42 protein-coding genes and 6 rRNA genes (2 of these 48 running past the window's edge) are annotated in these 57,671 nt (G+C 64.0%); 32 read left to right on the top strand and 16 right to left on the bottom strand.

Going from position 1 to position 57,671, the window contains the following annotated elements:
- Both LFT44_RS19800 and LFT44_RS19795 read right to left on the bottom strand, forming a co-directional pair.
- Positions 1 to 682, bottom strand: partial view of a cytochrome c oxidase assembly protein gene (locus tag LFT44_RS19800; RefSeq protein WP_236800217.1) — the 5' portion only. 200 nt of this gene lie to the left of the window's left edge; only the first 682 of its 882 coding nucleotides appear in the window; it begins with the start codon at positions 680 to 682; its stop codon lies beyond the left edge, outside the window.
- Positions 669 to 2,165 carry an HNH endonuclease gene (locus LFT44_RS19795; RefSeq protein WP_236800216.1) on the bottom strand — a complete coding sequence of 499 codons (1,497 nt, stop codon included), beginning with the start codon at positions 2,163 to 2,165 and terminating at the stop codon, positions 669 to 671. Before LFT44_RS19795 ends, LFT44_RS19800 begins: the two co-directional genes overlap by 14 nt.
- A 261-nt stretch (positions 2,166 to 2,426) precedes the next feature.
- Between LFT44_RS19795 and LFT44_RS19790 the strand changes: the two genes are divergently transcribed.
- Positions 2,427 to 2,939: a hypothetical protein gene (locus LFT44_RS19790; RefSeq protein ID WP_236800215.1), complete on the top strand. Its 513-nt coding sequence runs from the start codon at positions 2,427 to 2,429 to the stop codon at positions 2,937 to 2,939.
- A 17-nt stretch (positions 2,940 to 2,956) separates the two neighbouring features.
- Here the strand turns inward: LFT44_RS19790 and LFT44_RS19785 are convergent, their stop codons facing one another.
- From LFT44_RS19785 to LFT44_RS19765, 5 genes are all read right to left on the bottom strand, one after another.
- Positions 2,957 to 3,340 (bottom strand): RNA-binding S4 domain-containing protein, encoded by a 384-nt coding sequence (locus LFT44_RS19785; protein ID WP_236800214.1) that lies wholly within the window; start codon positions 3,338 to 3,340, stop codon positions 2,957 to 2,959.
- 33 nt (positions 3,341 to 3,373) lie between these two features.
- Positions 3,374 to 4,489: a sulfite oxidase gene (locus LFT44_RS19780; protein ID WP_236800213.1), complete on the bottom strand. Its 1,116-nt coding sequence runs from the start codon at positions 4,487 to 4,489 to the stop codon at positions 3,374 to 3,376.
- Positions 4,490 to 4,580: 91 nt separating this feature from the next.
- Entirely contained in the window at positions 4,581 to 5,378 is a 798-nt protein-coding gene (locus LFT44_RS19775; protein ID WP_442863700.1) for an SDR family oxidoreductase, read from the bottom strand.
- Positions 5,379 to 5,441: 63 nt separating this feature from the next.
- Positions 5,442 to 6,446, bottom strand: a complete 1,005-nt coding sequence (locus tag LFT44_RS19770; RefSeq protein ID WP_236800211.1) for an aldo/keto reductase family protein — start codon at positions 6,444 to 6,446, stop codon at positions 5,442 to 5,444.
- A gap of 39 nt (positions 6,447 to 6,485) precedes the next feature.
- The gene (locus tag LFT44_RS19765) at positions 6,486 to 7,136 is read right to left on the bottom strand and encodes a hypothetical protein (RefSeq protein ID WP_236800210.1); all 651 of its coding nucleotides are present in this window, start codon (positions 7,134 to 7,136) and stop codon (positions 6,486 to 6,488) included.
- Positions 7,137 to 7,332: 196 nt separating this feature from the next.
- Between LFT44_RS19765 and LFT44_RS19760 the strand changes: the two genes are divergently transcribed.
- A complete protein-coding gene (locus tag LFT44_RS19760; RefSeq protein WP_236800209.1) occupies positions 7,333 to 7,701 on the top strand; it encodes a YchJ family protein in 369 nt (122 codons plus the stop codon).
- Here LFT44_RS19760 and LFT44_RS19755 read toward each other — a convergent pair whose 3' ends face one another.
- The 3 genes from LFT44_RS19755 to LFT44_RS19745 all read right to left on the bottom strand — a co-directional run bounded on the left by LFT44_RS19755 (position 7,702) and on the right by LFT44_RS19745 (position 11,039).
- A complete protein-coding gene (locus tag LFT44_RS19755; RefSeq protein ID WP_236800208.1) occupies positions 7,702 to 8,610 on the bottom strand; it encodes a TIGR04086 family membrane protein in 909 nt (302 codons plus the stop codon).
- 64 nt (positions 8,611 to 8,674) lie between these two features.
- Positions 8,675 to 10,675 carry an acyl-CoA dehydrogenase family protein gene (locus LFT44_RS19750; protein WP_236800207.1) on the bottom strand — a complete coding sequence of 667 codons (2,001 nt, stop codon included), beginning with the start codon at positions 10,673 to 10,675 and terminating at the stop codon, positions 8,675 to 8,677.
- 61 nt (positions 10,676 to 10,736) lie between these two features.
- Complete coding sequence (locus tag LFT44_RS19745; RefSeq protein WP_236800206.1) at positions 10,737 to 11,039, bottom strand: hypothetical protein; 303 nt, start codon at positions 11,037 to 11,039, stop codon at positions 10,737 to 10,739.
- A gap of 268 nt (positions 11,040 to 11,307) precedes the next feature.
- On the opposite strand from LFT44_RS19745, the gene LFT44_RS19740 reads away from it, so the two are divergent.
- The 4 genes from LFT44_RS19740 (at position 11,308) to LFT44_RS19725 (ending at position 17,856) form a co-directional block, all read left to right on the top strand.
- Positions 11,308 to 12,765: a DUF3375 family protein gene (locus LFT44_RS19740; RefSeq protein WP_236800205.1), complete on the top strand. Its 1,458-nt coding sequence runs from the start codon at positions 11,308 to 11,310 to the stop codon at positions 12,763 to 12,765.
- Complete coding sequence (locus tag LFT44_RS19735; protein WP_236800204.1) at positions 12,758 to 13,576, top strand: DUF4194 domain-containing protein; 819 nt, start codon at positions 12,758 to 12,760, stop codon at positions 13,574 to 13,576. The genes LFT44_RS19740 and LFT44_RS19735 overlap by 8 nt, the downstream gene beginning before the upstream one ends.
- The gene (locus LFT44_RS19730; protein ID WP_236800203.1) at positions 13,573 to 17,049 is read left to right on the top strand and encodes an ATP-binding protein; all 3,477 of its coding nucleotides are present in this window, start codon (positions 13,573 to 13,575) and stop codon (positions 17,047 to 17,049) included. The genes LFT44_RS19735 and LFT44_RS19730 overlap by 4 nt, the downstream gene beginning before the upstream one ends.
- Positions 17,050 to 17,172: 123 nt before the next feature.
- Positions 17,173 to 17,856, top strand: a complete 684-nt coding sequence (locus LFT44_RS19725) for a hypothetical protein (RefSeq protein ID WP_236800202.1) — start codon at positions 17,173 to 17,175, stop codon at positions 17,854 to 17,856.
- 76 nt (positions 17,857 to 17,932) lie between these two features.
- Here LFT44_RS19725 and LFT44_RS19720 read toward each other — a convergent pair whose 3' ends face one another.
- Positions 17,933 to 18,427: an FBP domain-containing protein gene (locus LFT44_RS19720; protein ID WP_236800201.1), complete on the bottom strand. Its 495-nt coding sequence runs from the start codon at positions 18,425 to 18,427 to the stop codon at positions 17,933 to 17,935.
- Positions 18,428 to 18,783: 356 nt separating this feature from the next.
- Between LFT44_RS19720 and LFT44_RS19715 the strand changes: the two genes are divergently transcribed.
- The 6 genes from LFT44_RS19715 to LFT44_RS19690 all read left to right on the top strand — a co-directional run bounded on the left by LFT44_RS19715 (position 18,784) and on the right by LFT44_RS19690 (position 25,076).
- A complete protein-coding gene (locus LFT44_RS19715) occupies positions 18,784 to 19,872 on the top strand; it encodes an iron-siderophore ABC transporter substrate-binding protein (protein WP_236800200.1) in 1,089 nt (362 codons plus the stop codon).
- A gap of 10 nt (positions 19,873 to 19,882) precedes the next feature.
- Entirely contained in the window at positions 19,883 to 20,965 is a 1,083-nt protein-coding gene (locus LFT44_RS19710; RefSeq protein WP_236800199.1) for a FecCD family ABC transporter permease, read from the top strand.
- 20 nt (positions 20,966 to 20,985) lie between these two features.
- Positions 20,986 to 22,059, top strand: a complete 1,074-nt coding sequence (locus tag LFT44_RS19705) for a FecCD family ABC transporter permease (RefSeq protein WP_236802962.1) — start codon at positions 20,986 to 20,988, stop codon at positions 22,057 to 22,059.
- Between the two features lies 1 nt (position 22,060).
- On the top strand, positions 22,061 to 22,876 hold the full coding sequence (locus LFT44_RS19700; RefSeq protein ID WP_236800198.1) for an ABC transporter ATP-binding protein: 816 nt from the start codon (positions 22,061 to 22,063) through the stop codon (positions 22,874 to 22,876).
- Positions 22,877 to 22,935: 59 nt separating this feature from the next.
- Positions 22,936 to 23,943, top strand: a complete 1,008-nt coding sequence (locus LFT44_RS19695; RefSeq protein WP_236802961.1) for a siderophore-interacting protein — start codon at positions 22,936 to 22,938, stop codon at positions 23,941 to 23,943.
- Positions 23,944 to 24,233: 290 nt separating this feature from the next.
- Positions 24,234 to 25,076, top strand: coding sequence for an SGNH/GDSL hydrolase family protein (locus LFT44_RS19690; protein ID WP_236800197.1), 843 nt, complete (start codon positions 24,234 to 24,236; stop codon positions 25,074 to 25,076).
- On the opposite strand, the gene LFT44_RS19685 is transcribed toward LFT44_RS19690, so the two are convergent.
- Positions 25,073 to 25,378 carry a YciI family protein gene (locus LFT44_RS19685; protein ID WP_236800196.1) on the bottom strand — a complete coding sequence of 102 codons (306 nt, stop codon included), beginning with the start codon at positions 25,376 to 25,378 and terminating at the stop codon, positions 25,073 to 25,075. The two genes, LFT44_RS19690 and LFT44_RS19685, sit on opposite strands and share 4 nt — an antisense overlap.
- 59 nt (positions 25,379 to 25,437) lie before the next feature.
- Here LFT44_RS19685 and LFT44_RS19680 point away from each other — a divergent pair, with 59 nt between their 5' ends.
- On the top strand, positions 25,438 to 25,923 hold the full coding sequence (locus LFT44_RS19680; RefSeq protein ID WP_236800195.1) for a MarR family winged helix-turn-helix transcriptional regulator: 486 nt from the start codon (positions 25,438 to 25,440) through the stop codon (positions 25,921 to 25,923).
- 56 nt (positions 25,924 to 25,979) lie between these two features.
- Positions 25,980 to 26,741: an SGNH/GDSL hydrolase family protein gene (locus LFT44_RS19675; RefSeq protein WP_236800194.1), complete on the top strand. Its 762-nt coding sequence runs from the start codon at positions 25,980 to 25,982 to the stop codon at positions 26,739 to 26,741.
- A gap of 30 nt (positions 26,742 to 26,771) precedes the next feature.
- On the opposite strand, the gene LFT44_RS19670 is transcribed toward LFT44_RS19675, so the two are convergent.
- From LFT44_RS19670 to LFT44_RS19660, 3 genes are read right to left on the bottom strand one after another with little or no spacing between them, the layout of a single operon-like run.
- Positions 26,772 to 27,521 (bottom strand): FAD:protein FMN transferase, encoded by a 750-nt coding sequence (locus LFT44_RS19670; protein WP_236800193.1) that lies wholly within the window; start codon positions 27,519 to 27,521, stop codon positions 26,772 to 26,774.
- A 46-nt stretch (positions 27,522 to 27,567) separates the two neighbouring features.
- On the bottom strand, positions 27,568 to 28,113 hold the full coding sequence (locus LFT44_RS19665; RefSeq protein ID WP_236800192.1) for an FMN-binding protein: 546 nt from the start codon (positions 28,111 to 28,113) through the stop codon (positions 27,568 to 27,570).
- On the bottom strand, positions 28,110 to 29,579 hold the full coding sequence (locus tag LFT44_RS19660) for a ferredoxin reductase family protein (RefSeq protein WP_236800191.1): 1,470 nt from the start codon (positions 29,577 to 29,579) through the stop codon (positions 28,110 to 28,112). The genes LFT44_RS19665 and LFT44_RS19660 overlap by 4 nt, the downstream gene beginning before the upstream one ends.
- 314 nt (positions 29,580 to 29,893) lie before the next feature.
- On the opposite strand from LFT44_RS19660, the gene rpmB reads away from it, so the two are divergent.
- The 18 genes from rpmB to LFT44_RS19570 all read left to right on the top strand — a co-directional run bounded on the left by rpmB (position 29,894) and on the right by LFT44_RS19570 (position 57,037).
- Complete coding sequence (rpmB, locus tag LFT44_RS19655; protein WP_003798559.1) at positions 29,894 to 30,130, top strand: 50S ribosomal protein L28; 237 nt, start codon at positions 29,894 to 29,896, stop codon at positions 30,128 to 30,130.
- The gene (rpmG, locus tag LFT44_RS19650) at positions 30,130 to 30,297 is read left to right on the top strand and encodes a 50S ribosomal protein L33 (protein ID WP_013602737.1); all 168 of its coding nucleotides are present in this window, start codon (positions 30,130 to 30,132) and stop codon (positions 30,295 to 30,297) included. Before rpmB ends, rpmG begins: the two co-directional genes overlap by 1 nt.
- Positions 30,298 to 30,299: 2 nt before the next feature.
- The gene (gene rpsN, locus LFT44_RS19645; RefSeq protein ID WP_009358853.1) at positions 30,300 to 30,605 is read left to right on the top strand and encodes a 30S ribosomal protein S14; all 306 of its coding nucleotides are present in this window, start codon (positions 30,300 to 30,302) and stop codon (positions 30,603 to 30,605) included.
- Between the two features lie 268 nt (positions 30,606 to 30,873).
- The gene (locus tag LFT44_RS19640; RefSeq protein WP_208324301.1) at positions 30,874 to 31,200 is read left to right on the top strand and encodes a helix-turn-helix domain-containing protein; all 327 of its coding nucleotides are present in this window, start codon (positions 30,874 to 30,876) and stop codon (positions 31,198 to 31,200) included.
- A 38-nt stretch (positions 31,201 to 31,238) separates the two neighbouring features.
- The gene (locus LFT44_RS19635) at positions 31,239 to 32,051 is read left to right on the top strand and encodes an IS3 family transposase (protein ID WP_236800190.1); all 813 of its coding nucleotides are present in this window, start codon (positions 31,239 to 31,241) and stop codon (positions 32,049 to 32,051) included.
- Positions 32,052 to 33,657: 1,606 nt separating this feature from the next.
- Positions 33,658 to 35,180: ribosomal RNA gene (locus LFT44_RS19630) — 16S ribosomal RNA — on the top strand.
- Between the two features lie 534 nt (positions 35,181 to 35,714).
- A 23S ribosomal RNA gene (locus LFT44_RS19625) occupies positions 35,715 to 38,844 on the top strand.
- Positions 38,845 to 39,017: 173 nt separating this feature from the next.
- A 5S ribosomal RNA gene (gene rrf / locus LFT44_RS19620) occupies positions 39,018 to 39,134 on the top strand.
- The 16S, 23S and 5S rRNA genes sit together here, the layout of an rRNA operon.
- A gap of 93 nt (positions 39,135 to 39,227) precedes the next feature.
- Complete coding sequence (locus LFT44_RS19615) at positions 39,228 to 40,238, top strand: LacI family DNA-binding transcriptional regulator (protein ID WP_236800189.1); 1,011 nt, start codon at positions 39,228 to 39,230, stop codon at positions 40,236 to 40,238.
- Positions 40,239 to 40,334: 96 nt separating this feature from the next.
- Positions 40,335 to 43,364: a glycoside hydrolase family 2 TIM barrel-domain containing protein gene (locus tag LFT44_RS19610; RefSeq protein WP_236800188.1), complete on the top strand. Its 3,030-nt coding sequence runs from the start codon at positions 40,335 to 40,337 to the stop codon at positions 43,362 to 43,364.
- Positions 43,365 to 43,925: 561 nt separating this feature from the next.
- A 16S ribosomal RNA gene (locus LFT44_RS19605) occupies positions 43,926 to 45,448 on the top strand.
- Between the two features lie 534 nt (positions 45,449 to 45,982).
- Positions 45,983 to 49,112: ribosomal RNA gene (locus LFT44_RS19600) — 23S ribosomal RNA — on the top strand.
- Between the two features lie 169 nt (positions 49,113 to 49,281).
- A 5S ribosomal RNA gene (gene rrf / locus LFT44_RS19595) occupies positions 49,282 to 49,398 on the top strand.
- A 186-nt stretch (positions 49,399 to 49,584) separates the two neighbouring features.
- Positions 49,585 to 50,913, top strand: a complete 1,329-nt coding sequence (locus tag LFT44_RS19590) for an ISL3 family transposase (protein ID WP_236798899.1) — start codon at positions 49,585 to 49,587, stop codon at positions 50,911 to 50,913.
- 488 nt (positions 50,914 to 51,401) lie between these two features.
- Positions 51,402 to 51,686 carry an HU family DNA-binding protein gene (locus tag LFT44_RS19585; protein WP_011693739.1) on the top strand — a complete coding sequence of 95 codons (285 nt, stop codon included), beginning with the start codon at positions 51,402 to 51,404 and terminating at the stop codon, positions 51,684 to 51,686.
- A 111-nt stretch (positions 51,687 to 51,797) separates the two neighbouring features.
- Positions 51,798 to 53,975 (top strand): cytochrome c oxidase assembly protein, encoded by a 2,178-nt coding sequence (locus LFT44_RS19580; protein ID WP_236800187.1) that lies wholly within the window; start codon positions 51,798 to 51,800, stop codon positions 53,973 to 53,975.
- Complete coding sequence (locus LFT44_RS19575) at positions 53,975 to 55,999, top strand: NHL domain-containing thioredoxin family protein (RefSeq protein WP_236800186.1); 2,025 nt, start codon at positions 53,975 to 53,977, stop codon at positions 55,997 to 55,999. Before LFT44_RS19580 ends, LFT44_RS19575 begins: the two co-directional genes overlap by 1 nt.
- Positions 56,000 to 56,167: 168 nt before the next feature.
- The gene (locus tag LFT44_RS19570) at positions 56,168 to 57,037 is read left to right on the top strand and encodes a type IV toxin-antitoxin system AbiEi family antitoxin domain-containing protein (protein WP_236800185.1); all 870 of its coding nucleotides are present in this window, start codon (positions 56,168 to 56,170) and stop codon (positions 57,035 to 57,037) included.
- Between the two features lie 68 nt (positions 57,038 to 57,105).
- Here the strand turns inward: LFT44_RS19570 and LFT44_RS19565 are convergent, their stop codons facing one another.
- A protein-coding gene (locus tag LFT44_RS19565; protein ID WP_236800184.1) for a hypothetical protein crosses the window boundary here: on the bottom strand, positions 57,106 to 57,671 show its 3' portion. 427 nt of this gene lie beyond the right edge of the window; only the last 566 of its 993 coding nucleotides appear in the window; its start codon lies off the right edge, out of view; its stop codon occupies positions 57,106 to 57,108.

Below are 57,671 nucleotides of genomic sequence, written 5' to 3'. Positions count from 1 at the left end.
ACCACTGCGGGCTGGGGACTGACATCACATGGTCAAGCACCTGGCCGTTGAGGCTAAGCAGGATTCCGGGGATCGCATCGATCAACAGTTCGATGAACACGAACATGAATTCCAGGGTCAAGTAGGCGCTGGACCGCTGGAAGTCGGACTCCTCGATGATGGGCAGCGCCATCAGCATGCCAAGCAGAGGTACACCGAGGGTGAGGAGTCCGCCGGCCACGGGATCTGTCCGGAGCGTGTAGAAAGCTGGTGTCAGGAATGTGGAAAAGAGCGCCAGCCCCAGCAGTGGCGCGCCGAAAGAGTTGCTGACGAACCTAACAGGCCGGCTGGCCAGGACCGTGTTTAGGGTGTCTATGCCCTTGGCGGGCAACGCTGTCCTGGCCAGGGTGAGTGGCTTTCCCAGCCCGATAAACAGTGGAACAACAAAGAGCAGCATGGAGATCTTGATGGTGAACGCCCACCGCTGCTGCGCGCCGTACACGCCGGTGAACCCACAGGTCAGGACAACAAAAGCGCCCAGGCCCAGGACGTAGAACGCAACGGCCCGCCACACGGGCCAGCCCTGGCCACGGCGGGCGGCTGAGCGCATTCCCCACCCGTATAAGACAGCGGCCACGACGACGAAGGCGGCGGCGGCCCAGTCGAGTTGCCAGGAGGACATCAGGATCTCAAGGGGTGGCACGCGCCAAGGATAGCCGCCGTTCCTGAGAGCTGCATGACCGAGTGCCTCCCCGGGGCTGCGCTCCCGCCGGCGGGGTTCCGGGGAGTGGTGGTGCGGTGGAGTGGTAGGTGTGGCCTGTTGGAGTGGAGGTTGCCACGGTGTGGCGTGCACCCGGGACGGGTTTGGCGGTCCAGCCAGGTGTTTCCTTGGCGTGGTTGCAGGCTTCGCAGAGTCCCTGGCCGTTGCCGACGGTGGTGGGGCCGCCGCTGTGCCAAGGCCTGATGTGGTCGTGGTGCCTGATCGGGGCGTCGCAGTACGGGGTCCGGCACGTATCGTCCCGGATCTGGAGGAAGCGTTTGAGCCCTGCCGGGAACAGCCGGGCTTTGGAGTCCATCGCCACCAGTTCCCCGCTGCCGGGGGCGGTGTAGAGCCGGCGGATCCAGAGATTCAGGTGATGACGGCCGGACGCGTCCACGGTGGCGTCACCAGCGACTTCAGGGGTGGCCGCGGCATCCGTGGCGGTGTCCGCGGCGGCATCGCCAGCGTCAACGGCGGTGGTCCCGGCCGCGGTGCCGTGTCCGTCAGTATCGGCAGTGGCCGGAGAACCAAGGTTGCCGGGGCCGGGGACTGTTACCGGTGTTCCCGGGGCTGGTTCGCCGGTGAGGGCGATGGTCCGGGCCCATGCCGCGGGGATAGTGCCGTACCCGGGGAGCCGTGCGGGTTCGGGGTCGGCTTGGAGGAGGGTGTGGTCGGTCATGACGAGCTGGACCTCCACGCCGCTGATCCCGCCAGGGATCCCGGTGATCCTCTCGACGAGGGTGTCTGCCATGACCTGTCCCCGCGACCTCTCATCCCCGGCCGAACGCAGCGTGTCGGCATCCCGGTTCAGTGCCGCGTAGGCGGCTACCCCCTGTGAGACGGGGAGCAGGGCGGTCAGGTACGTCATGGTGTCCGGGGCCGGGCGCAGGCTCACGCTGCGTTCCGTGACCGCGTGTGCAGCACGCCTCGCGACCGAGGCCGGATCCCGCCGGCAGGCAGCGGCGCGGACGGCGGCGATGATGGCCTTGTCGCCCATGCCATCCAGGGCGCCGGTGTCGGCGGCGAGTTCCTCATCCACCCCGGCCCGGTCCTCGGGGGAGAGGCAAATGGTTTCCTTTACGACCAGCGTGGCCCGCCACTCATTCAACAAACCACTTTGAAACGCAGCGGAGGTGTGCGGCATGCCGGTGAGCGTTTTGGCCATTCCCAGCAGCCGGGAACCCTTCGCCGGGGACTCCCGCCGGGCCAGCGCGATCCGCGCCGCCACCCCGGCACCCTGCTCACCGGCCGGTACCCCGGCGGCAGCCTGCTCCCGGCGCTGCTGACGATCAAACGCCACAGCAACCTCGGCCTGCCGCGCACCCGCCAGGCACTTCAGGTCTTCCAACCCGCGCAGCTGGTCAATCATGCCCGCACCATCAGCAGGGACCGGGACGCTGGCCAGCAGGCTCAGGACATCACCCATGGAAGGGGCGGCGGGTTGAACAGCAGGCGGGAACCGACGCGCATCAGCAGCGGAAGATACTGCTGCAGACAACGGAGGTGATGACTCCGGCAGACCAGCAGCAAACAGCCCCCGAGGCTCTGCCTCCAGTACTCCCGCCGTCCCCACAACCGCCTCCATAACCAAAGTCTTCCACCAGGGTGTGACATCGACAGCCACCCAAAACCCCTATGTGGAAAACGCAAAGTCAGCGGTGGTCCCAGGCCTGCTGTTCAATGGACTATGCAGTTCACCAGGAAAGGCCTGAAGGCCGAAGGTTTCGCCGGCTTCCGGCCGATCCGGGACCTCGAGACCATGCGGATCCCACAGGGAACAGGCCTCTTCGCCGTGATTGCCCCGGACGGCTTCCAGCCCCGCCTGCTCACGAAAAGCAACGCAGGCGTCTTTAAGAAGAAGGACCCGTCCCTCCCCGCGGCCGCGTTAGCCGCCGAGTGGGTGGACGCCGCCGTTGTTCTATACGTGGGAAGGGCCGGCCCCGGAAGCAAAAGTAACCGCGGACTTCGGCGCCAGATTCAGGAATTCGTTGACTTTGGGCAAGGGAAGCCGCCCGGCCACTGGGATGGGCGGCTTATTTGGCAACTCGCCGACGCCGGGTCACTGGCCATTGCGTGGAAGGAACTTCCGGCGGACCAGCTGAACCGCGCAGAAGCGGGTTACCACGCTGCTTTTGTGGAGGAATTCGGCCGTTTACCGTTCGCTAACCTCGTACAGGCACGCACCAAGGCAGGCGCCTGACGTCGCCAGCACGTCTTTCACGCAGGCCCGCGAAGCCGCTCCATCTCCCGGCGGTCCTTCTTGGTGGGCCGGCCGGCGCCCCGGTCCCGCTGCGGAAGTCCAAGTGCCGGCAGGACGGGCCGAGGGGGAGTGTGGTCGGTAAAGCAGTGGGAGGCGGCCTCGGCCCCCACGCGTTTGGCGATGAGCCGCCGCACCTCGAGGATGCGTTCGTATCCGGGCATACGGACCGTGACCGTATCGCCGGTTACCAGGGTGGCCGATGCCTTGGACGGGTTGCCGTTGAGGCGGACATGCCCGGCGCGGCAGGCTGCGGTGGCGGCAGAACGCGTCTTATAGGCGCGGACGGCCCACAGCCAGGCATCGATGCGGACGCTGGCGGGGGAGGAAGGGAGGCTGGTCATGATTGGCACCGAGTATAGCCCCGGCCCGCAACTTCACTCCACCGTCACGTGCACCCGCTGCACCACATTGTTGCCCATCCCTTGCAGGTTCCAGTTCTGCTCCAGCGGCTGGCTGGCACCTGTGATGTCCGTTGCGCGGCAGGAAAGGACATGCTCGCCGGGGTTGGCGACCCAGGGCAGGCTCCACCTCCGCCACGCGTAGCCACCCGCCGGCTTGTCCAAATGGGCGGGCAGCCAAGTGCCATCGATTCCGACGTCGACGGCGGTCACGGCACCTTCCCCCGACCACGCCCTGCCCACCAGCAGGACTGGACCCGCGCGGAGGAACCGCTGCCGGGTGAAGAAGTCCGGCACGCCCGGCGGGACCATCAGCGCACGCACCCTGATCCGCGAAACCGGCGTGCCGGCGTCGTCCGCGGAGTCCTGGTAGCGGTACGCGACCTTCTGCTGGAAGCCGGCGAAGGGCGTCTTTACCACCTCGATGGACTCCAGCCACTTCACGCTGGCCATCCCGTACCAGCCCGGGACCACCAGCCGCAGGGGGTAGCCGTGCTGCGGCGGCAGGTCGGTGCCGTTCATTTGGTAGGCGAGGACGACGTCGGGACGCAGCGCCTCGCGGATCGGCAGGCTTCGTGCGTAGCGCTGGGGGACGCCGCCCTGTACCCCGGCGTCGGCCCCGGTGAAGACCACCTCTACCGCGTCCGGGAGCACCCCCGCTTTGCCAAGGAGGTAGGCAAGCGGAATGCCGGTCCAGTGCGCCGTACCCACCGCCTCCAGGACCCATGGCTGGCTCAGCGGCCGCGGCTCAAGCAGCGACCGGCCGTTCCCCGCGCACTCGAGCGTCACGGGAACGGTGATGGCCGGGTCCCTGCGGAGCGCTGCCATGCTGAGTTCCAGGGCCCGTTCCACTGCCCCGCTGATCCGCAGATGCCAGGACGAACCGTCGAGGTCCGGGATGTCGAAGTGCGTCAGCACGTAGTGGAGCCCGGGCGGGGTGACGTCGCGGCGGAGTGCCTCCAGCGGCATGGAATGGTTCCGTGCGGCGAGCTGCAGTTCCTCCCGGGTGAGCGGACCGGACGTGGGCTGCGCGGCGGTGGCAGGAGCCGGCGCCGGCCCCTGCCGGGTTGACTGCTGATTGCCGTATTTCATGGCGGTGCGATTCTGCTTGGCGGACTGACAACGCCCCCGGCACCAACAGGTCTACGCCGGGCCACCACGCCCGTCAACGGGTTTGAGCCGGCTAAAGCACCGGCCGGGTCAGGAACTCCGCAAGCGTGATGGGGTCCTGCCCGGTGAGGCCGTGGACGTCAGGCGAAAGCCCTGCCATCTCGCCCGCTGCCATGGCCGTGTAGGTGCTGACCCAGGCGTCCAGCTGCCACTGCGGAGCGCCGTAGGAGGCCCGGGACGCGTAGGCTTCCTCCACCGTCTCCGGCTGGTAGCGCACGGTCCGCCCGGTCCCTGCGCTCAGTATCTCAGCGGCCTGCGCCATGGACAGTTCCTCCGGGCCGGTCAGGTTGTACGTCATGCCCTTGTGGATGGCGGGATCGCGCAGCACCGCGTGGGCGGAGCGGGCAATGTCCTCCCGCGCCACCCCAGAAAACACGCCGTCACCGGCAGGTCCGCGGATCACGCCGTCGTCCCCGGTCATCAGCGGCAGGAAGTCCAGGTAGAAGTTGTCGCGCAGGAAGGTGTAGGCCATCCCGGACGCCTTGATCCGCTCCTCCGTGGCGTAATGGTCCCTGGCCAGGGTGAAGATGGCATCCGGCGCGGCCCCATAAAAGGACGTGTACACCACGTGCTCCACCCCGGCATCCGCGGCGGCGTCCACGAATGCATAGTGCTGCTGCAGCCTGTCCTCGGCCTCCGCGGCGGACACCATGAACAGGACTTTCGCCCCCTCAAGGGCGTGCCGGGAGGCGGCGCCGTCCCCGTAGGAACACACCACCGCGTGCGCGCCGTCCAGCTGCGGGGCCCGCGCGGCGTCGCGCACCAGCAGGCGCTGGGCGAAACCGGACGCGGCAAGCTGCCGAGCCACCATTCCGCCCAAGCCTCCGGTGGAGCCGGTGACCGCGAGGTCCGGCAGTTCCGACGGGGACGCCACTTACGCTTCCCGGGTGGCCGGCGACTTGGTCTGTGCCGGGTCCCGTTCGGCGAGGCCGCCAATGGCGTCGTCGATCCGCTTGAGGACCTCCGCCTCCAGCTTCACGCCGGCGGCGCCTACGCTGTCGGCAATCTGTTCGGGCCGGGATGCACCCACAATGGCGGATGCGACGTTGGGGTTCTGCAGCACCCACGCCACGGCCAGCTGAGGCATGGACAGCCCTGCCTCCTGGGCAATCGGCTTCAGTTCCTGCACGCCGGCCAGGACGTCGTCGCGCATCCAGCGCTGGATCATCTTGGCGCCACCCTTTTCATCCGTGGCGCGGCTGCCTTCGGGAGCGGGTTGGCCGGGCAGGTACTTGCCGCTGAGGACACCCTGCGCCATGGGGGACCAGACAATCTGGGACACGCCCAGCTCTTCCGACGCCGGGACCACCTCGGCTTCGATCACGCGCCACAGCATGGAGTACTGCGGCTGGTTGGAGATGAGCTGGAAGCCCAGTTCCTTGGACAGCTTGCGGCCCTCTCGGAGCTGCTCCGCGGTCCACTCGCTCACGCCGATGTACAGTGCCTTGCCCTGCCGGACGATGTCCGCGAACGCCTGCATGGTCTCTTCCAGCGGCGTTTCGAAGTCGTAGCGATGTGCCTGGTAAAGGTCCACGTAGTCGGTCTGCAGCCTGCGCAGGGACCCGTTGATGGATTCCATGATGTGTTTGCGGGACAGGCCAAGATCGTTCTTGCCCTTGGGGCCCGTGGGGCCGAAGACTTTGGTGAAGATTTCCAGGGACTCGCGGCGCTCATCCTTCAGGGCCTGGCCCAGGACGGTCTCCGCGGCCGTGTTCGCGTAGACGTCCGCTGTATCGAAGGTGCTGATGCCGGCATCGAGGGCGGCGCGCACGCACTGGATGGCGACATCGTTCTCCACCTGCGAGCCGTGCGTCAGCCAGTTGCCGAACGTGATTTCCGAGACTTTGAAGCCGCTGTTTCCGAGGTATCTGAATTCCATGTGTTCACGCTAACGCAGATGGTTGCTCAGGGTAAGGGCTTAGCCGTTCTCCTTGGCCTGTTCCTTGAGCACCTGCTGCGGGCCGGCGAGCGACACGAGGGACCCGGTATCCAGCGGCGGCACCGGGTGCAGCGGCTGCGGTTTCTTGAATGACCGCGGCATTTCATGCGGCGGTCGGTGGTTGTGCAGGGCGGACTCCACCAGCGGGGCCACTTCGGAGACCTTGTCCGCAGGTACGGCCGGGTCCGGAAGATCCCGGACCGACAGCTTGATTTCGGGCCGTTCCGCACGTGCCCTGGCTTGGGCGCGCTTATCCGCCTCGGCAACGGCGGAGGCCCAGTCTTCAGCGAGGACCGCGGGTTCAGGGCGTGCGGCGGCAAGCTTGGGATGGCGTACGACGGCGGTGCGGAGCGACTCCTTCACCCGGTCCGGCTTCAGCGCGGCGGCCCGTTCCCGGAGCGGCTTGCGGGGCTGAGTGCGGCCGGTTTCCCCGTTGGCGAAACGCCCTTCGCCGGTCCTGCCCGGAACGCGGCCGAACAGGGCCATCAGCACGAGGGCGGCCAGCCGGCCAAGGCCCGCGAGAACCAGGGTGATGACCCCCAGCAGGAAGAGGACTCCGAACATCATCAGGGCCACGCCCACAGTGCCAAGGAAGGTCAGGTTGAGGACGAGAGTGTCCGGGTGGTCCACGTCATCTCTCCTCTCTGCCTGCATCCTGGGCCTGCGTCCGGGCAACAAATGCCGGACCCGCAAGCTCCTTCTCCACCATACGGATTTTTGGCCGGACGTGCCGCCGTCCACAGCATCATGGCCGGGGTTGTAGCGAACCTGTTACCGGATGTGACAGCATCGCCGGGTGACCGACCCAATTGATTCCTTAAACTGCATGTGTCTGTCCGGGGAGCCGTACAACGAGTGCTGCGGCCGGTTCCATTCGGGCCGCGCCCAAGCGGCAACCGCGGAGCAGCTGATGCGGTCACGGTACAGCGCATTTGTCCGGCTGGATGAGGATTACCTGCTGCGCACCCACCATCCCTCCACTGCGTCGGCGAGCCTTGACCTGGATCCGGCCATGGAGTGGCGCCGCCTGGACATCGTGGCCACCGGCAAGGGAGGCCCATTCGATACCGAGGGCACTGTGGAGTTCAAGGCGTATTACCGGCACGGCAAGGAACGGGGCGTCCTGCACGAGAACAGCAGGTTCGTCCGCGAGGGCGGCCGGTGGTTCTACGTGGACGGCGACATCCTCGCCTGACTACTCTTCGTCGTCGTAAAACTCGCTGTCCGGGGTGAAGCCGGCGCGGTCAACCTTGCGGTGGAAGCGCATGCCGGCCAGGCCGCCGAGGATGGCCCCGATGAGGGCCACCGCTGCCACCACGACCGCGGCGATGATGCTGGTGGTGGTGAGCTGTCCTTCGTTGATGGGGATGCGGGGGAAGCTGTTCAGGTTGGCCAAAACGTTGAACTGCTGCCCTGCCACCAGCCCCAGGATCGCTACTACGATGGCCGCGATCAACGCCCACACCCACACCATGAGCCCCTGCTTGGCGCCGTTAAAGCGCGCCATCCGGCCGGCAACGTAGCCGCCGCTGTAGTAGGAAAGGAACAGGATCACCAGGAGGACGATGATGCCCACCAGTCCAACCGTGCCGCTGTTCTGCGCGGCCTGGTTCACCGCCTGGTTGACGTCCGTGTTGTTGGCGAGCCCCACCGCGGTCCCGGCGGCGGCCACAAGCGCAGTCAGCAGCACAGCCATGCCGGTGGCGGTCAGCCAGCCAAAGAACGCCGAACCCACCTTGATGCCGCCGAACCGCTCCCTCTGGCGGGCGACGGCCGTTTCCCTGTCCGCGAGGCCGGCGTCCACCACGGGGGTGGCAGTGGTGGGGGCGGGCTGGTACTCGCGCTCCGCCTTGGGCGGGGTCGCGTCGTAGCCGCGTTCGGCGCTGAGGTCCCTGGCGCGCTCCCGGTCAGAGAGGCGCTCCCGGTCCACTGAACGGGCAGTTGCCCCGTCCCGGGCCGGTGCTCCTTCCCGGGCAGGCGCCTGGTCAAACGAGCGCGTGGCCGTGTCGTCCGCGGCTGCATCGCGGTAGCTTCCGCTGCGGGTGGTTTCGTCCTCCCGGGCGCGGCGGGGAGGCAGGTTCTCTGGGTCCGTTGAGCTGCTCATGCCTCAACTCAACCACCCGCCCCACCTGATAGCAAGCGTGCTTACTATTTTGTGACCTGCGGTTTTACCGGTATTTCCGGTGCAGGTCCTGCTTTTTTGACGGGCCCGGCGACGCGTCGGCAATCCACGGGCCGGTGCCTTCCGACTGGTCCAGGACTCCCGCCTCAAGCCAGGTGTAGTCGCCGGCCAGGACCTTGCGCGTCAGCTCCCGGTCGGCGTCGTCCGTGTTCCGCCACAGCTGGTCGAAGTACTCGTCAACGCGCACCTTGGCCTGCTCGCAGTAGGCGTCGGCCAGCTCATAGGCGCCGGCGGCCTTGTCAGGGGAGGTCTTGAGGAGCATCTCGGCGCGGGAACAGCAGGCTGTCATGGCGAAGAGTTCAGCGCCGATGTCCACCACGCGGCCCAGGAATGCCTGCTTCCGCTCCAGCTTGGCCTGCCACCGCCCCATGCCGTAGAAGGTTTGCCGCGCCAGCCGCCGCGACGAGCGTTCCACGAAGCGGAGGTGCTTGGCCAGCCTGCCGAACTCGCTGTAGGAGCGGGGGTCCATGCCGGCGCCGGCCACCAGCTTGGGCAGCCATTTGGCATAGAAGCTGGAAGCCCCGACGGCGGCCTTCGCTTTGTCGGCAAGGCTCGCATCCAGGGACGCAAGGTCGCCCGCGGCCGCCAGGTGCGCATCCACCGCTTCCCGGGCGATCAGCAGCCGCATGATTTCGGAAGAGCCTTCGAAGATCCTGTTGATACGCAGGTCCCGCAACTGCTGCTCGGCCGGCACCGCACGTTCGCCGCGCGCAGCGAGCGACTCCGCGGTCTCAAAGCCCCGCCCGCCACGGATCTGGACCAGCTCATCCGCGATGGTGCAGCTGATCTCCGTGGCCCACAGCTTTGCAAGCGCCGCTTCGATCCGCACGTCCTTCTGTCCGGCATCCGCGAGCTCGGCCGAGAGTTCAAAGACCGCGTCCAGGGCAAAGGCCGAGGCCGCGATGAAAGCGATCTTCTTGCCTACGGCTTCGTGTTCGCCCACGGGCCGGCCCCACTGCGTGCGGGCGTTGGACCATTCGCGGGCAATCTTCAGGCTCCACCGCCCGGAGGCCACACAGAGGGCGGGCAGCGCCAGACGGCCGGTATTAAGCGTAGTGAGCGCGATCTTCAGGCCCTGCCCTTCGCGGCCCAGTCGATTGGTGGCCGGCACCCGCACCTGGTGGAAGCGGGTCACCCCGTTCTCGATGCCGCGCAGGCCCATGAACGCGTTGCGGTTTTCCACCGTGATGCCCGGCGAGTCCATTTCCACTACGAACGCGCTGATGCCGCCCTTGTGCCTGGTGCCGTCCGGGTCGGTGTGCGCCGGCACCACCGCCATCACCACCACCAGTTCGGCGATCACCCCGTTGGTGGTCCAAAGTTTCACGCCGTCCAAAAGGTACGCGTCGCCGTCGTCCGTTGGCGTTGCGGTGCTGCCCAGGCGGGCGGGATCGCTGCCCACGTCCGGTTCGGTGAGGAGGAACGCGGTGACGGCGCCGGCGGCACAGCGCGGCAGGTACTCGCGCTTCTGTTCCGGCGTGCCAAAGACTTTTACCGGCTCCGGCACGCCAATGGACTGGTGGGCCGAGATGAGGGCGCCCAGACTGGGGTGCACGCTGCCCAGCAGGGCAAGGGCGCGGCCATAGTAGACCAGCGAGAGCCCAAGCCCGCCGTATTCCTCCGGGATCTTCATGCCAAAGACGCCCAGATCCGCCAGGCCCTTGATGTAATCGTCGGGAATCTTCGCTTCCCGCTCAATAACGCGGCCGGACATGGTTTTGGCGAACTCCGTCAGGCGGGCCATAAAAGCCTCGCCCCGTTCCACGGACGCAGGGTCCGCGGCGGGCCAGGGATGGACCAGATCCAGGTCGAAGCTGCCAAGGTAGAGGCCCTTGGCGAAGCTTGGACGGTCCCAGCCGGATTCACGGGCGGCTTCGGCGACGGCCCGTGCATCTTCAGCGGTGGCCCCGGCGCCGATCTTGCCGGCCGGGACGGGTGTCTCATCAGCCGGGGCGTCCTTGGCCTGGCTGTCAGTGGCGGAGGTCATGGGTCATCTCCTTGGCCGGATGGCCGGTGTAGCCATGGATCCGCCGGGGTTGGAGAACCCTTCAGCTGTCCCTCAAGATTACCCGCGGGTAAGTTCCCGTGCCAGGGGACGTTTGGCCCTGGAAGTCCCCGGGAAGGTCCACGGCGGAGGCGCGGTGGACCACCTTGTCCCAGCCCGCGTTGATCCCGTGGACTACAGCCAGGAGTGTGTTGGCCACCACCATCCAGGTGAGCTTGCCGGCGCCCAGGACAACCAGGGCGATCAGTCCTGCGGTGAGCACGAATGCGGCCAGAATAGCGCCAAACACCAGTGTCCCGATGAAGACCAAAGTGGCTGTTTCCACGGAGCTTAGATCGAACTGCATGAATCCCCCTGCTGCGACGTTGCTTTGCGAAAGACTGCTGTGGTGAGAACCAGTAGCAGAAGCGTAGGGGGACGGGGGCGCGCCCAGCCAGAGCCCGTGGGGCGTATGTGACTCTTGATACGGGATTGAAACACTACCGGCAGGTAGGTCACGGAGCGGTAGCGGCGGCCTGCGTTAACCTTGTAGTTGGCAGTTTTCCGGTCCGTTCTGTTCGGAGCGCCCTGCCCAGCCCCGAACAGCCCAACAGCCAACAGCCCAAGGAGAGTGTGTGCCCCGCTCCGCCAGGTCATCTGCTGACGCCATCAGCGCCCGGCTCCGGGACCTCGAACTCCTCACCAAGGGACCTGCCTGGGCCCTGACGCGCTCGGCGCCGTGGGTGATCGCGGTACTGCAGGCTTCCTTCACCCGCACCCGTCCGCAGGTGCCGCTCGAGGAATTCCATGCCGACGTCGACACCTTCCTTGAGGAGCTCCGGCGCCAGGATCCCGGCCTGGGAGGAGGTGCCAATGGCAAGGCTTTTGGCGATGAGTGGACCCGGCGGCAGTTCCTGACGCGCCGGAACCAGTCCGGCCAGATCGTTTACGAGGCCACCGAGCCTGCCGCCCGTGTGCTCGCCTTCCTCGACAGCCTCTCCAGTGAACGGTCCACTTTGAACGGTTCCCGCCTGGGCACCCTGCTGGGGGACGTGGAAAAGCTCGCCAACGAAACCAACCCGGACCAAAGCGCCCGCCTCGAAGCCTTGGAAGAGGAGATCGAAGAGCGGCAGCAGCTGATCCAGGACATCAGCACCGGCGAGTTCGACGGCCTGCTCGACGACGACGAAGCCGTGGAAGCCGCCGGGAACATCCTGGACCTCGCTGCCAGCCTGCCGGCGGACTACAAGAAGATGCGCGACCGGATCGAGGAACTGGTGGGCGAGCTCCGCAACCAGATCATCGAGGAGTCGCTGACCAAGGGCGCCACGATGGCCCAGGTCCTTGAAGCCGACAAGCGGCTGCGCCAGAGTCCCGAGGGCAGGACCTTCAGGTCCTTCACCGCGTTCCTTGAGGACCCGCAGCAGCAGCTTCGCTTCCGCTCCGCAATCGGCGAGGTCCTGAGCCGGCAGTTCGCGGACGACCTCTCACCCGAGGACCGGGAGACCCTGAAGAGCCTGGTGGCCGAGCTCCGCCAGCAGCACAGCCAGATCCAGCGCATCTACGGCAAGCTCAGCGAAAGCCTCAACACGTACGTGCAGAGCGACGACTTCCGCCAGTCGGTCCGGCTGCGGCAGGTCCTGCGCGAAGCCGAGCAGGCCATCCGTTCCCTCCCCTACGAGCGGGAACGCCCCGGCCTGGTCCCCGGACCCGTCCTCTACAACGCCGGCTTCGAGTCCCTGTCCATGGTGAAGCTGTTCGATCCGGATGAGTTTGCGGCACCGCCCCGCCTGGCCGATCCGATCGCCTTCACCGACTCGGACCGGGTGCGCTCGCCGAGGACCGGCAAGGCCAAACCGGCGGTGGTCCGGGCGGCCATGGCAGGAGCTGCCACCCTTGCCGACGCCTGGCACCAACTGCCGCCCGAAGAGCAGCACATCAACTCCATCCGGGCCCTGTTGTCGGAGGCCCTCCATGCGGGGGCGGACTTCGACCGTGGCGCCTGGGATGGCCTGGACTTCGAACAGATAGACGGCTCCACCCGCAGGGCCTACCTGCCGGTGGTCACGCTCGCAAAGGATTCAGATGACTGAGGTTTCACACGACAACGGGCTCGATGAGGCGGAGGACATCCAGCCTGACGCCGAGCAGGTGCCGGCGGCCGAGCGCCCGTTTACCGTTTCCCCCCGCGACACCTTCGTCGACGGTGCTGCGCTGTTTCCCGGTGACACCGGAGTCCTGTCCATGAAGGTGCGCCAGGCCTTGGTGAAGCTCCTCAAGGGCCCCTACATTGACGGCGGCCGGGACGAAAAGCTCTGGACCGTGTTGCTGGATAACCAGGTGATCCTGCGCAGCCGCCTGTCCGAGCTGTTCCTGACCTTGCAGTTGGACCATGAGCGGAAGATCGCCGTCCTGCGTCCCGTGGATCCGGAGGTGATCGGCGGCAGCACCCGTTCCAGCATCCTGCGCCAGCAGCGCGCCCTGAGCCGGGTGGAAACCATCGTGCTGCTCCGCCTGCGCCTGCTGCTGGACCGGCACGTCACCGCCCAGACAGACCCCACGATCACCCGCGAGGAAATCACGGACCTTGTGGCGCACTACCAGCCCGCCGGTCAGCAGGACGCCCTCCGCGACTCCGACGTGGTGACCCGCGCCATCACCAAGCTCCTGGCCCGCCAACTCCTGCTCCCCACGGGCCTGGACGACGTGTACACCATCTCGAACGCCCTGCCCCTGGCCTTGCCGTTCGAAAACATCGGCGACATCCCGGCCCATATCGAAGCCCTGGTAGCCGCCTCGGCCGACCCCACTGGCACAGAAGCGATGCTCGACCTTGAGCCAGATCCTGCGGTTGAGCCCGCCGAAACCGGGGACGACAACGACGACACGGAGGACGCCAAGTGAGCATCGCGAGCATGCTTCCGTTGGGGGATGTCACGAACCCCGGCCAGATGCGCCTTGCGTTGGTGCAGGTGGTCAACTGGGGGACGTTCCATGGGGCCCACACGATGCACGTGGACCGGAACGGGACGCTGCTGACGGGTAATTCGGGCGTGGGTAAGTCCACGCTGTTCGATGCGATGCTGCGGGTTTTCGATGCGCGGCCGCGGTCGAATGAGGCGGCAGCGCAGCGGTCGGGCGGTGCCGTGGAGGACAAGCGGACCACGTTCACGTACATGCGCGGCAAGGTGGGCGACAAGGCCGTGGGCGAGGGGTCGGCGAGTGCCTTCCAGCGCCCCGGTGCCACCTGGTCCGCCGTCGCGCTGACGTTCGATAACGCAGCCGGCACGCGGGTGACGGTGTCGGCGCTGTTCGACCTGCCCAAGAATGGCACGGAATCGAGCGTGGGCCGGTTCTACCTGGTGGACAACGTGCCCCTGGACCTGGAGGCGCTGGAGGGCATCGCCGACAAGCGGTTCACCAAGGGTGCGCTGGAGGCGATCTTCCCGCACGCCCAGGTTTTCGACGTGCACAAGGCGTTCGCAGAGCGGTTCCGCCGGCTGCTGGGCATCAACTCGGACCAGGCCCTGCCCCTCCTGCGCGTGATCCAGGCCGGCAAGGGCTTGGGCGGCAGCGTCAACACGTTCTTCCGCGACCAGGTCCTGGACGCGCCCGCAACATTGGCCGCCGCGGACGATGTGGTGGAGGAGTTCAGCAACCTGATGTCCATCCGCCAGCGGCTGGAGGACGTCCGGCAGCAGCGCGACCAGCTGGCGCCGGTGCCGGGGCTGAACCGGGAGTACGCGCAGTCGCTGCTGGACGCGAACCGGCTTCGGGAACTGGTGGGCGAGGAATTCGAGGCCTACAGGCAGCAGCTCGCCGTCACGGTCCACCAGAAGACCCTGCTCCGCTTCCGCGAGCTCGCCCAGGCGAAAGCCAAGGAACTCGGCGCCGAGCGTACGGTCCGGGACGGACTGGCCAAGGAACTGCGGCAGCTGGAAACCGACTACAACAACCAGGGCGGCAACGCGATCTCGGCGATCGAGCAGTCGCTGGAGAACGCCCGGGTGGGGCTGAAGCTCCGCCAACAGGTGGAGGAGGCGGCCCAGCAGGCACTGGCCGACGCCGGGCTGCAGCTTGAGTGGAGCGCCGCTGGCTGGGAGCAGGCCCACGAGCAGGCGGCCGCCCGGTCCGCCGAGCTGAAGGATGATTCGCAGGCCCTGCAGGAACTGCGATTTGAGGCGTTCGATGCGCACGCCGGCCGGAAACGTGAGCTGGCGGCTGCCGAGCAGGAGCTCGTCTCGCTGAAGACGCGCAAGTCCCTGCTTCCGCCGTCAAGCATTGAAAACCGCGCCGCCATTGCCGCCGCAACAGGCATCCCCGAGGACCGCATGCCGTTCGCCGGCGAACTCATGGACCTCGCTGAAGGTGAGGAGCGATGGCGCCCGGCAGCCGAGCGCGCGCTCCGCAGCCTGGCCACCACCCTGCTGGTGCCGGGTGAGCACTTCGGCGCCGTGACCCGCTACCTCAACGACCACAACGTCCGCGGCGCCTTGCGGGCAGTGGATGTCTCAAAACCGCTCGCCGGCGGCGCGCTGGCCGTGGAGGACGCGCGCGACGGCGACCTGCTCACCAAGCTGGACATCCTCGCCTCGGGCACGGCTGCCGAAGCCGGCGAATGGGTGCGCGAACGCATCGCGCTGGACTTCGCTTTCCCCTGCGTGGAGGACCCCGACGAGCTGGCGGCGCTGGACAAGGGCCTGAGCCTGGGCGGGGTGGTCAAGCGCAACCGGCACACGGTGGAGAAGGACGACCGCTTCACCAGCCGCCAGGACTACGTCCTCGGCTTCGACAACGCCGCCAAGCTGGAACTCGTGGCAGCCCAGGTGGAGGACCTTCGGCAGGAAGTGGCCAAGGCCGCCGAGCTGGCGCAGAGCCGCGAGGACTCACACCAGGGCATGAGCCGGCAGCTCGATGCGCTGCGACGGATCGCCGAAGACGACCGCCCCTGGGAACAGGTATCCGCTGCGGTTGCGGCCGACGAGCTCGCCCGGATCGAGCAGCGGCTCAAGGACGCCCTCGCCGCGCAGGCGGACCTGGAGCCACTCCGCGCCACCATCGAGGAGGTCCGGCAGAAGCACCAGTCCAGCACCGAGTCCGCCGCTGTGCTGCAGAGCGAATACAAGGCACTCGACCGCCAGCTGACGGCTGCGGACACCCTGCTGGAAGCAGCACGCGACCGCCTTGCCCAGGCGCCGCCGTCGGACGCCACCGTCAAAGCCCTGGAACCGTACTTCGCGGAATTCGGCGACGTCACCGAGATGCACGAGCTGGACAACCTGGCCAACCGGGTCCGGACCGCCCTGCTGGGTGAGCTGCACACCGCGGAGTCACGCGGACAGGCGACGGCCGAGCGGCTCACCCGCATTTTCGAAGGCTTCGTGCGCGAGTGGGGCAGTGCCATTTCGGCGGACCACGGCACCAGCATCGGCGCCGCCAGCGAATTCGAGGCCCGTTACCACGCGATCGTGAACGACGGGCTGCCCGCCCAGGAGGCGGAGTTCCGGCAGTTCTTCAACCAGCGCACCCACGAGTCCTTCAGCACCCTGCTGCACCTGCTGGACGAGGAACGCCGCTCCATCACCAGCCGCATCCTGCCCCTGAACGGCATCCTGTCGCAGGTGAACTTCCACGAGGGCAGCTACCTGGAACTGGACATCAAGCAGACGCTGCCTCCCACGGCCAAGCAGTTCAAGGACGCCATCCAGAACGCCTTGAAGGCGCGTCATACCCGGCCTGCGAAGTCGGAAGCTGGCCGTGCAGAGGGTCCCGGCCCGGAGAGGGACGACGACGGCGAGCTCACCGCCCGCTACAAGACCCTGGAAACCCTGGTCAAGAGGCTCGGCTCGCAGGCACCCGAGGACCGTCGGTGGCGCGCCGAGGTGCTCGATGTCCGCGGGCACCTGTTCATCCAGTGCAAGGAACACCGGGAGGTCACCGGCCCGGCCGCCGGAAAGAAGGGCGGCGTCAGGACCGAGGTGTTCATGCACGCCGACACCGGATCCATGTCCGGCGGCGAGCGGCAGCGGTTTACGGCCTTCATCATGGCCGCGGCCCTCAGCTACCAGCTGGGCATCGCGGAGCAGGGCTTCACCACCTACGGCACGGTGATGATGGACGAGGCATTCGTCCTCGCCTCCGAGGAGTTCGCAGGCGCCGGGATCAAGGCCCTGCACGAATTCGGGTTCCAGCTGCTGCTGGCTGCGCCTGAAAACGTGATCGACCTGTCCCGGCACCTCGGCTCGGTCACGGAGATCCTCCGCGACCGCCGCACCAACCGCTCGGGCATCCTCACCGCGCCGGTGATCCGGCCCCGTCCGGGGCAGGAAGGGGCCTGGCGGTCCGAGGCGAACCCGGTGGACATCGTCCTGCGTTAGCTGCTGCCGGCGCCCATACTTTATAACAAATCAATGGATATATCGTCCGGGTGCTGTTGAACGGTGCTGTCCTGGTGCCATCCTGTGGGCATTAACCACTTGCCTTCATGAAAGGCAGCACAAATGCGCCCAGCACATCGCGCCACCACCTTCATGGCGCTCGCCGCGGCTGGGGCCCTCGGCCTCACGGGCTGTGCTGACGGCACGGCAGGCGGCGGAGGTGCCTCGACGGGGCCCGCCGCCGGGACGAGTGCAGCAGGTCCGCCTGCATCAATCATTCCCGCCGCCACCTCGTCTCCCGCTCCCGCCGGGCCGGTGATCTTCACATTCGCAGACAGCCGCCTGTCCTTTGCGCGGCCGGAGGGCTGGGACGTGAAGCATGAACAGGTATCGGCGTCCCCGGCAGTGGAAATCGCGACAGTCTCCGATGCCGGCGGCAAGGAGCAGGTGGCCATCTACTACAGCCAGATGGGAGACATCACGGCCGGCAACGTCTCCAGGTTCGTACTCGATACTGACCCGGTGCCGGGGTTGATCGGGGCCGCTGTTCCCACGCCCAGTTCATCGTTCTTTGTTGATCACGCTTTCGGCACTGCCACTTACCACATGGGGCTAACGCCAGGAGCGCCGGTCTCCCCGGACGGCCAGGTGCAGTACGGCTACGTGATGCTTGGCGACCGCATCCTGACCGCAGATGTGTTGTTCGCCGCTGCCCCGTTCCCTGACGATGAGGCGGCAAAAGCCTGGTACTGGAGCGGCGAAGGCCAAATGCTGAAGGCCTTGCTGATGAGTTTCTCCTACCGCTGAGCGGCAAGCGGGGAAGCCCTCCCCCTCCCAAACGTGGGGGAGGGCTCCCATATGACTGCCTACTTGCCCGGCACTCCTATTTCGACTGGACGCGGGCCAGGAACTGCGCGGTGCGGTCCTGCAGGCCCCGGATCTGGCGTTCCACGACGACGGCCGGGTCCGGATTGATCTCGTTGGCCGGCGGTTCCTTGCGGACATTGCCGCAGCACAGGAAATCGGAGCAGATCAGCGTTCCCACGGTGTTGCCGTCACGACCCGACTGGCCGGCGCGCTTGGCGACCCAGAGGAGCACATCCTCCTTTGAGAACACGTCGCGGCAGAGCTCGCACAACACGGAGCGCTTCTTCCGGGCCCCTCCTTCAGGCGCCCGGAGCATGATTCCGGTAAGGCCCTTGGGTCCGGGAACCACCAGGTAGCCGCGCAGCGGCATCTTCTCATCGCGCCAGCCCAGGAACTCCAGGCTGTCCCAGGCGAGGGAGTCAAAGTTCTTGGGCAGCGTGAGCTTTGCAGCTTCCGAGCGGCTGGCGTTGACGAAGGATGAGCGGATCTGTTGAGGCGTGACTGATTGCATGGCTGAACTTTCGTAAAGGGTGGGCGGCCCGGAGCCGGGCCAGGGGTAACGGGGGAGTCAGTCAGTCTCCGCGGTGCAGGCCAAAGCGGCCACCCCGCTTTCCACGGCAGCGGCGGTCCAAGTGACCATCTGCGTGCGCATTGTTCCCGTTGTCCTGTTCCTGTTCAGCATCCCGGTGTCTCTGCCGCCGGTCCGGCAAGGACATCCTGCCAGTTCAGTGGCTTCCTGTCCAAGGACCTGCGCTGGTTTGTGCTCTCCATCACCTTCCCTGCATTAGGCAATGAAAGTGTTGCGTAATAGCCATTTAGATAGGTTAGCCTTACTTAAGTTTTCGTCAGCCTGATTCAAGGAGTCCCGTGACCAGCCCCTTATTCCCCGGCCCCGCACCCACCCGCCGGACGCTCTTCTCTTCCGCCGGCAAGGCTGCGGCGGTGTTAGCCGCCGCAGCCTTCACGCTTTCCGCCTGCAGCACGGGCCCAACCTCCTCAGTTGCGGATGCAGGCAACGCAACCAGCAGCACCGCATTCCCGGTCACCATCAATCACGTCTACGGCGAGACCACCATCGAGAAGCAGCCCACCCGCGTTGCCACTGTCTCCTGGGTGAACGATGACGTCGCCATCGCCCTGGGTGTTGTCCCGGTGGGCGTTCCAAAAAATGACTGGGGCGGCAACTCCCAGGGCTCGACACCCTGGAAGGACGCGGCCCTCGAAAAGCTGGGCGCCGGCTTCGGCTCGGACAAGGCGCCGGTCCAGTACTCGGAGGCCGACGGCATCAACTTCACTGAGATCGCCAAGCTCAGCCCCGACGTCATCCTCGCCGCCTACTCCGGTCTCACCGAAGAGGACTACAAGAAACTCAGCGGGATTGCCCCCGTGGTGGCCCATCCGGACGTGGCCTACGGAACCTCCTGGCAGGACGCAACCACCATTATCGGCAAGGCACTGGGGAAGGACACCGAGGCTGCCAAGCTCGTCGCTGACACCGAGGCCACTGTCAAGGACAAGGTCTCCGAGTTCCCGCAGCTCCAGGGCAAGAGCTTCATTTACGGAAACCTGGAACCCGCCAAGGGTGATGGCGTCAACGTCTACACCGCCAACGACAACCGCCCCCGCTTCCTCACGGAAATCGGCATGACCCTGGCCCCGGTGGTTGCGGACAAGTCCCAGGGCTCCAAGGAGTTCTACATTCCGTGGTCGGCTGAGAAGGCGAACGAACTCAAGTCGGACATCTTCGTCACCTGGGTTCCCGACGCGTCCACCGCGGACGCCATCAAGGCCGACCCGCTGCTCGGCCAGATTCCGGCCATCAAAAATGGCGCCCTGGTGGCCGATTCGGACAACACCCTCACCCTGTCCATTTCGGCTTCGTCGCCGCTGAGCCTGCCCTGGTCGCTGGATGCGTTCCTGCCACGGCTGGCGGCCGCCGCAGATGCCGTGAAGTAGGGGAATTCCCATGAGTACGACGACGGCGCGCCCCGAAGGGGGAGCGGGAACCCGGGTGCCGGCCCGGGTATCCAGTGGTTCCCTCCGCGGTGATCTTTCGAGAGGGAAACGGACCGCCTGGCTGGGTGCCGCCGTCGTCGTGCTGGTGCTGCTGGCCGGCACATCGCTGGCCGTGGGTGCCCGTGACGTTCCGCTCGGCAGCGTATGGCGTGCCCTCACCGCATTCGACCCCGCCAATGGTGACCATGCCGTGGTCCACGCCCGCATTCCGCGGACTGTCCTGGGCCTGCTGGCCGGCGGCGCGCTGGGCCTGGCCGGGGCCGCGATGCAGGGCGTTGCCCGCAATCCGCTGGCCGACCCCGGCATCATCGGCGTCAACGCCGGCGCCGCCCTGGCAGTGGTCACCGGCATCTACCTCTTTGGTGTCACCACCTTCTCCGGCTACATCTGGTTCGCCTTTCTCGGGGCCTCCGCAGCCGCCGTCGTGGTGTACCTCATCGCCTCGCTGGGGAGGGACGGTGCCACACCCGTGAAACTCGCGTTGGCGGGTGCGGCACTCAGCGCCGGGCTGTCCTCGCTCATGAACGTCATCCTGGTCTCCAGCCAGGACACCCTGGACAGGTTCCGCTTCTGGCAAGTGGGGGGCATCGCGGGCCGGGACTGGTCCGTTCTCCTGCCTTGCCTGCCTTTCCTGGCCGCCGGTGCGCTCATCGTGCTGCTGGCCGGGCGCAGCCTCAACAGCCTGGCCCTGGGGGACGATGTGGCCCGCGGACTGGGGCAGCGGGTTGGCCTGTCCCGTGCCGTGACCGCCCTGGGAATCGTCCTGCTGTGCGGCACGGCAACAGCGCTGGCGGGGCCCATCGGGTTCGTGGGCCTGGTGGTGCCCCACGCGGTACGGTTCCTCACCGGCCCCGATTACCGCTGGATCCTGCCCTTCTCCCTGGTCGCCGCCCCCGTGCTGCTCCTGGGCGCGGACATCATCGGCCGGGTGGCGCTGCTGCCCGGCGAAGTCCCGGCGGGCATCATGACCGCCCTGGTCGGTGCCCCGGTGTTCGTGTGGTTGATCCGCCGCGGGAAGGGAGCCGGGCTGTGAGCCTCACCAAACCCCGCGAGATGGCACTTAACGGCAGTCCTGCGCGCAGACATTGGGGTTATCTGCCATCTCGCGGAGGAAACCGGACCGCGATCCTGGCCGCCGGTGTGATGCTGATGTTTTTCGCATCGGTCCTGCTGGGCAGCTACACGGTGACCATTCCGGATTTCTTCACCATCGTCGCCAACCACCTGACCGGCGGACCGAGGATGCCAGGCGCCAGCTTCATCGTGATGGAGAGCAAGCTGCCCCGGGCCGTGATCGGCACCCTGATCGGGATTGCCTTCGGCCTGGCGGGCGCTCTCTTCCAGACCATGCTGCGCAACCCCCTGGCCAGCCCGGATGTCATCGGCATCAGCTCCGGCGCCAGTGCCGCCGCCGTGGTTGCCATCGTCGTATTCGGGGCAGCCGGCGCCGCGGTGTCCGGGGCGGCGCTGGCGGGGGCCCTGGCCGTTGCTGCCCTGATTCACGCAATCTCGAGCGGCGGGAAGCGCCGCGGAACCGGTCGGGGCAGCGCTGCGGGAAACCGGCTGGTGCTGGCCGGCGTGGGCATCGCCGCTGCCCTGCAGGCTGTGGTCAGCTTCCTGATGACCCGCGCCGACATCCGCACCGCCGCCGACGCCCTCGTATGGCTCAACGGATCCCTGAACTCCGCCAACTGGGAACGCGCAGGCATCCTGATCCTCGCGCTCGCGGCGCTGGTCCCCGCCGTCGCGCTCATCGCCGGGCCGCTGCGAATCCTTGAGCTCGGTGACGACGCCGCTGCGGGCCTCGGCGTCCGGGTGAACACAGCGCGGCTGGTCTTGGTGTTCGTTGCGGTGTCACTGGCAGCAGTGGCGACGGCGGCAGCCGGGCCGGTCTCATTCGTCGCCTTCCTGGCCGGGCCCATCGCCCGCCGCGTGACCGGGAAAGCCAGCCTGCCGGCGTCGGCCCTTGTGGGTGCACTGATTGTCCTGGCCGCGGACTACTTCGCTGCCAACCTGGCGCCCCTGCTGCTGGACGGCACCGTCCTGCCGGTGGGCGTCATTACCGGTGCGCTCGGCGCCCCGTTCCTGCTGTGGCTCCTGGTCACGGCCAACCGAAAGGATGCCTGACGTGGCAGTTCTCGAAGCCCAGGACCTGACCCTCAAATACGACCAGCGCTGCGTCGTGGACGGGCTCAGCGTCCGGATCCCCGAAGGAAAGGTGACCATGATCGTGGGCGCCAACGCCTGCGGAAAATCCACCCTGCTCCGCGGCCTGTCCCGGCTCCTGAAGCCCGCTGCCGGCACGGTGGCCCTGGACGGCAAGGACATCCACACCCGTCCGGCCCGGGAGCTGGCCCGTACCTTGGGCCTCTTGCCCCAGCACCCCACCGCTCCGGACGGCATCACCGTGCGCGACTTGGTGGGCCGGGGCCGCTACCCGCACCAGGGCTTCTGCCGCAGCTGGAGCGAAAAGGACGGCGCCGCGGTGCAGCGCGCGCTGGAAGCCACCGGAACGCTGGAGCTTGCCGGGCGCGACGTGGACGAGCTCTCCGGCGGGCAGCGGCAGCGGGCCTGGATCGCGATGGCGCTGGCGCAGGAAACCGAGGTCCTGCTGCTGGACGAGCCCACCACCTACCTCGACCTGGCTCACCAGGTGGAGGTCCTGGACCTGGTGACGGACCTGAACCGCACCCGCGGCACCACAGTGGCCATCGTCCTGCACGACCTAAACCTCGCTGCACGGTACGCGGACAATGTCATCGCCATGAAGGACGGTGCGGTAGTGGCCATGGGTTTACCGGCTGAGGTGGTGACCGAAGGCCTGGTCCGTGACGTGTTCGGTTTGGACAGCAGTGTCATCCCCGATCCCGTTTCCGGTACCCCACTCATCATTCCCATTGGCCGCCACCACGCCACAGCCAACGAACTGGAGCTCATCCCGTGAGAACCCGCGAAACCGCAGCAGCCCAGCCAATCGCCGCGCAGCCGGTGTCGGCCCAGCCCATGAGCCTGGCTTTCGAGGTCACGGTCTCCGCCGTCCGGCAGCTCAGCCCCACGTTCCGGAGGATCACGTTCGGCGGCTACTCGTTGCGGGACTTCGGCGTTCATGGGGAGACGCGGGACCTGCGGATCAAGCTCGTGATTCCGTCGCTGGCCGCGGACGGCACACCGCTGCCGCTCCCAGCCTTCCAGACGAGTGATGCCGGCTGGTACCGGAACTGGCTGGCGATGGATCCGGATCTGCGCGGCTCGATGCGCACCTACACCGTCCGGGAAGCCCGGCTGGACGGGGTGTACCCGGAGATCGACGTCGACTTCGTGATGCACGTGGACGGGGACGGGCAGGCCGGGCCGGCCGCGGGTTGGGCATGGAACGCCCAGCCCGGCGACGCACTGACCATCATCGGCCCCAACAACCGGGCCGCGCACTGCATCACGGCGGAAACCTACTCCGGCATCGAGTGGCGCCCCGGCCTGGCCCAGCGCATCCTGCTCGCCGGCGACGAAACTGCCGTCCCGGCCATCTCCGCCATCCTCGAAACCCTCCCGTCATACATGAGCGGCCACGCGTTCCTGGAGGTTCCACAGGCGGGCGACTTCCTGGAACTCAGCTCTCCGGCCGACATCGAGATCACGTGGCTGGCCCGCGGTGCCGCTATCGGCAGGTCCCGGCCGCACGGTCAGCTGCTGCAGGAGGCGGTCCGCAAAGCCGTCCCCGTGCCCGGCTGGGTGGGCATCAAAGTGGACGACGGCGGCGCAGGGCCCGAGCCCGAAGACGTCAACGTCGATGAAGACATCCTGTGGGAGACACCCGCCCGCCTGGGCACCGAGGGGATCAGCGCCACCAGGAACCCCCACCTGCCGGCCGGCGCACTGCCCTTCTACGCCTGGATCGCGGGCGAAGCCGCCGTCATCAAGGACCTCCGCCGGTACCTTGTCCGGGACGTAGGGATTGACCGGAAGCAGGTGGCGTTCATGGGTTACTGGCGGCAGGGCAAGGCCGAGGGGTAGGGTTTCTTCCTCCTGGCTGGCTCCGCCGCCGGCGCCGTTTTGCCGTCGCTTAGACACCTCCCGACGCTTCGCTCGGCCGCGGGCGGCCTTGCTCCGCTCTGGTCGGCGATGCGCTCCTACGCAAAACCGCGCCGCTGGCTTGTCGCGCACGGCACCTAAACGCCCGCTCATCTTTGGTTGCTTTCCCGCCAACGCCCGCTCACTTTTGGTGGGCCAAACCGAAACGCGCGCTCACTTACTGTTCATCCCGGCGTCGTACTTCCTTTTCCTTCCGCCGTTACGTTGGGGCGGTGCCTGAATCCTTGCTTCCTGATTCCGGGCGGCGGGTGTTTGTTGCCCTTGGGGACTCGTTTACCGAAGGGGTGGGGGACCGGGATGAGCGGTTGCCCAACGGGGTGCGGGGCTGGGCCGACCGGGTGGCCGAGAAACTTGCCAAGGCGCAGCCCGGGTGGAGATACGCCAACCTGGCCATCAGGAGCAAGCGCCTGCGGCACATCATCGTTGAGCAGCTGGAACCCGCACTGCGGATGCGGCCCACACTAGTCACCCTGTACGCCGGCGGCAATGACATCCTGGACCTGAAAACGGACATGCCCGCGCTCATGGAGGCGTACGAGCAGCTGGTCGCGAAACTCGCCGGCACGGGTGCGGTTCTTGTCCTCTTCACCGGTTTCGACGTCAAGGTGTCCGCGCTGCTGGAGCCGCTGAAGAAGCGCAACACCTACTACAACCAGCGGGTTCGGGAGATTGCGGAGAAATACGGGGCCGTACTGGTGGACTACTGGTGCCTGGACGCGTTCCACGACCGCCGGATGTGGGATTCGGACCGGCTCCACATGTCCAGAGCCGGGCACAAATACCTGGCGGGCCAAGTTCTGGACCAGTTGGGCGTTCCGCACAAGATCAAGCCCAAGGACTGGGAACCGCCGCCCAGGCTGGGGCTGCGCGAATGGGAGCGGCGGCAACGGCGCTGGGTCCACGACTGGGTCCTGCCGCTCTTTGGCCGCAAGCTCCGCGGCGTCACGCTGGGGGACACGCTCACCCCGCGCTGGCCGCAGCCGGTGAGGGTGCCGCGGAAAGGCGGACTGAAGAAGCTGGCCGCAGAAGAATACGACGGCGGGACGGCGCCTTAGGCGGTAGGCGCGGGCGGGGTGTCCAGCAGGATTTCGTACCCGGAGGCCACCCGGCCGGCGTGGAACTCCATCACTTCGAAGTCGGCAACACCGTTGGTGTAAAACGGATCCTGCGCCAGGCTCGCATCGAGGGTTTCCCGTTCGGCCTGCGAGAGGAGCAGCCCTCCGGTCCGGGGAATCTTTCGGCCGGCGGCGATGAACACGCCGTCGTCGAACGCCTTCTGCAGCCAGGCGATGTGGGCGTCGTTGTGGAAGTCGACAATCTCCTGGGGCACGCGGTAGGTGAGGGAGACAACATACATGCGGCAAGCCTACCGGGGCCGGAGCGGCTGGTTGAAAGATCAATCGTAGAATGGGGACCATGACCGAACCCCGCTGGCTGACCGCTGACGAACGCCGCGCCTGGCTGGCACTGGTGAGCATCAACACCCTGCTGCCGGCGGCCCTGGACACCAGGCTGCACGCTGCGGGGAAGCTGTCCCTCTTCGACTACACCGTGCTGGCCATGCTCTCCGAAGCGGAGGACCGGTTCCTGCCCATGAGCGAACTCGCTGCCCGCAGCAGCGCGTCGCTGTCCCGCCTTTCGCACGTGGTCACCAAGCTGCAGAAGCGGGGCTGGGTGGAACGCCGTCCGCACCCCTCCGATGCCAGGGTGACCACCGCGCACCTCACCGAGGAAGGCATGGCCACTATCGTGGGGCTGGCTCCAACCCACGTGGAGGACGTCCGGGACCTGTTCCTCGACGCCCTGACTGAGCAGGATGTGCTGGACCTGGCCCGCATCGGCGAAAAAGTGGTGGGCCGGCTGGACACGGACCATTGGATTCTTCGCGAAAAGCCGGCCTGACCCGGGCAGACGCCGGTCGATTGGTTGCTTCTGGCAACGGATGGCAAACTAGCCGCATGGATTTCACTTCCCGGTTCGTGGCACTTGGCGACTCCTTCACGGAGGGTGTTGGTGACGACGATCCCACGCGCCCCAACGGTGTCCGCGGCTGGGCAGACCGCGTAGCTGAACAGCTCTGCGCCGCCGATCCCAACTTCGGTTACGCCAATCTCGCCATCCGGGGTAAGAAACTCCGCCAAATCCTGGCAGAGCAGGTGGACGCCGCCGTCGAACTTAACCCCACCCTGGTGACCATCTACGCCGGTGCCAACGACATCCTGCGTCCCAAAGTGGACATCGACGACCTCCTGGCGGAATACAACGACGCCGTCGGAAAGTTGTCTGCAACCGGCGCCACCGTGGTGATGTTCACCGGATTCGATGCCCGGGGTTCAAAGGTTTTCGGCACCATGCGCGGCCGCACGGCCATCTACAACGAGCTGGTCCGGGGGATCGCGGGGGACCATGGCGCCCTGTTGGTGGACTACTGGCGCTTCAGCGAGTACTACGACTGGGGCATGTGGGGGCACGACCGGATGCACATGTCCGCCGCCGGCCACGGCAACATGGCCAAGCGCGTCCTTGAGGTCCTCAAATACGACCACTCCATCGACGTCCCGCCCATGACGCCCGTCCCGGAGCTGAGCCGTTCCGAAGCCATCCGCGCCAACGCCCAGTGGTTCCGTGAGTATGCAGCGCCGTGGGTGGTCCGCCGCGTCACCGGCAAGTCATCCGGGGACAACCTGCAGCCCAAGTACCCGCAGTTCACCCGGCTGTAGCGGGAATACCGGCCAACCGCCCAACCCGCGTCAGGAGGGCTGAAAGCCCGGCGTGGCCAGCATGGAGCCGTCGGCCCGGATGGCCATCACAGCAACATCCCACCCGACCGCGGCGCGGTTCAGCATGCGCGTCCCGCCGGCGACGATTGCGGTGGCCAGGACATCGGCGGTAACGATGTCCGCGGCTGCCACGGTGACCTGGACGAATTCGCCGCCGTTTCCCACCCGCCAGATGTGCTCGCCGCGTTCGGCAGAGCCGGATGTGGCTATTGCCGCGTGGCGGCTGTTCCCGCCCAGCGGATAACCGGTGATCAGGGTGCGGCGGTCCGCGGGATCCACGACGCCGGCCTTCCACGGCTGCGTTCTTTCGGGATGCGGCGAGCCGCTCACCAGGACGTCGCCGCCGGCGTTGAGGCACCAGTCCCGCCGGCCCAGGGCCAGCAGCGACGTTCCTGCCTCGCGGATGGCATGGCCCTTGACGATCCCGGACAGGTCCAGCACGCCGTCAGGCCTTTCCGGGGTGAAGGCGCCTTCCGTGCGGAGCCGCCATTCATGCGCCTCGGCGTACCGTTCGCGCATCTGCGCCGGGGCCTGCGGAAGCTTCAGGTCACCCCGGGCCAGTTTGCTGGCCTCCGAATCGGGGCGGTACAGGCTGAACGTTTCGTCCAGGTCCCGGAAAAGGCATTCGACGACGGCGGTGGCGGCGCCCAGCTCATCGAACCCCGGCTGCCCTTCCGCGGGGGAGTCCACGGGCATGGTGAGCCCGATGACGGTTCCCATGCACTGAAAAGTGCGCGCCTTCAATGTGCTGGTCGCCGTCCGGGGGTCAGAGGTTTGCTGCATCGATGGCTGCCTGGAGTGAGGTCAGGTACGCGTCGCTGGTGATGGTGGCGCCGCTGACGGTTTGGACATTTGCCGACTGTGCCGCGAGGACCTTGCTGCGAAGCAGGGGAGCCGCGCGGTTGCTGATCTGGATGGACTTGCCGTCGGTATTGGTGAGCTGGAGGGCTGTGACATCCGTGATTTTCCCGTTGGCCACCGTGATCTGGACCTGCACGGGACCGAACCGGGTCTGCACCGTGTTGCCCTTGTAGGTGCCGGCGGCCGAGGAGTTCGAGGACCCGGAGGAGCCGGACGACCCTGAGGTACCTGAGGAGCTGGACGGGCCGGCGGCTCCGGAAGTGCCGGCGGTGCCCGAAGACCCGGACGTTCCCGGGCCGGACGAGCCTGTACCCGTCGAACCCGTGGTGCCTGCCGCCGTCGTACTCGATGCGACGGTGCTGATGCCGCCTGCCTGCGTGCCCGTCTGCCAACCCGCCAGGAGGATCCCGGCGGAGGCCAGGGCCGCTGCAATTGTTCCGCGTATTTTCACCAGTCAAACCTTTCGTGATGGATCTGTTCCTCGGGGACGCCGGCCTTCCCGGCGTCCGCTATGACGTTGGCCGCCCACACCGCCGGGCCGCAGACGTAGACGTCCGCATCCGCGATGTCCGGCACGTAGGAGGTGAGGCTGTAACCGCTCCGGACGGCGTCCTCGGGAAGCCACGTGGACGTGGTGCGGGAGCGTTGTCCCGTGAGGTGGAAGAGCCGGACGCCGCGGGCCTGGCAGAGGTCGAGGATCTCGCTGCTGAGATACAGCTCCTGGTCTGTACGGCCGCGGAGCAGGACCGTCGCCTCGCCGGGTGCAAAAGGCGTGGTTTCCAGCAATGCCCGCAGGGGCGTGATGCCAATCCCGGCGCCGATCATCACTACCTTGTTCCTGGTCCGGGCAGCTGTGCTGAGCAGGCCGTAAGGGCCCTCCAGTGCCACTTTGGTTCCCTTCCGCAGCCGGAGGAGCTGGGCGGAGCCATTGCCAAGGTTGCGGACCGTCACCCGCAGGGTCCCCTGGCCGTCCGGGCCGTTGAAGACGGGTTCGGCGGACAGGCTGAAGGGGTGGGGATGCCACCACATGCCCGGGGAGAGGAAGCGCCAGATGAAGAAGCGTCCGCCCGTTCCAGCCAGCTGGTCAAGCTTCCGGCCCCGCATCACAATGTTCACCACGCCTGGTGCCACGGGCTCAACGCGGGCCACGGTCAGCTGGTGCCGTGCCGATGCCAGTACCGGCTCCAGGATGCGGAAGTACACCAGGGCCGTACCGGTGTAGATGCAGATGGCAAGCCAGTACCAGCGCTGCCACGTCCCGGCCGCAAAGAGGCCCCCCACGCTGAACTGGTGCGGGATCGAGGTGGCAACGGCCGCGTACGTCAACAGGTGGACCACGTACCAGAACTCGTAGGGGAAGCGGCGGCGGACAGCCACCATCGACGTCACCACGACGGCGATGAACAGCGCCATGGAGACGAAGGCCAGCCATATGTCGGGCACCTGCGTCCACAGGTTGATGGACTCGCTGACCGGGTCCAGTCCTTCTGCCATGCCATACCCGATGGCCAGCAGCGCGCCGTGTGCCAGCAGCAGGTAGAGGGAGGGTTTCCCCAGTTTGCCGTGGAACTCCAGCGCGCGGTCGTGACCGATGGTGCGGTCAATGAAGGGGATCCTTGCGGCTAGGAGCAGCATGAGCAGGACCAGGTCCATGCCCGCCAGTCCGGCTACGACCCCTGCCGCCGTGAACAAAGAGGCGGGCGACGTGATGTCGGTGGCCCCGCCGTCGGCAAGCCACAGAGCGATTGCGGCGGCAACGGACGCCCAGGCAATGACGGTCAGGAGATCCGTCCGCAGCATGCGCTGGCGGTGTTGCCGGGAGAACCAGCCGCGGGCGGGGCTCTTTGTGGTCGGTGATAGCTCCGGGCGGCCGGAGCTGCTTGCGGCCGGTGATGCCGGCAGGAGCTGCGTGTTCATGCATCCAACATGCTGGGCGAAGCTATGCCGCTGCTGTGAAAAGGGTCAACCGCAAGCTGTGACCTTGGACGGCGGCGGCGCCCTTATACACCCGATTGGTCTTTAATTGCGTCAACTCGTAGACTTGGTAGGCGCTAAGTGCGCGGAGCGTGCGCAATTGCTCCGGTTGCCCGGTAATTTTCTCCAGGGTGGCCGGTAGTTAGGGGCTCAAGTTGCGTAACTAACCGTTGCCCGTACATTCTGTGGGTCGCCCTTAGCAGCATGGTCCAGCAGCAGATATGCGGATCATTACTTTCAATTCTTGAGGAGAAGTCATGGCAGCACACTGCCAAGTGACCGGGGCCGAGCCGGGCTTTGGGCACAGCATTTCGCACTCGCACCGCCGCAACAAGCGTCGGTTCGATCCGAACATTCAGAAGAAGCGCTACTGGGTTCCGTCCCTGCGCCGTAATGTCACGCTGCAGGTTTCTGCAAAGGGCATCAAGACCATCGACGTACGCGGCATCGACGTTGTCGTCGCCGACATTCTGGCTCGCGGGGTGAAGCTCTAGTGGCTAAGGACAAGGACGTACGTCCCATCATCAAGCTCAAGTCGACCGCGGGCACGGGTTACACCTACGTAACCCGCAAGAACCGTCGTAACGATCCTGACCGCATGGTCCTGAAGAAGTACGACCCCAAGATCCGCCAGCACGTCGAATTCCGAGAGGAGCGCTAAACATGGCTAAGAAGTCCAAGATTGCTCGCAACGAGCAGCGCAAGGTCATCGTTGAGCGTTACGCTGCTAAGCGCCTCGAGCTGAAGAAGACCCTGGTTGACGAAAACGCAACCGACGAAGCACGCGAAGCAGCCCGCCTGGGCCTGCAGAAGCTGCCCCGCAACGCGTCCCCGATCCGTCTGCGTAACCGCGACATCATCGACGGCCGCCCCCGTGGCACCTTCCAGAAGTTCGGCATCTCCCGTGTTCGCTTCCGCGACATGGCACACAAGGGCGAACTCCCGGGCATCACCAAGTCATCCTGGTAATCCAGCACCGCTGATACCAGCTGCTTGAGAAGGGCCGGCAACCTTAGTGAACTGCTCCCCGAAAGTTGGACTGAGAAATCAGTTCTGACTTTCGGGGAGCAGTTTTATGCATGGGAGAAGTTCGTTGTCCGTGGAGCAGCGCGAGGCCGCGGTAGCGTTGTTTGAAACGGGTTGGGGTGCTTGGGCGGTAGCGACCCGACTCGGGGTAGGTAGGGGTGCTATCAAACGTTTGTATGGTCGATGGCGGACGCGCGGAGGTACGACGCTGGTGGCGAAGCCGACACGACCGGTGTTCTCGTTTGAGTTCAAACTCGATGCTGTGCAGCGATACCGCGCGGGTGAGCCCAAAGTCGCCCTGGCGAAAGAGCTTGGGCTGTCCTCTCCACTGTTGCTCGAGAAGTGGGCGCGTCAGTACCGGACCGAAGGCGAGGACGGGCTGCGGCCCAAGCCGAAGGGCCGTCCGAAGACGAATCCTGGGACGGCAAGGAAACCTGAGTCTGAGGTAGAGCGGCTGCGCCGTGAGAACGAACGCCTGCGGGCAGAGGTTGCCTTTCTGGGAAAAGTAAACGCCTTGAGGGACGGGGAACAGCGCTAAAGGTCCGCGCTGTCATCGCTCTCAGGGCTGAACACCGCTTGGAAGTTCTCCTGGACGTAGCCGGGTTAGCCCGGTCCACGTTCTTCTACCACCAGTCCCGCCTCCAAGGCCCAGATCCACGGGCTTCTCTGAAGACCGCTGTCACGGAGATTTTCGAGAAGAACCATGGCCGGTACGGACACCGCCGGATCCATATTGAACTGCTCAAGCAAGGGTGGACGGTCGCTAAGAAGACCGTATTGAAGCTGATGCGTTCCCTGCGGCTGGTCTGCAAGGTCCGGAGCAGGAAGCGGTACAACTCGTACCAGGGCGAGCAGGGCGCTGTGGCCCCGAACCTGCTGAATCGCCAGTTCGAAGCGGATGCCCCAAACCAGAAGTGGGTGACCGATGTGACCGAGTTCAGCGTGGGTGACCGGAAGCTCTACCTCTCACCGATCATGGACCTATTTGACCGGCAGATCATCTCCTATGCCATCGGGAGGTCCCCCAATTTGGAGCTGACCAACGCCTCGCTGCGCAGCGCCTTGGCCACGCTAGCGGACGGGCGGAAACCCCTCGTTCACTCCGACCAGGGATTCCAGTATCAGCACAACTCTTGGCGCACGCTCTTGGCGGAGGCCGGTGCGGTGCAGTCGATGTCCCGCAAAGCCAACTGCTTCGACAACGCCGTGATGGAAAACTTCTTTGGGCACCTCAAGGAAGAACTCTTCCATCACGTCCGCTTCCTCAACACCGAGGCCCTAACAGCGGCCTTGCACGAGTACATCCACTGGTACAACACCGAAAGAATCTCCACCAAGCTCAAGGGTTTGAGCCCGCTACAGTATCGTGCTCAGACGCTTGCGGCATAGGTCCCTCATAGCGAACCTTCACCGGGACTTTGGGGGCTGAAACTCAATCCCATTTACAGGCACCCTCGCGTGGTTCATAGTCGGGGTATGAGAGGGGCTGGAATTCTCCCCGCAGACGCTCCCGACCCGCGGGCTGGATGGGCCGAGCGCCTGAAACTCATGCCCATTCCCGTGATGGGGCTCATCCCCCAACCGTCATTGGAGGACACCGACAGCGTTGGTGTGACCTATGGCCAAGATGATCGTGGGTACAACGAGATGACGGCGAGCATCACCTATACGCTCTGGCGAAACCCGGATGACCGCTCAGACCCGGTAAACCTCGCAGACCTCAACGAGAAGACACGCAGATCGATCGAGGAAGTTCCGCCATGGCCGCGGCCCCCTTGGCTGATCGAGTACGTGGAGCGCCTGCGTTACCCGCAAGTTGAGGAGGCCGTGCGAACCACCTGGCACCGCGATCCATCCGAGCGCTCTTCGGTTCGAAGCCTGTTGGCTGACCATGTCAACCACATCCTCATGAACCAATACCGGCAAGAGCTCTGGCCGGGCAGCAACCCGTGGGACCAGCACGCACCCTCAGTAACCGCCCGGATGGTCAACAGCCAGGCCAGGACCGTTATCAACGGAGTCGACATGCCCGGCGCAGAGATTGATACAGACCCCGTTCGTCTACGGTATCGGAGCCCAGCTGTCCGGCGGCGGCGTGGTGACCGCTGTGCTTCCGCGCACGGAGCTCAAGCACGTCCAAGTCCAATTCACCACCCGGAGCTAATACATCTACACACAGCGACAACGCGAGGGGTCTACAAATGGCAGAAAATTTGGGTACTCGCCTCTGAAGCAGCCAGTCTGGAACTTCGGCCACCGAAGCATGGGACGGAAAAGGCTCCGACCAGGAAGGGACGGAGCCTTTAGCAAAGGGCCAACCGCTTACCGCTAGAGTTGGACTCGCACATTTGCGAGTCCAACTTTCGGGGACCGGTTCATAGGGTTGCCGGCCCTTCTGCGTTTAAGTTCCTCCCCTGCGCGCTGGGGAGCGCCACGTTGGCGCCTGTGCCGGAGACCACAGAAGGGAATCACGACGACGGCAGGCAGCCTGGGCGGCACAATGGCCCGTCCTGCCGCGCAATTCCGGGGTTTTCACCGCTTCCGGGCGACGGTTTGCGGTGGGCCCCGACTCCGTGTATTGTTTTCTAAGTCGCCGCGGGGGAGACAGTGAAGAACTGATCACCACGGGCGGCCAAAACCCCCAAAAATCAAAGCCAGAATCTGGTTGCTCTTTAGGGCGCTGGAAACTGGTGGGGAACCGACCTCCATATCGATGAGAATCCTGAAAGACGGATTTGCGTCGGATGCGGGGATCGGGTAAGTTTGAAAAGTTGCTCCGGAGCGATCCTGAACGTTGGTTTGGGTGGTGCCGGGTGTGTCTGTTGTTTGAGAACTCAATAGTGTGCCAAGTTTGTTGATACCGATTATGTAATGTGATTGGTTGATTGTGCTGTGCCGCCACCCCGTGGTGTGCATGGTGTTTTTGGCTGGTTTCAAATTTTGTGCAGCCGTGGTCGCCGTTATTTCCGGTGGTTGTGGTTGTGTCTGTTTGTTTTCAACGGAGAGTTTGATCCTGGCTCAGGATGAACGCTGGCGGCGTGCTTAACACATGCAAGTCGAACGATGATGCCAGCTTGCTGGTGGATTAGTGGCGAACGGGTGAGTAACACGTGAGTAACCTGCCCTTGACTCTGGGATAAGCCTGGGAAACTGGGTCTAATACCGGATATGACTGATCATCGCATGGTGGTTGGTGGAAAGCTTTTGTGGTTTTGGATGGACTCGCGGCCTATCAGCTTGTTGGTGGGGTAATGGCCTACCAAGGCGACGACGGGTAGCCGGCCTGAGAGGGTGACCGGCCACACTGGGACTGAGACACGGCCCAGACTCCTACGGGAGGCAGCAGTGGGGAATATTGCACAATGGGCGAAAGCCTGATGCAGCGACGCCGCGTGAGGGATGACGGCCTTCGGGTTGTAAACCTCTTTCAGTAGGGAAGAAGCGTAAGTGACGGTACCTGCAGAAGAAGCGCCGGCTAACTACGTGCCAGCAGCCGCGGTAATACGTAGGGCGCAAGCGTTATCCGGAATTATTGGGCGTAAAGAGCTCGTAGGCGGTTTGTCGCGTCTGCCGTGAAAGTCCGGGGCTCAACTCCGGATCTGCGGTGGGTACGGGCAGACTAGAGTGATGTAGGGGAGACTGGAATTCCTGGTGTAGCGGTGAAATGCGCAGATATCAGGAGGAACACCGATGGCGAAGGCAGGTCTCTGGGCATTAACTGACGCTGAGGAGCGAAAGCATGGGGAGCGAACAGGATTAGATACCCTGGTAGTCCATGCCGTAAACGTTGGGCACTAGGTGTGGGGGACATTCCACGTTTTCCGCGCCGTAGCTAACGCATTAAGTGCCCCGCCTGGGGAGTACGGCCGCAAGGCTAAAACTCAAAGGAATTGACGGGGGCCCGCACAAGCGGCGGAGCATGCGGATTAATTCGATGCAACGCGAAGAACCTTACCAAGGCTTGACATGAACCAGACCGGGCTGGAAACAGTCCTTCCCCTTTGGGGTTGGTTTACAGGTGGTGCATGGTTGTCGTCAGCTCGTGTCGTGAGATGTTGGGTTAAGTCCCGCAACGAGCGCAACCCTCGTTCCATGTTGCCAGCGGGTAGTGCCGGGGACTCATGGGAGACTGCCGGGGTCAACTCGGAGGAAGGTGGGGACGACGTCAAATCATCATGCCCCTTATGTCTTGGGCTTCACGCATGCTACAATGGCCGGTACAAAGGGTTGCGATACTGTGAGGTGGAGCTAATCCCAAAAAGCCGGTCTCAGTTCGGATTGGGGTCTGCAACTCGACCCCATGAAGTCGGAGTCGCTAGTAATCGCAGATCAGCAACGCTGCGGTGAATACGTTCCCGGGCCTTGTACACACCGCCCGTCAAGTCACGAAAGTTGGTAACACCCGAAGCCGGTGGCCTAACCCCTTGTGGGAGGGAGCTGTCGAAGGTGGGACTGGCGATTGGGACTAAGTCGTAACAAGGTAGCCGTACCGGAAGGTGCGGCTGGATCACCTCCTTTCTAAGGAGCACCTACAATGATCCGTCGCCAATGCATGTTGGTGGTGGGTGTGTTGTCAGGAGTAAAGGCCCGTTGCACGGACGACTGTTCCGTGGCGGGTGCTCAAGGGTGGAATATCAACAAATAGCGGCTGTCTGGTCTTTTGGTCTTCTTTAGTACGAACCCTGGTGGTTCTGGAACGGTGGGCCGGGGGTTTGCCGGGTGGTTTAGTGTTTGGCACACTGTTGGGTCCTGAGACAACAGGACCATGGTGCTGGGGTTGTTCTTTCCTTTGTGGGAAGGGTGGGCCTGGTGTTGTGGGTTTGTTTGTTTCTGGTTTCCCTGCCATGACGTCCTGCACGTGTTTGACTCCTTTTTTTGGGGGTTTGTGTGTGGGGTGTGTGGTGTGGGGTTGTTGTTTGAGAACTACATAGTGGACGCGAGCATCTTGTATAAGAAGCAATTTCCAAGATTATGAACCTGGATCTGGTTCGTGTGCCTTTGGGTGCGCGGGACAGTTTCTGTGGTTCTCTCGAAAATGTTTTTGATCTTTGTGGTCAAGTTTTTAAGAGCACACGGTGGATGCCTTGGCATTAGGAGCCGAAGAAGGACGTAGGAATCTGCGATAAGCCTGGGGGAGTCGATAACCGGACTGTGATCCCAGGGTGTCCGAATGGGGAAACCCCGCCAGGGGCGTGAGTTGCCTGGTGACCCGTACCTGAACACATAGGGTGCGTGGGGGGAACGCGGGGAAGTGAAACATCTCAGTACCCGCAGGAAGAGAAAACAATAGTGATTCCGTTAGTAGTGGCGAGCGAACGCGGATCAGGCTAAACCGTTCCATGTGTGATAGCCGGCGGGCGTTGCATGGTCGGGGTTGTGGGACTTTCCATACCAGTTCTGCCGGGCTGGTGGGGTGTGATGTGCGCGCATAGGTGAACGGTTTTGAAAGGCCGGCCAGAGAGGGTGTTAGTCCCGTAACCGTAATGTGTTTGTACCGCCTGTGAGAGTATCCCAAGTAGTACGGGGCCCGAGAAATCCCGTGCGAATCTGTCAGGACCACCTGATAAGCCTAAATACTCCCTAATGACCGATAGCGGACCAGTACCGTGAGGGAAAGGTGAAAAGTACCCCGGGAGGGGAGTGAAACAGTACCTGAAACCGTGTGCTTACAATCCGTCGGAGCCAGTCTGATTCTGGTGACGGCGTGCCTTTTGAAGAATGAGCCTGCGAGTTAGTGTTACGTCGCGAGGTTAACCCGTGTGGGGCAGCCGTAGCGAAAGCGAGTCTGAATAGGGCGTGTGAGTGGCGTGATCTAGACCCGAAGCGAAGTGATCTACCCATGGCCAGGTTGAAGCGACGGTAAGACGTCGTGGAGGACCGAACCCACTTCAGTTGAAAATGGAGGGGATGAGCTGTGGGTAGGGGTGAAAGGCCAATCAAACTTCGTGATAGCTGGTTCTCCCCGAAATGCATTTAGGTGCAGCGTTGCGTGTTTCTTGCTGGAGGTAGAGCTACTGGATGGCTAATGGGCCCTACAAGGTTACTGACGTCAGCCAAACTCCGAATGCCGGTAAGTGAGAGCGCAGCAGTGAGACTGTGGGGGATAAGCTTCATAGTCGAGAGGGAAACAGCCCAGACCACCAACTAAGGCCCCTAAGCGTGTGCTAAGTGGGAAAGGATGTGGAGTTGCCCAGACAACCAGGAGGTTGGCTTAGAAGCAGCCACCCTTAAAAGAGTGCGTAATAGCTCACTGGTCAAGTGATTCCGCGCCGACAATGTAGCGGGGCTCAAGTACACCGCCGAAGTTGTGGCATTCACATATTGTCCTAGCCTTCGTGGTTCAGGAGTGTGGATGGGTAGGGGAGCGTCGTGTGGGCGGTGAAGCTGCGGTGTAAACCAGTGGTGGAGCCTACACGAGTGAGAATGCAGGCATGAGTAGCGAAAGACGGGTGAGAAACCCGTCCGCCGAATGATCAAGGGTTCCAGGGTCAAGCTAATCTGCCCTGGGTAAGTCGGGACCTAAGGCGAGGCCGACAGGCGTAGTCGATGGACAACGGGTTGATATTCCCGTACCGGCGAAAAACCGCCCATGCTGAGCGGGGGATACTAACTGCCCGAAACCTGCCTGACACCCCTTGTGGGTGAAGGGTTTTGGTGGAGCGCAGGACCTGATCCCGGGAGGCAAGCGTATTAACAGGTGTGACGCAGGAAGGTAGCCGAGCCGGGCGATGGTTGTCCCGGTCTAAGGATGTAGGGCGAATGGTAGGCAAATCCGCCATTCATATGGCCTGAGATCTGATGGGACCCCCGTATGGGGGGATTTGGTGATCCTATGCTGCCGAGAAAAGCATCGACGCGAGGTTTTAGCCGCCCGTACCCCAAACCGACACAGGTGATCAGGTAGAGAATACCAAGGCGATCGAGAGAATTATGGTTAAGGAACTCGGCAAAATGCCCCCGTAACTTCGGGAGAAGGGGGGCCCCAACCTTGAACACCACATCGCTGGTGGGAGGGGATCGGGGCCGCAGAGACCAGGGGGAAGCGACTGTTTACTAAAAACACAGGTCCGTGCGAAGTCGCAAGACGATGTATACGGACTGACTCCTGCCCGGTGCTGGAAGGTTAAGAGGACCGGTTAGCCGCAAGGCGAAGCTGAGAATTTAAGCCCCAGTAAACGGCGGTGGTAACTATAACCATCCTAAGGTAGCGAAATTCCTTGTCGGGTAAGTTCCGACCTGCACGAATGGAGTAACGACTTCCCCGCTGTCTCAACCATAAACTCGGCGAAATTGCAGTACGAGTAAAGATGCTCGTTACGCGCAGCAGGACGGAAAGACCCCGAGACCTTTACTATAGTTTGGTATTGGTGTTCGGAGTGGCTTGTGTAGGATAGGTGGGAGACGTTGAAGCCCGGACGCCAGTTCGGGTGGAGTCATCGTTGAAATACCACTCTGGTCACTTTGGACATCTAACTTCGGCCCGTAATCCGGGTCAGGGACAGTGCCTGATGGGTAGTTTAACTGGGGCGGTTGCCTCCTAAAAAGTAACGGAGGCGCCCAAAGGTTCCCTCAGCCTGGTTGGCAATCAGGTGTCGAGTGTAAGTGCACAAGGGAGCTTGACTGTGAGAGAGACATCTCGAGCAGGGACGAAAGTCGGGACTAGTGATCCGGCGGTACATTGTGGAATGGCCGTCGCTCAACGGATAAAAGGTACCTCGGGGATAACAGGCTGATCTTGCCCAAGAGTCCATATCGACGGCATGGTTTGGCACCTCGATGTCGGCTCGTCGCATCCTGGGGCTGGAGTAGGTCCCAAGGGTTGGGCTGTTCGCCCATTAAAGCGGTACGCGAGCTGGGTTTAGAACGTCGTGAGACAGTTCGGTCCCTATCCGCTGCGCGCGCAGGAAATTTGAGAAGGGCTGTCCTTAGTACGAGAGGACCGGGACGGACGAACCTCTGGTGTGTCAGTTGTACTGCCAAGTGCACCGCTGATTAGCTACGTTCGGATGGGATAACCGCTGAAAGCATCTAAGCGGGAAGCTCGCTTCAAGATGAGATTTCCATACACCCTCGGGTGTGAGAGGCCCCCAGCCAGACCACTGGGTTGATAGGCCGGATGTGGAAGCGAGGACTAACGACTCGTGAAGCTGACCGGTACTAATAGGCCAACAACTTACACCACACAGAAACATACAAAACTCTGCTTGCGTCCACTATGTGGTTCCCAACCAACAACCCCCAACACCACGGGTTAATGGCACGGAACCAACAACTACATACAACAACACCACCAATGTTGTAACCACAAAGTCTTCCCACCCCCAGGCAACACCAGGGGGGTTCGGGTGAAAAGGTTACGGCGGTCATAGCGTGGGGGAAACGCCCGGTCCCATTCCGAACCCGGAAGCTAAGACCCACAGCGCCGATGGTACTGCACCCGGGAGGGTGTGGGAGAGTAGGTCACCGCCGGAACATCATTAACTGGTCGAGGCCCCAACCACACGGTTGGGGCCTCCCACATTTAACAACCAAAAAGGATACCGGGGACGCTTAGACTTACCGGTTATGACCCCGCGAAGTTCCGGCCCCGCGCCCAAGCGTGCCACCATCCTGGACGTGGCGGCGGCAGCAGGCGTGTCACGCCAAACCGTGACCCGAGCCATGAACGGTATGACAGGCATCAGCCAGGAGACCAGGGAACGGGTCCAGAAGCTCGCGGCAGAGCTCGGCTACACCCCCAGCCGCTTTGCAAAGGGACTGGTACAGGGTGCCCGGATCTCTGTCGGGCTCGCCATCCCCGATCTGACCAACCCTTATTTCCCTGCCTTTGCCTCCAGCGTGGTGGAGGCGGCCACCTCCCGCGGGTGGAATGTGGTGGTGGACGACTACGGCCACGGCAGCGGAAGCGCGGTGGACGCTGCCGCCCGGCTGGCACCCCAGGTGGACGCGCTGATTGGCTACCTCGCGCCCCATCCCGACGAAGCCCAGGACATCATGGGCCGCCGCCCCGTCGTCGCACTTGACTCGCCAAACGCGGGCACGGCCGGCGGAATTGCTTTTGATTTCCACCACGCAGCCCGGCTCGGGCTCACGCACCTGGTGTCCCGGGGCTGCCGTAACATCGCCTTCCTGGACTCCGACCAGGGAGGCCCGCCCAGCAGCCGCAGCGCCGCCGCAGCAGCTGTGGCGGCTGACGCCGGCATGCAGCTCACCCGCCTCCAGGCCGCGCCATCCGCGGACGGGGCGAGGCTGGCCATAGCTGGCCTCGGACCGGCCGGCGGCGGATGGCCCGACGGCATTCTCGCTTTCAATGACCTCATGGCCGCAGGAGTGCTGAAGGCCCTGCAGGAAGCAGGCGTAGCTGTTCCCGGCGACTGTGCGGTCATGGGCATGGACGGAATACCGCTGGGCGAACTCTTGACGCCCGAGCTGACCACCCTGTCGCTGGATCTCCGCGCGGTGGGCCGGGCCGCCGTCGGACTTCTGGACGGGTTGCTGTTCGGCTCAATCCCGGAGCGCAGCCCTGCCGCATACCTGACCCTTCAGCACCAGCTGGTTCTCCGGCAGTCCGCCTGACCCCTACTCAAATGACGCGCAAGACGATAAGCTCTTGCCGTGCCTGCGTGAACGTTCACGCAGCGGCCCGTTCAACGTCCCCAGCAAGGAAACCACATGTCTGTGCACCTCCCCGCCGCGACCGCCGGCGTCCACTCCGGCAGGGCAACCGCAGGCGCTTCCCGCAACCTCGAGCTAGGCAGCGAGGACGTCGCCGAACTCGCCTCACTGGAACCAGGCCGGGGCAGCCTTCCCGCGCGGGCCTACCTGGCGTCGGATGCAGCGCGGGTCTCGCTGAACGGTGAGTGGCAGTTCCGGCTGAGCCCGGGAATCCGGACAGCCCCCAAAGACGGATGGCAGCAGGGAAAAGATCTGGATGGCTTCACCACCCTTCCCGTCCCATCCAGCTGGAACATGCACGGCCACGGGTCACCGGCCTACACCAACGTCCAGTTCCCGTTCCCGGTGGAACCGCCCCATGTGCCGGACGCCAACCCGATCGGTGACCACGTGGTGACCTTTCACGCAGGCCCGGAGTTCTTCCCGCATGCGCTCCTGCGGTTCGACGGCATCGACAATGCCGGAACCGTATGGTTGAACGGAGTGGAGCTTGGTACCACCCGGGGTAGCCGGCTGGCCCACGAGTTCGACGTCTCGGGGGTCCTTGTTGAAGGCACCAACACGTTGGCCGTGAGGGTGGCCCAGTTCTCCGCCGCAAGTTACGTGGAGGACCAGGACATGTGGTGGCTCCCCGGGATCTTCCGGGACGTGACACTCCAGGCCCGGCCGGCGGACGGCATCGATGACGTCTTTGTCCACGCAGGCTATGACCCGGGCACGGGCGAAGGCGTGCTCCGCACTGAGGTGACCCGAGCCGGGCAGCCGGTTGACGCCGTCGTACGTGTTCCGGAACTTGGCCTTGAACTGCTGTCGGGCACCGAGCAGCGCATTCCCGCCGTGGAACCCTGGTCCGCGGAAGTCCCCCGCCTCTACGATGCAACGGCCAGCACGCCCGGCGAGACGGTTTCGCTGCAGCTGGGCTTCCGGAGCATCACCATCGAAGACGCCCAGTTCAAGGTGAACGGCCGCCGCATCCTGCTGCGCGGCGTGAACCGCCATGAGCACCATCCCCGGCTGGGCCGTGCCGTGCCCCGGGAGGTCATGGAATCGGAACTGCGGCTGATGAAACAGCACAACATCAATGCCATCCGGACTTCGCACTACCCGCCGCACCCCGATTTCCTGGCGCTGGCGGACCAGTTGGGTTTCTACGTGGTCCTTGAATGCGACCTCGAAACTCATGGCTTCCACAGTGCCGGCTGGGCGCAGAACCCCAGCGATGACCCGCAGTGGGAGGGTGCGCTGCTGGACCGGATGCAGCGTACGGTGGAGCGCGACAAGAACCACCCGTCCGTGATCATGTGGTCGCTGGGCAACGAGGCGGGCACCGGGCGGAACCTCGCGGCCATGTCCCGCTGGACCAAGGACAGGGACGCGTCCCGGCCCATCCACTACGAAGGCGACTGGTCCTCGCCCGATGTGGATGTCTACTCCCGGATGTATGCCAGCCAGGCCGAGACGGCGCTCATCGGCCAGGGCATCGAACCGCCGCTGGAGGACGCCGGACTCGACGCGCGCCGCCGCGCCATGCCGTTCGTGCTGTGCGAATACGTGCACGCCATGGGCAACGGGCCGGGCGGCATGAGCGAGTACCAGGAGCTGTTCGAAAAGTACCCGCGACTCATGGGCGGCTTCGTCTGGGAGTGGCTGGAGCACGGGATCACGGTGCCTTCTCCGGGAGGCGGTGAGCATTTCGCATACGGCGGGGACTTCGGCGAAGAGGTCCACGATGGAAACTTCGTCACCGACGGGCTGGTGGACGCCAACCGGAAACCCCGTCCTGGACTCCTGGACTTCAAGAAGGTGGTTGAACCGCTGCATATCGACGTCTCGCCGTCCTGGACAGGCTTCACTGTCCGGAACGGGCAGGATTTCGCGGACACCTCAGCCTTCCGCTTCCAGTACAAGGTGGAGGCCGGCGGCGTGATACAGCGTGAGGGATCGGTGGCCATCGCCCCGCTGGCACCTCAGTCCCAGGCTGCTGTGGAGTTGCCGGCGGAGGTTGGAGAGTTTGCGGCGGGGCTGTCGGAGGACTCCGACGCCATACTCACCGTCAGTGCCGTGCTGGCCGCAGACACCGCCTGGGCCGGTGACGGCCACGAGATCGCCTGGGGGCAGGGGGCCCGCTTCGCTCCTCCGGGTGCGGGGGTGCCGGCCCGCGACTTCGTGGAGGTGGGAGACGAGGAGCTGCGGCTCGGCACTGCGGTATTCGACCGGGCCACGGGGATGCCCACCTCGATTGCCGGGCTGCCTGTTGAGAAACTCGCCTTGGTCCTGTGGTGGCCGCCGACCGACAACGACCTTGGGCGCGAATGGGGCGGCGCGGACCCCCGCCCGCTTGCTACCCAATGGCAGGACGCAGGACTCCACCGGTTGCACCCCCGCCTCCTGGGAATCAGTGCGGAGTCAACGGACGACGGCGGTGAGCACCTTCGCGTCAGCACGCGCGTCGCCGCGGCGGACAAGCAGTTTGGGGTACTGGTGGACTACCTGTGGACCAGCAGTGACGGTTCGCTGGCACTCCGGACGCAGGTCAAACCTGTAGGGGACTGGGTCAACGCGGGCTTCGACGTCGAGTGGGCCCGGATAGGGCTGGAGCTCATTCTGGGGGCGGAGACTGGCTCTGTGGGATGGCTGGGCCAAGGTCCGCATCAGAGTTACCCGGACACCGGCCAGGGCGCACGTCTGGGATGGTTCGAATCGACTCCCGCCGGCTTGGATGTTGACTACGTCCGCCCCCAGGAGTCGGGCGCCCGGTCCGGCGTGCGGTCCGCCGTCCTGGAGACCGGGGGTAGGCGGCTGCGACTTTCCGGCGAGCCGTTTGCCCTGACCGTTCGGCCCTATGGCTTGGACGTGCTTGCCGCTGCGAACCACAGGCCGGACCTCGCGCCGGACGGCCGCACTTACATTTACTTGGACCACGCCTTGAGGGGCGTGGGGACCGCCGCCTGTGGACCCGGGGTGCTGGAGCCCTACCGGCTGAAGCCGCGGGAGGCTGACTTCGAGGTGGTCCTGCGCCTGGAGTAAGAAACCCGGCGGGATGTGACCCACTCCATAGAAGCCGTTCTCCTGCTCTGTTCGCATGCCAGGCCTGGTGTTTGCCGCCGGAAACCCCGCCATTCCGGGGTTTTCGGCGGTACCTTGGGCTCTTTCTACCCGATTTGCGGTGGGGGTTGTGTGGGGGTATTGTTTTCTGAGTCGCCGCCGCTGAAGCGGAAAGATAGCGGCCAACCCCCCTTTTTTGAACGGCCTGGAAATGGTTCGCTTTTGTGGCGTGCTGTGTGTGGGTGGGGGCTGATTCTGGTGGTTTTGGACGCGGGAACGTGGTTTGCAAAGCCGGGCCGGATCGGGTAAGTTTGAAAAGTTGCTCCGGAGCGATCCTGAACGTTGGTTTGGGTGGTGCCGGGTGTGTCTGTTGTTTGAGAACTCAATAGTGTGCCAAGTTTGTTGATACCGATTATGTAATGTGATTGGTTGATTGTGCTGTGCCGCCACCCCGTGGTGTGCATGGTGTTTTTGGCTGGTTTCAAATTTTGTGCAGCCGTGGTCGCCGTTATTTCCGGTGGTTGTGGTTGTGTCTGTTTGTTTTCAACGGAGAGTTTGATCCTGGCTCAGGATGAACGCTGGCGGCGTGCTTAACACATGCAAGTCGAACGATGATGCCAGCTTGCTGGTGGATTAGTGGCGAACGGGTGAGTAACACGTGAGTAACCTGCCCTTGACTCTGGGATAAGCCTGGGAAACTGGGTCTAATACCGGATATGACTGATCATCGCATGGTGGTTGGTGGAAAGCTTTTGTGGTTTTGGATGGACTCGCGGCCTATCAGCTTGTTGGTGGGGTAATGGCCTACCAAGGCGACGACGGGTAGCCGGCCTGAGAGGGTGACCGGCCACACTGGGACTGAGACACGGCCCAGACTCCTACGGGAGGCAGCAGTGGGGAATATTGCACAATGGGCGAAAGCCTGATGCAGCGACGCCGCGTGAGGGATGACGGCCTTCGGGTTGTAAACCTCTTTCAGTAGGGAAGAAGCGTAAGTGACGGTACCTGCAGAAGAAGCGCCGGCTAACTACGTGCCAGCAGCCGCGGTAATACGTAGGGCGCAAGCGTTATCCGGAATTATTGGGCGTAAAGAGCTCGTAGGCGGTTTGTCGCGTCTGCCGTGAAAGTCCGGGGCTCAACTCCGGATCTGCGGTGGGTACGGGCAGACTAGAGTGATGTAGGGGAGACTGGAATTCCTGGTGTAGCGGTGAAATGCGCAGATATCAGGAGGAACACCGATGGCGAAGGCAGGTCTCTGGGCATTAACTGACGCTGAGGAGCGAAAGCATGGGGAGCGAACAGGATTAGATACCCTGGTAGTCCATGCCGTAAACGTTGGGCACTAGGTGTGGGGGACATTCCACGTTTTCCGCGCCGTAGCTAACGCATTAAGTGCCCCGCCTGGGGAGTACGGCCGCAAGGCTAAAACTCAAAGGAATTGACGGGGGCCCGCACAAGCGGCGGAGCATGCGGATTAATTCGATGCAACGCGAAGAACCTTACCAAGGCTTGACATGAACCAGACCGGGCTGGAAACAGTCCTTCCCCTTTGGGGTTGGTTTACAGGTGGTGCATGGTTGTCGTCAGCTCGTGTCGTGAGATGTTGGGTTAAGTCCCGCAACGAGCGCAACCCTCGTTCCATGTTGCCAGCGGGTAGTGCCGGGGACTCATGGGAGACTGCCGGGGTCAACTCGGAGGAAGGTGGGGACGACGTCAAATCATCATGCCCCTTATGTCTTGGGCTTCACGCATGCTACAATGGCCGGTACAAAGGGTTGCGATACTGTGAGGTGGAGCTAATCCCAAAAAGCCGGTCTCAGTTCGGATTGGGGTCTGCAACTCGACCCCATGAAGTCGGAGTCGCTAGTAATCGCAGATCAGCAACGCTGCGGTGAATACGTTCCCGGGCCTTGTACACACCGCCCGTCAAGTCACGAAAGTTGGTAACACCCGAAGCCGGTGGCCTAACCCCTTGTGGGAGGGAGCTGTCGAAGGTGGGACTGGCGATTGGGACTAAGTCGTAACAAGGTAGCCGTACCGGAAGGTGCGGCTGGATCACCTCCTTTCTAAGGAGCACCTACAATGATCCGTCGCCAATGCATGTTGGTGGTGGGTGTGTTGTCAGGAGTAAAGGCCCGTTGCACGGACGACTGTTCCGTGGCGGGTGCTCAAGGGTGGAATATCAACAAATAGCGGCTGTCTGGTCTTTTGGTCTTCTTTAGTACGAACCCTGGTGGTTCTGGAACGGTGGGCCGGGGGTTTGCCGGGTGGTTTAGTGTTTGGCACACTGTTGGGTCCTGAGACAACAGGACCATGGTGCTGGGGTTGTTCTTTCCTTTGTGGGAAGGGTGGGCCTGGTGTTGTGGGTTTGTTTGTTTCTGGTTTCCCTGCCATGACGTCCTGCACGTGTTTGACTCCTTTTTTTGGGGGTTTGTGTGTGGGGTGTGTGGTGTGGGGTTGTTGTTTGAGAACTACATAGTGGACGCGAGCATCTTGTATAAGAAGCAATTTCCAAGATTATGAACCTGGATCTGGTTCGTGTGCCTTTGGGTGCGCGGGACAGTTTCTGTGGTTCTCTCGAAAATGTTTTTGATCTTTGTGGTCAAGTTTTTAAGAGCACACGGTGGATGCCTTGGCATTAGGAGCCGAAGAAGGACGTAGGAATCTGCGATAAGCCTGGGGGAGTCGATAACCGGACTGTGATCCCAGGGTGTCCGAATGGGGAAACCCCGCCAGGGGCGTGAGTTGCCTGGTGACCCGTACCTGAACACATAGGGTGCGTGGGGGGAACGCGGGGAAGTGAAACATCTCAGTACCCGCAGGAAGAGAAAACAATAGTGATTCCGTTAGTAGTGGCGAGCGAACGCGGATCAGGCTAAACCGTTCCATGTGTGATAGCCGGCGGGCGTTGCATGGTCGGGGTTGTGGGACTTTCCATACCAGTTCTGCCGGGCTGGTGGGGTGTGATGTGCGCGCATAGGTGAACGGTTTTGAAAGGCCGGCCAGAGAGGGTGTTAGTCCCGTAACCGTAATGTGTTTGTACCGCCTGTGAGAGTATCCCAAGTAGTACGGGGCCCGAGAAATCCCGTGCGAATCTGTCAGGACCACCTGATAAGCCTAAATACTCCCTAATGACCGATAGCGGACCAGTACCGTGAGGGAAAGGTGAAAAGTACCCCGGGAGGGGAGTGAAACAGTACCTGAAACCGTGTGCTTACAATCCGTCGGAGCCAGTCTGATTCTGGTGACGGCGTGCCTTTTGAAGAATGAGCCTGCGAGTTAGTGTTACGTCGCGAGGTTAACCCGTGTGGGGCAGCCGTAGCGAAAGCGAGTCTGAATAGGGCGTGTGAGTGGCGTGATCTAGACCCGAAGCGAAGTGATCTACCCATGGCCAGGTTGAAGCGACGGTAAGACGTCGTGGAGGACCGAACCCACTTCAGTTGAAAATGGAGGGGATGAGCTGTGGGTAGGGGTGAAAGGCCAATCAAACTTCGTGATAGCTGGTTCTCCCCGAAATGCATTTAGGTGCAGCGTTGCGTGTTTCTTGCTGGAGGTAGAGCTACTGGATGGCTAATGGGCCCTACAAGGTTACTGACGTCAGCCAAACTCCGAATGCCGGTAAGTGAGAGCGCAGCAGTGAGACTGTGGGGGATAAGCTTCATAGTCGAGAGGGAAACAGCCCAGACCACCAACTAAGGCCCCTAAGCGTGTGCTAAGTGGGAAAGGATGTGGAGTTGCCCAGACAACCAGGAGGTTGGCTTAGAAGCAGCCACCCTTAAAAGAGTGCGTAATAGCTCACTGGTCAAGTGATTCCGCGCCGACAATGTAGCGGGGCTCAAGTACACCGCCGAAGTTGTGGCATTCACATATTGTCCTAGCCTTCGTGGTTCAGGAGTGTGGATGGGTAGGGGAGCGTCGTGTGGGCGGTGAAGCTGCGGTGTAAACCAGTGGTGGAGCCTACACGAGTGAGAATGCAGGCATGAGTAGCGAAAGACGGGTGAGAAACCCGTCCGCCGAATGATCAAGGGTTCCAGGGTCAAGCTAATCTGCCCTGGGTAAGTCGGGACCTAAGGCGAGGCCGACAGGCGTAGTCGATGGACAACGGGTTGATATTCCCGTACCGGCGAAAAACCGCCCATGCTGAGCGGGGGATACTAACTGCCCGAAACCTGCCTGACACCCCTTGTGGGTGAAGGGTTTTGGTGGAGCGCAGGACCTGATCCCGGGAGGCAAGCGTATTAACAGGTGTGACGCAGGAAGGTAGCCGAGCCGGGCGATGGTTGTCCCGGTCTAAGGATGTAGGGCGAATGGTAGGCAAATCCGCCATTCATATGGCCTGAGATCTGATGGGACCCCCGTATGGGGGGATTTGGTGATCCTATGCTGCCGAGAAAAGCATCGACGCGAGGTTTTAGCCGCCCGTACCCCAAACCGACACAGGTGATCAGGTAGAGAATACCAAGGCGATCGAGAGAATTATGGTTAAGGAACTCGGCAAAATGCCCCCGTAACTTCGGGAGAAGGGGGGCCCCAACCTTGAACACCACATCGCTGGTGGGAGGGGATCGGGGCCGCAGAGACCAGGGGGAAGCGACTGTTTACTAAAAACACAGGTCCGTGCGAAGTCGCAAGACGATGTATACGGACTGACTCCTGCCCGGTGCTGGAAGGTTAAGAGGACCGGTTAGCCGCAAGGCGAAGCTGAGAATTTAAGCCCCAGTAAACGGCGGTGGTAACTATAACCATCCTAAGGTAGCGAAATTCCTTGTCGGGTAAGTTCCGACCTGCACGAATGGAGTAACGACTTCCCCGCTGTCTCAACCATAAACTCGGCGAAATTGCAGTACGAGTAAAGATGCTCGTTACGCGCAGCAGGACGGAAAGACCCCGAGACCTTTACTATAGTTTGGTATTGGTGTTCGGAGTGGCTTGTGTAGGATAGGTGGGAGACGTTGAAGCCCGGACGCCAGTTCGGGTGGAGTCATCGTTGAAATACCACTCTGGTCACTTTGGACATCTAACTTCGGCCCGTAATCCGGGTCAGGGACAGTGCCTGATGGGTAGTTTAACTGGGGCGGTTGCCTCCTAAAAAGTAACGGAGGCGCCCAAAGGTTCCCTCAGCCTGGTTGGCAATCAGGTGTCGAGTGTAAGTGCACAAGGGAGCTTGACTGTGAGAGAGACATCTCGAGCAGGGACGAAAGTCGGGACTAGTGATCCGGCGGTACATTGTGGAATGGCCGTCGCTCAACGGATAAAAGGTACCTCGGGGATAACAGGCTGATCTTGCCCAAGAGTCCATATCGACGGCATGGTTTGGCACCTCGATGTCGGCTCGTCGCATCCTGGGGCTGGAGTAGGTCCCAAGGGTTGGGCTGTTCGCCCATTAAAGCGGTACGCGAGCTGGGTTTAGAACGTCGTGAGACAGTTCGGTCCCTATCCGCTGCGCGCGCAGGAAATTTGAGAAGGGCTGTCCTTAGTACGAGAGGACCGGGACGGACGAACCTCTGGTGTGTCAGTTGTACTGCCAAGTGCACCGCTGATTAGCTACGTTCGGATGGGATAACCGCTGAAAGCATCTAAGCGGGAAGCTCGCTTCAAGATGAGATTTCCATACACCCTCGGGTGTGAGAGGCCCCCAGCCAGACCACTGGGTTGATAGGCCGGATGTGGAAGCGAGGACTAACGACTCGTGAAGCTGACCGGTACTAATAGGCCAACAACTTACACCACACAGAACATACAAAACTCTGCTTGCGTCCACTATGTGGTTCCCAACCAACAACCCCCAACACGGGTCGATGGCACGGAACCAACAACTGAATACAACAACACCACCAATGTTGTAACCACAAAGTCTTCCCACCCCCAGGCAACACCAGGGGGGTTCGGGTGAAAAGGTTACGGCGGTCATAGCGTGGGGGAAACGCCCGGTCCCATTCCGAACCCGGAAGCTAAGACCCACAGCGCCGATGGTACTGCACCCGGGAGGGTGTGGGAGAGTAGGTCACCGCCGGAACAACTATTACAGTAGGGCCCTGACAACGAAACGTCAGGGCCCTACCACTTTAACCACCACAGCCGCCAGGCCCCGGCTCCCAGAAACCCCAGCCCACCTCCGGCGGGTAAAACGGCTCTTCGTGGTTGGTGGGGAATTGAGTTCGTGTCGTTGAAGACAAGAGGGCCCGTGGCCCTGCTGGGATGAGTGTGTCTAGCATTCAACCTGGAACAGGACCACGAGCCTTTGAACGAGCCTACCGGGGTCGCAGCCGACGCTGCCACTATCCTCTTCAACCTGCCCGACTACCATGTCATCTCCACCACCATCACTGCCGGCCGGAGGCAGGTCATCGTTGAAACGGACCAGCTACCGGGCTGCCCGAGCTGCGGGGTCATCGCTTCCCGGCGGAAAGAGCGCCGCCTTCAACGGCTCCGTGATATTCCTGTCGCCGGGCCCGTGGAGGTCCTCTGGTCCAAGTACCGCTGGTACTGCGAGGAACCGGCCTGCGACCGGCTCTCGTTCTTCGAATCCACGCCCCAGGTCCCGCGCCATGCCCGGTCCACGAGCCGCCTTCGGGACCAGCTCGTGGACGCCGTCATCCGCTCCGGCCGGGCCGTCTCGGAGACCGCTGCCGGCTTCTCCGTGTCCTGGTGGATGGTCCGGGCTGCGGTGACCGAAGCCTGCCTGCTGCGGTTGCCCGACGTGGACAAGCTCAGCCCGCGGATGCTCGGCATCGACGAACACCGGTTCCGGTCCGTGCGCTACTTCCAGGACCCGTCAACGAAGGCGTGGACCCGGTTCGAACCCTGGATGACAACCATCGTTGATCTCGACACCGGCCAGGTCCTCGGTGTCGTCGACGGGCGGGACCACAAGGGCGTCGGGGACTGGCTGTTCGCCCGGCCCCTGGAGTGGCGCCTGGCCGTGCAGGTCGTCGCGATCGACCCCTCGGCGGCATTCCGTAAAGCGCTCCGGATGTGGCTGCCGCGCACGGCAGTCGCCGTTGATCATTTCCACCTGATCTCCCTGGCGAACCAGGCCATGACGGAGACCCGGCAGAACCTCTCGCAACAGGTCAAGGGCCGCCGCGGCCGGGCCATCGACAAGGCCTGGGCCCACCGCATGCTGCTCCTCCGGGGCGGCGACACCCTCAGCTGCAGGGCCGGCCGCCGACTCGAGGAAGTATTCACCCTGGACGATCCCACAGGAACCCTCCAGGCTGTTTGGAACGTCAAGGAACAACTCCGGGCACTACTCCGCACCGGCTCGCTCGAAGACGCCGCGACGGCCAAGACGGTACTCGAGGAACTGGTCAGGGCAGCCGCACGGCCGGAGACGAACAGGCTCTACCGAACCGTCTGCAGATGGTGGAAAGAGATAGAGGTGCTGATCATTACCGGCGCCACAACAGGGAAGGTCGAGGCCAACAACACCGCTATCAAGAACATCAAGCGAACCGCCCGCGGGTACCGCAACGCAGCCAACTACAAATCCGTTATTCTCTTACGAAGTGCCGTCCGGACGGCGGCATGACGCTCATTCCAGGGACCCGTTTCCCCACGAACCGCGAAGAGCCGGTAAAACACCAACCCCCGCTCACCTTTGACGGGTAAACGATCAACCCCAGCTCACTTCTGGCGGGTAAGCGATCAACCCCCGCTCACTTCTGGCGGGTAAACCATCGACCCCCGCTCACCTGGTAACGATGCCTTGAGAGCGGGCGCCCAGGGAAAACCTGCCAGACGTGAGCCGGCGTCGGGGGAGGATCCGCCAGACGTGAGCGGGCGCCGGGGGAGAACCCGCCAGAAGTGAGCGGGCGCCGGTGACGAAACCGGGCCGGGAGCCCAAACCGGTCCCGGCGGGGCGCGAATATGGCCCGGAATCGGTGATTAACCTCAAAAAGTCCCGGAAACACGCGGAATTTGCGGATCGGAAGGGCCCAAGCTGGTAAGTTTTCGGACAGTGGCCCGTGCGCATGCCGCGTGCAGGCTCCAGAATCAGAACCGTCCAGGAGGACATAAATGGCTAAGAACCGTAGTGAACTTGTTGCAGAGGTAGCAGGCAAGGCCGGCACCAGCCAGGCTGCTGTTAACTCCGTCCTCGATGCACTGTTCGAGGTTTTCGAGACTTCTGTCGCCGCCGGCGAGAAGATCACCATCCCGGGCTGGCTCGCAGTTGAGCGCACCGACCGTGCAGCCCGCACCGGCCGCAACCCGCAGACCGGCGAGACCATCCAGATTGCAGCAGGCCACAGCGTGAAGCTGACCGCCGGCTCCAAGCTGAAGGCTGCAGTCTCCAAGAAGTAGGCTTCCCCTGCCGGCATATCACCGGCCGGAACAGGAGCGGCAACCGAGAGGTTGCCGCTCCTTGCTTTTTAACCCGGATTCGCGGCCTGGGCGGGCGTGGCGGACAATGGAATGGTGTCTTCTGCCGCAAAACCACGTTCCACCCCTCCCCAGACCGATCCCGGCAAGGGAGCTGCGGTCCGGGATGCCGGAACCCGGGGGATTACGCTGCCCTGGCAGCTTGCGGGCCTGGCGGCGCTCTTCCTTGGCCTCGCGGCAGCCCTGATCTTCTCCGGCGCCGCAGCGGCCCGCAGCGTTGCCGATCCCGGGGCACTGGTCCGGTGGGGCCTGCCGATCAGCAAGGCCATCCATAACGTTTCGTTGGCGACCGTCGTCGGGGGCCTGGTCTTCGCCGTCGGCATCCTTCCAAAGAACCTCAACGCCCGGCACCACACTCCGCGAGGCCGGGGAACGGCAGCTTCAGGAGGCAGTGAAGTACCGGAGCACCCCGCCTTCACCCGCGCGCTGGCGATAGCAGCTGTCGCCGGTGCGGTGTGGACCTTGTCCGCCATCGCAGTCCTGGTACTCACGTACGGCGACGTAGCAGGGCAGGGGCTGTCCGGTGATCCCGCCTTCACCCAGGCGCTGGTCTACTTCATGACCGATATTGAAACCGGCCGCGCATGGCTCGCCGTCATCATCATTGCCGCAGTGGTCACCACCGCGCTGTTCGGCGTCCGGTCCCTGGGCGGCCTGGCCCTCACCCTCATTCTGGCCCTGATCGGCCTGGTACCCACAGCCCTGATCGGCCACTCGTCAAGCTCTTCCGATCACGAAGGTGCCATCAACTCGCTCGGCCTGCACCTTGTGGGCGTGACCACCTGGGTGGGCGGCATCATCATCCTGGCCCTGCTCTCCGGCATCCTGACCGACGCGAAGCCCGGCGCGGCAACTGACATCACCGAACCCACACTCCGGCGCTTCTCCAGCCTGGCCGGGTTCGCTTTCGTACTGGTCTTCGCCTCAGGCATCATCAACGCCAGCATCCGCGTCACCAGCTGGTCCGATCTCTTCGGTTCCGCCTACGGACAGCTGATCCTGGCCAAGACCGCAGCCGCGGTGGTGTTGGGCGGCATCGGCTTCATGCACCGGCAGTGGGTCATTCCGCAACTGGGACGCAAGGGCTCCACCCTGTCCTCCAGGCGTGTCCTGTGGCAGCTCATTGTCGCTGAACTGCTGATCATGGGCGCCACGTCCGGCATCGCCGTGGCCCTGGGCCGCTCAGCCCCGCCACAGCCCACCGAGCCCGCCCCCAACGCGTCACCCGCCTTCATCCTCAGCGGCTACGAGCTGCCGCCCGAACTCACACCGGAACGCTGGCTCACCGAGTGGCGGCTGGACTGGATCTGGGTGGGCGTTGCCCTGTTCGGGCTGGTGACCTACTTCATGGGCGTCGCCAAGATCCGCAGGCGAGGCGACTCCTGGCCCTGGTTCCGGTCGCTGAACTGGGTCATTGGCCTGGTGGTGCTGACTTACATCACGTCCGGGCCGCCGTCGGTCTATGGCCGCATCCTGTTCTCCGCGCACATGGTGGACCACATGGCGCTGACCATGGTGGCGCCAATCTTCCTGGTGCTGGGCGCTCCGGTGACCCTGGCACTGCGGGCGCTGCCTGCCCGTGGCGACGGCTCCCGCGGCATGCGGGAGTGGCTCCTGGTCTTCGTGCACTCCAAGTTCTCGCAGCTGGTCACGCACCCGCTGTTCGCGGCGGCCAACTTTGCCGGCTCCATCGTGCTGTTCTACTACTCGGACCTGTTCGGCTTCGCCATGCGGGAGCACGTGGGCCATGAACTGATGAACCTGCACTTCCTGCTGACGGGCTACATCTTCGTGCTGACCATGATCGGCACGGACCCGCTTCCCCGCCGCGCCCCGTACCCCATGCGGCTGCTCCTGCTCCTGGCCACCATGGGCTTCCACGCCTTCTTCGGGGTCTCCATCATGGGCGGGACCGGGCTCCTGGCCGCGGACTACTTCGGCAACCTGGGCCGTGCCTGGGGCCCCTCGGCACTGGCGGACCAGCAGGCCGGCGGCGCCGTGGCCTGGGGCATCGGTGAGGTGCCCACGCTGCTGGTGGCGATCGGCGTCGCCATTATGTGGTCCGGGTCGAGCCAGCGGGAGGCGACACGCGTGGACCGCGCGGCGGACAGGAATAATGACGCCGATCTAACCGCTTACAACGATATGTTTGCCAAATTGGCCGAACGCGATGCCAGGCTGGCTGAACGCAACAAGCTGGAAGGACGCTGATGAGCGAAACCGTACGCACGCATGCCCGGGTCCGGGCCTCCGAACTGGTGGGCCGCAACTGGTTGAACACCGGTGGCAAGACCCTTGACCTGGAGGCCCTGCGCGGCAAGATCGTGCTGCTCGATTTCTGGACCTTCTGCTGCATCAACTGCCTGCACGTTCTGGATGAGCTGCGCCCGCTGGAGCAGCAGTACTCCGATGTGCTGGTCACCGTGGGCGTCCACTCGCCCAAGTTCGAGCACGAGGCTGACCCGGTGGCGCTGGCCGCGGCCGTGGAGCGCTACGAGATCCACCACCCCGTGCTGGACGACCCCGAGCTGGACACCTGGAAGGCCTACACGGCCCGCGCCTGGCCCACCCTGGTGGTCATCGACCCGGAGGGCTACATCGTGGCCCACCTCTCCGGTGAGGGCCACGCGGACGGGTTGGCCGTCCTGATCCCCGAACTGATCGCCGAGCACGAAGCCAAGGGCACGCTCCACCGCGGCTCAGGCCCCTACGTGGCGCCCGAAGCGACCTCCGGCACCCTGCGCTTCCCCGGCAAGGCGCTCTTCCTGCCGCCGGGCCGCGGATCCACGGCCTTGGCTGGAACGTCCGACGACGGCACGCCAGCAGGTGCCGCAGCCGCCGTTGCTGCCGACAAGGGCTCCTGGCTGGTCACCGACACCGGGCACCACCGCCTGGTGGAACTCGGCACCGACTTCGATACCGTCCTGGCCACCTTCGGCTCCGGCACCAAGGGCTACGCCGACGGTCCCGCCGCGGGGGACACCGCCAGCGCCCAGTTCAACGAACCCCAGGGCTTGGTCCTGCTGCCGGAAGACGTGGCAGCCAAGGCGGGCTACGACGTCGTCATTGCCGACTCGGTCAACCACCGCCTGCGCGGACTCTCGCTCACGGACGGCAAGGCCTCCACCCTGGCAGGCAACGGCATCCAGCGGCTGCTGGAAACCGGGCCTGCGCGCGTGGACGAGGAAGGCGCCGGCTTCAGCGGCTCACTGGGCAACGACCCACTGGACGTTGCGCTGAGCTCGCCCTGGGACGTTGTGTGGTCGCGCAAGCTGAACGCGGTGGTAGTGGCCATGGCCGGCACGCACCAGATCTTCAGCTTTGACCCCGTCGCCGGTGCCGTGTCAATCATCGCCGGCAACGGCTTGGAAGGGCTGCTGGACGGACCGGCGCACGAATCCTGGTTTGCCCAGTCCTCCGGCTTGGCCGAAGACGCCGATGGCAACATCTGGGTTGCGGACTCGGAAACCTCCGCCCTCCGGAAACTGGTCATCGCCGACGGCGGCACCATCACCGTGGAGACCGCTGTGGGCAAGGGCCTGTTCGACTTCGGCTTCCGCGACGGCCCCGCCGCCGAAGCCCGGCTTCAGCACCCGCTCGGGGTCACTGTCCTGCCCGACGGGTCCGTGGCGATTGCCGACACGTACAACGGAGCCGTGCGCCGCTACGACCCCGCGTCCGGAACCGTGTCCACCCTGGCCCGCGGCCTCGCCGAGCCCTCCGACGTGATCGTGGACCACACGCAGTCCGCGGGCTCCGAACCCCTGCTGGTGGTGGTTGAGGCCAACAAGCACCAGCTGGTGTACGTACCGATCCCCAAGGAAGCGCAGCAGGTGGACGAGGGCGCGTCCCAGACCCAGCGGCCCAAGAGCCCCGTGGCGCCCGGCACGCTGGACCTGACCGTCCGCTTCACGGCGCCCACCGGACAGAAGCTCGATGACCGCTGGGGCGACCCCACGCAGCTGAAGATCTCCTCCACCCCGCCCGAGCTGCTGGTCTCCGGCGGCGGAACCTCGGTGGGACTGCTGCGCACCCTGGAGCTGTCCGCGGACGTGCCCGAGGGCGTGCTGCACATCACCGCCCGCGCCGCCGCCTGCGACGGCCCCGAGACCGAGGACGGCGAGATCCCGGACCACGCCGCCTGCCACCTTTACCAGCAGGACTGGGGCATCCCGGTGGTCCTGCAGTCCGACGGTGATACCGAGCTGGTGCTGGACCTGCGCGGCATGGACTGACCGCGTTCTTTCCTGCTGAACTGGCCCAGTTTTCAAGCTTTGAAAGCCTGAAGACGGGGCCAGTTCCGTTTCTGCGGCCCCAAAACCGGGCCAGTGCGCACAGCCCCCTTGCCCACATAGCGCCCGTGATACCTGCCGACAGCCACTGGGGACAGACATTGTGGCGTCATGGACCCATCGGAAATCCTCAAATCCGCCGGAGGAGTGCTGCTGCGGCGCGACGTGGCTGCCGCCGGGGCGACGGAAACAGAGATCAGCCGCGCAGTTCGTGGCGGGCAGGTGGTGCGGTTGGAGCGCGGGCTGCTGGCCGTTCCGGGTGCTGACGCCGAGCTGGTGGGCGCAGGACTGGCCCGCAGCCTGCTGACGTGCGCATCTGCCGCCCCGCATTACGGTCTCTGGCAGCTTCAACCGGCTGCCCGGCCGCACTACTGGCAAAGCAACGGAAGACGTGCCCTCCGTTGTGTCAGCCACCGCCTTCCCCTGACGCAGAGGCCCCATCATCGGACCCTTGCAGCACTTCCCGACGTCCTGCTTCACGCACTGCTGTGCCTGCCGGAACTCGAGTCGCTGGTCATGGTGGAATGCGCCTACAACAGAGGGGACATTGAGCCGTCCCTGCTGTTGCGCCACCTGAAGGGTAACCGGTCAGGCAAAGCACGCAATGTTGTGTCCAAGGTTGAACGCGGCGCAGACTCTCTCCTGGAAACCTTGGCCCGGGTGCTGTTCCGGGAGGCGGGCATAGCCACCGAGACCCAGGTGTGGATCGAGGGGATCGGCCGCGTGGACTTCCTGCTGGAAGGGTTCCTCATCGTGGAAATTGACGGGCTCGCCTTCCATCTTGATGCCCGTCAATTCAAAAAGGACCGCCGCAGGGACAACATGGCTGTCCGTCACGGACTACCCGTACTCAGATTCTTCTATGACGACGTGGTCTTCGCCCCGGAATCCGTCCTGGCGCAGGTCCGGGAGGTCCTGGCTCGCGGGTCACTGCGGTGGCCGCAGCCGAACCAGCCCGGTTTTCGGGGCGGTTGGGTCTAGGACACTGAAGAACACGGAAGTCAGGGCTTCAAAACTGGGCCAGTCTGGCGCAGCACCCTGAAGCAGGGCTAGAAGCTCAGCTGCGGAGTGACCTTGACCGTGTCACCCGTGACATCCAGGCGGGTGGTGAAGCTGAAGTCCACCTCTGCGTCCAGCGGGTACCAGGCCCCCGTGAACGAGTTCTGCTGCAGCGCTTCCACCTTGGCCTTGCCGTCCAGGGGCGCAACCACCCAGCGGCCGTCGAACGGCTCCACGGAGACGCCGGGGTATTCGGTCACGGTCCACCGGATGCTGCCGTCCTGGACCCTGTTGTTGCTGGCGTAGTAGAAGGGGCAGTCCGGCTGGAGCTTCTGTTCCTTGACTGCCTCCGCCGCGCAGCCGTCCAGGAATTCCCGGATCTTGGCGGCAACGTCGCTTTTCAGCTTGTCCGTGGCCTGGGTCAGCAGGTTGAGCGGGGCCACGGGGGCATCCTTGGAGGTGACCGTGGCGCTGGTGGCGGCAGCGGAGAAGTACTGTCCGTCCAGGGAGGCCTCGTACTGGCCGGGGTAGAACACGGCGAACGAGTTGCGGCCGTTGGGCATGTTCACGGGAACACCGTTGACCTGGGCCTCGTTGCCGTTGACCACGGTGATGT

Source organism: Arthrobacter sp. FW306-05-C (genome assembly GCF_021801725.1).
Classification (GTDB): Bacteria; Actinomycetota; Actinomycetes; order Actinomycetales; family Micrococcaceae; genus Arthrobacter.
Note: the sequence above shows the minus strand (reverse complement) of the source record. Positions and strands in the feature narration are given on the sequence as shown.

What these genes read in the sequence shown, in the direction of transcription:
- LFT44_RS19795 (WP_236800216.1), bottom strand. Translation starts at nt 2,165, where the DNA reads ATGGGTGATGTCCTGAGCCTGCTGGCCAGCGTCCCGGTCCCTGCTGAT.
- LFT44_RS19790 (WP_236800215.1), top strand. Translation starts at nt 2,427, where the DNA reads ATGCAGTTCACCAGGAAAGGCCTGAAGGCCGAAGGTTTCGCCGGCTTC.
- LFT44_RS19785 (WP_236800214.1), bottom strand. Translation starts at nt 3,340, where the DNA reads ATGACCAGCCTCCCTTCCTCCCCCGCCAGCGTCCGCATCGATGCCTGG.
- LFT44_RS19780 (WP_236800213.1), bottom strand. Translation starts at nt 4,489, where the DNA reads ATGAAATACGGCAATCAGCAGTCAACCCGGCAGGGGCCGGCGCCGGCT.
- LFT44_RS19775 (WP_442863700.1), bottom strand. Translation starts at nt 5,378, where the DNA reads ATGGTGGCTCGGCAGCTTGCCGCGTCCGGTTTCGCCCAGCGCCTGCTG.
- LFT44_RS19770 (WP_236800211.1), bottom strand. Translation starts at nt 6,446, where the DNA reads ATGGAATTCAGATACCTCGGAAACAGCGGCTTCAAAGTCTCGGAAATC.
- LFT44_RS19760 (WP_236800209.1), top strand. Translation starts at nt 7,333, where the DNA reads ATGTGTCTGTCCGGGGAGCCGTACAACGAGTGCTGCGGCCGGTTCCAT.
- LFT44_RS19755 (WP_236800208.1), bottom strand. Translation starts at nt 8,610, where the DNA reads ATGAGCAGCTCAACGGACCCAGAGAACCTGCCTCCCCGCCGCGCCCGG.
- LFT44_RS19750 (WP_236800207.1), bottom strand. Translation starts at nt 10,675, where the DNA reads ATGACCTCCGCCACTGACAGCCAGGCCAAGGACGCCCCGGCTGATGAG.
- LFT44_RS19745 (WP_236800206.1), bottom strand. Translation starts at nt 11,039, where the DNA reads ATGCAGTTCGATCTAAGCTCCGTGGAAACAGCCACTTTGGTCTTCATC.
- LFT44_RS19735 (WP_236800204.1), top strand. Translation starts at nt 12,758, where the DNA reads ATGACTGAGGTTTCACACGACAACGGGCTCGATGAGGCGGAGGACATC.
- LFT44_RS19725 (WP_236800202.1), top strand. Translation starts at nt 17,173, where the DNA reads ATGCGCCCAGCACATCGCGCCACCACCTTCATGGCGCTCGCCGCGGCT.
- LFT44_RS19720 (WP_236800201.1), bottom strand. Translation starts at nt 18,427, where the DNA reads ATGCAATCAGTCACGCCTCAACAGATCCGCTCATCCTTCGTCAACGCC.
- LFT44_RS19710 (WP_236800199.1), top strand. Translation starts at nt 19,883, where the DNA reads ATGAGTACGACGACGGCGCGCCCCGAAGGGGGAGCGGGAACCCGGGTG.
- LFT44_RS19705 (WP_236802962.1), top strand. Translation starts at nt 20,986, where the DNA reads ATGGCACTTAACGGCAGTCCTGCGCGCAGACATTGGGGTTATCTGCCA.
- LFT44_RS19695 (WP_236802961.1), top strand. Translation starts at nt 22,936, where the DNA reads ATGAGCCTGGCTTTCGAGGTCACGGTCTCCGCCGTCCGGCAGCTCAGC.
- LFT44_RS19685 (WP_236800196.1), bottom strand. Translation starts at nt 25,378, where the DNA reads ATGTATGTTGTCTCCCTCACCTACCGCGTGCCCCAGGAGATTGTCGAC.
- LFT44_RS19680 (WP_236800195.1), top strand. Translation starts at nt 25,438, where the DNA reads ATGACCGAACCCCGCTGGCTGACCGCTGACGAACGCCGCGCCTGGCTG.
- LFT44_RS19675 (WP_236800194.1), top strand. Translation starts at nt 25,980, where the DNA reads ATGGATTTCACTTCCCGGTTCGTGGCACTTGGCGACTCCTTCACGGAG.
- LFT44_RS19670 (WP_236800193.1), bottom strand. Translation starts at nt 27,521, where the DNA reads ATGGGAACCGTCATCGGGCTCACCATGCCCGTGGACTCCCCCGCGGAA.
- LFT44_RS19660 (WP_236800191.1), bottom strand. Translation starts at nt 29,579, where the DNA reads ATGAACACGCAGCTCCTGCCGGCATCACCGGCCGCAAGCAGCTCCGGC.
- rpmB (WP_003798559.1), top strand. Translation starts at nt 29,894, where the DNA reads ATGGCAGCACACTGCCAAGTGACCGGGGCCGAGCCGGGCTTTGGGCAC.
- rpsN (WP_009358853.1), top strand. Translation starts at nt 30,300, where the DNA reads ATGGCTAAGAAGTCCAAGATTGCTCGCAACGAGCAGCGCAAGGTCATC.
- LFT44_RS19615 (WP_236800189.1), top strand. Translation starts at nt 39,228, where the DNA reads ATGACCCCGCGAAGTTCCGGCCCCGCGCCCAAGCGTGCCACCATCCTG.
- LFT44_RS19610 (WP_236800188.1), top strand. Translation starts at nt 40,335, where the DNA reads ATGTCTGTGCACCTCCCCGCCGCGACCGCCGGCGTCCACTCCGGCAGG.
- LFT44_RS19585 (WP_011693739.1), top strand. Translation starts at nt 51,402, where the DNA reads ATGGCTAAGAACCGTAGTGAACTTGTTGCAGAGGTAGCAGGCAAGGCC.
- LFT44_RS19580 (WP_236800187.1), top strand. Translation starts at nt 51,798, where the DNA reads ATGGTGTCTTCTGCCGCAAAACCACGTTCCACCCCTCCCCAGACCGAT.
- LFT44_RS19575 (WP_236800186.1), top strand. Translation starts at nt 53,975, where the DNA reads ATGAGCGAAACCGTACGCACGCATGCCCGGGTCCGGGCCTCCGAACTG.
- LFT44_RS19570 (WP_236800185.1), top strand. Translation starts at nt 56,168, where the DNA reads ATGGACCCATCGGAAATCCTCAAATCCGCCGGAGGAGTGCTGCTGCGG.